53 protein-coding genes, 1 pseudogene and 1 riboswitch (2 of these 55 cut by a window edge) are annotated in these 56507 nt (G+C 64.0%); of the genes and pseudogenes, 38 read left to right on the top strand and 16 right to left on the bottom strand.

Annotation, left to right across the window (positions count from 1 at the left end):
* On the top strand, window positions 1-242 hold the 3' end of the coding sequence (gene tilS / locus BLU88_RS15750; protein ID WP_092016013.1) for a tRNA lysidine(34) synthetase TilS. 781 nt of this gene lie to the left of the window's left edge; only the last 242 of its 1023 coding nucleotides appear in the window; the start codon falls outside the window, past its left edge; its stop codon occupies window positions 240-242.
* 3 nt (window positions 243-245) lie between these two features.
* Here tilS and BLU88_RS15745 read toward each other — a convergent pair whose 3' ends face one another.
* The gene (locus tag BLU88_RS15745; protein WP_092016010.1) at window positions 246-425 is read right to left on the bottom strand and encodes a hypothetical protein; all 180 of its coding nucleotides are present in this window, start codon (window positions 423-425) and stop codon (window positions 246-248) included.
* Between the two features lie 794 nt (window positions 426-1219).
* Here BLU88_RS15745 and BLU88_RS15735 point away from each other — a divergent pair.
* From BLU88_RS15735 to BLU88_RS15675, 13 genes are all read left to right on the top strand, one after another.
* Window positions 1220-2491, top strand: coding sequence for an MFS transporter (locus tag BLU88_RS15735; RefSeq protein WP_092016004.1), 1272 nt, complete (start codon window positions 1220-1222; stop codon window positions 2489-2491).
* Between the two features lie 47 nt (window positions 2492-2538).
* Window positions 2539-3090 carry a hypoxanthine phosphoribosyltransferase gene (gene hpt, locus BLU88_RS15730; protein WP_092016002.1) on the top strand — a complete coding sequence of 184 codons (552 nt, stop codon included), beginning with the start codon at window positions 2539-2541 and terminating at the stop codon, window positions 3088-3090.
* 180 nt (window positions 3091-3270) lie between these two features.
* The gene (gene ftsH, locus BLU88_RS15725) at window positions 3271-5457 is read left to right on the top strand and encodes an ATP-dependent zinc metalloprotease FtsH (protein WP_092015999.1); all 2187 of its coding nucleotides are present in this window, start codon (window positions 3271-3273) and stop codon (window positions 5455-5457) included.
* Entirely contained in the window at window positions 5457-6080 is a 624-nt protein-coding gene (gene folE / locus BLU88_RS15720; RefSeq protein WP_092015996.1) for a GTP cyclohydrolase I FolE, read from the top strand. Before ftsH ends, folE begins: the two co-directional genes overlap by 1 nt.
* Before the next feature lie 24 nt (window positions 6081-6104).
* Entirely contained in the window at window positions 6105-6980 is an 876-nt protein-coding gene (folP, locus tag BLU88_RS15715) for a dihydropteroate synthase (RefSeq protein WP_197678149.1), read from the top strand.
* Window positions 6977-7873 (top strand): 2-amino-4-hydroxy-6-hydroxymethyldihydropteridine diphosphokinase, encoded by an 897-nt coding sequence (folK, locus tag BLU88_RS15710; protein ID WP_092015993.1) that lies wholly within the window; start codon window positions 6977-6979, stop codon window positions 7871-7873. The genes folP and folK overlap by 4 nt, the downstream gene beginning before the upstream one ends.
* A gap of 28 nt (window positions 7874-7901) precedes the next feature.
* Window positions 7902-8363 (top strand): DUF3180 domain-containing protein, encoded by a 462-nt coding sequence (locus tag BLU88_RS15705; RefSeq protein WP_092015990.1) that lies wholly within the window; start codon window positions 7902-7904, stop codon window positions 8361-8363.
* Window positions 8360-8860 (top strand): PH domain-containing protein, encoded by a 501-nt coding sequence (locus BLU88_RS15700; RefSeq protein WP_092015988.1) that lies wholly within the window; start codon window positions 8360-8362, stop codon window positions 8858-8860. The genes BLU88_RS15705 and BLU88_RS15700 overlap by 4 nt, the downstream gene beginning before the upstream one ends.
* Before the next feature lie 2 nt (window positions 8861-8862).
* Complete coding sequence (locus BLU88_RS15695; RefSeq protein WP_092015985.1) at window positions 8863-10704, top strand: PH domain-containing protein; 1842 nt, start codon at window positions 8863-8865, stop codon at window positions 10702-10704.
* Window positions 10701-11591 (top strand): Rossmann-like and DUF2520 domain-containing protein, encoded by an 891-nt coding sequence (locus BLU88_RS15690; protein WP_092015982.1) that lies wholly within the window; start codon window positions 10701-10703, stop codon window positions 11589-11591. The genes BLU88_RS15695 and BLU88_RS15690 overlap by 4 nt, the downstream gene beginning before the upstream one ends.
* A gap of 44 nt (window positions 11592-11635) precedes the next feature.
* The gene (gene lysS, locus BLU88_RS15685; protein ID WP_092015979.1) at window positions 11636-13195 is read left to right on the top strand and encodes a lysine--tRNA ligase; all 1560 of its coding nucleotides are present in this window, start codon (window positions 11636-11638) and stop codon (window positions 13193-13195) included.
* 6 nt (window positions 13196-13201) lie between these two features.
* Window positions 13202-13447 (top strand): hypothetical protein, encoded by a 246-nt coding sequence (locus BLU88_RS15680; protein ID WP_092015976.1) that lies wholly within the window; start codon window positions 13202-13204, stop codon window positions 13445-13447.
* Window positions 13413-13742 (top strand): histone-like nucleoid-structuring protein Lsr2, encoded by a 330-nt coding sequence (locus tag BLU88_RS15675; protein ID WP_092015973.1) that lies wholly within the window; start codon window positions 13413-13415, stop codon window positions 13740-13742. Before BLU88_RS15680 ends, BLU88_RS15675 begins: the two co-directional genes overlap by 35 nt.
* 550 nt (window positions 13743-14292) lie before the next feature.
* Here BLU88_RS15675 and BLU88_RS18215 read toward each other — a convergent pair.
* A complete protein-coding gene (locus tag BLU88_RS18215; RefSeq protein WP_157689165.1) occupies window positions 14293-14430 on the bottom strand; it encodes a hypothetical protein in 138 nt (45 codons plus the stop codon).
* A gap of 161 nt (window positions 14431-14591) precedes the next feature.
* Here BLU88_RS18215 and BLU88_RS15670 point away from each other — a divergent pair, with 161 nt between their 5' ends.
* Entirely contained in the window at window positions 14592-17135 is a 2544-nt protein-coding gene (locus BLU88_RS15670) for an ATP-dependent Clp protease ATP-binding subunit (protein WP_092015970.1), read from the top strand.
* 106 nt (window positions 17136-17241) lie between these two features.
* Complete coding sequence (locus BLU88_RS15665; RefSeq protein ID WP_092015967.1) at window positions 17242-17826, top strand: amino-acid N-acetyltransferase; 585 nt, start codon at window positions 17242-17244, stop codon at window positions 17824-17826.
* Window positions 17827-17846: 20 nt separating this feature from the next.
* Here the strand turns inward: BLU88_RS15665 and BLU88_RS15660 are convergent, their stop codons facing one another.
* Window positions 17847-18878, bottom strand: a complete 1032-nt coding sequence (locus tag BLU88_RS15660; RefSeq protein ID WP_092015964.1) for an HhH-GPD family protein — start codon at window positions 18876-18878, stop codon at window positions 17847-17849.
* A gap of 36 nt (window positions 18879-18914) precedes the next feature.
* Here BLU88_RS15660 and BLU88_RS15655 point away from each other — a divergent pair, with 36 nt between their 5' ends.
* Window positions 18915-19697, top strand: coding sequence for a hypothetical protein (locus BLU88_RS15655; protein ID WP_231939461.1), 783 nt, complete (start codon window positions 18915-18917; stop codon window positions 19695-19697).
* A 4-nt stretch (window positions 19698-19701) separates the two neighbouring features.
* Here BLU88_RS15655 and BLU88_RS15650 read toward each other — a convergent pair whose 3' ends face one another.
* From BLU88_RS15650 to map, 3 genes are all read right to left on the bottom strand, one after another.
* On the bottom strand, window positions 19702-20094 hold the full coding sequence (locus BLU88_RS15650) for a VOC family protein (RefSeq protein WP_092015958.1): 393 nt from the start codon (window positions 20092-20094) through the stop codon (window positions 19702-19704).
* Window positions 20095-20137: 43 nt separating this feature from the next.
* The gene (gene radA / locus BLU88_RS15645; RefSeq protein WP_092015955.1) at window positions 20138-21505 is read right to left on the bottom strand and encodes a DNA repair protein RadA; all 1368 of its coding nucleotides are present in this window, start codon (window positions 21503-21505) and stop codon (window positions 20138-20140) included.
* A 118-nt stretch (window positions 21506-21623) separates the two neighbouring features.
* On the bottom strand, window positions 21624-22391 hold the full coding sequence (gene map, locus BLU88_RS15640; protein WP_092015952.1) for a type I methionyl aminopeptidase: 768 nt from the start codon (window positions 22389-22391) through the stop codon (window positions 21624-21626).
* Window positions 22392-22739: 348 nt separating this feature from the next.
* Between map and BLU88_RS15635 the strand changes: the two genes are divergently transcribed.
* The 4 genes from BLU88_RS15635 (at window position 22740) to BLU88_RS15620 (ending at window position 28687) form a co-directional block, all read left to right on the top strand.
* Window positions 22740-24473 (top strand): sigma-54-dependent Fis family transcriptional regulator, encoded by a 1734-nt coding sequence (locus tag BLU88_RS15635; protein WP_167356902.1) that lies wholly within the window; start codon window positions 22740-22742, stop codon window positions 24471-24473.
* 142 nt (window positions 24474-24615) lie between these two features.
* Entirely contained in the window at window positions 24616-26058 is a 1443-nt protein-coding gene (locus BLU88_RS15630) for an aldehyde dehydrogenase family protein (RefSeq protein WP_092015946.1), read from the top strand.
* The gene (locus BLU88_RS15625) at window positions 26058-27593 is read left to right on the top strand and encodes a class I adenylate-forming enzyme family protein (protein ID WP_092015942.1); all 1536 of its coding nucleotides are present in this window, start codon (window positions 26058-26060) and stop codon (window positions 27591-27593) included. Before BLU88_RS15630 ends, BLU88_RS15625 begins: the two co-directional genes overlap by 1 nt.
* Window positions 27590-28687, top strand: a complete 1098-nt coding sequence (locus tag BLU88_RS15620; protein WP_092015939.1) for an NAD(P)-dependent alcohol dehydrogenase — start codon at window positions 27590-27592, stop codon at window positions 28685-28687. Before BLU88_RS15625 ends, BLU88_RS15620 begins: the two co-directional genes overlap by 4 nt.
* A 209-nt stretch (window positions 28688-28896) precedes the next feature.
* Here the strand turns inward: BLU88_RS15620 and BLU88_RS18970 are convergent, their stop codons facing one another.
* The 3 genes and pseudogenes from BLU88_RS18970 to BLU88_RS15610 form a co-directional block, all read right to left on the bottom strand.
* Entirely contained in the window at window positions 28897-29028 is a 132-nt protein-coding gene (locus tag BLU88_RS18970) for a hypothetical protein (protein ID WP_157689163.1), read from the bottom strand.
* A gap of 139 nt (window positions 29029-29167) precedes the next feature.
* A complete protein-coding gene (amaB, locus tag BLU88_RS15615) occupies window positions 29168-30703 on the bottom strand; it encodes an L-piperidine-6-carboxylate dehydrogenase (protein ID WP_092015936.1) in 1536 nt (511 codons plus the stop codon).
* A gap of 100 nt (window positions 30704-30803) precedes the next feature.
* Window positions 30804-31915, bottom strand: a pseudogene (locus tag BLU88_RS15610) (NAD(P)/FAD-dependent oxidoreductase).
* Window positions 31916-32201: 286 nt separating this feature from the next.
* On the opposite strand from BLU88_RS15610, the gene BLU88_RS15605 reads away from it, so the two are divergent.
* From BLU88_RS15605 to BLU88_RS15590, 4 genes are all read left to right on the top strand, one after another.
* Window positions 32202-33077 carry a LysR family transcriptional regulator gene (locus tag BLU88_RS15605; RefSeq protein WP_092015933.1) on the top strand — a complete coding sequence of 292 codons (876 nt, stop codon included), beginning with the start codon at window positions 32202-32204 and terminating at the stop codon, window positions 33075-33077.
* Between the two features lie 22 nt (window positions 33078-33099).
* Window positions 33100-33702: a class I SAM-dependent methyltransferase gene (locus BLU88_RS15600; protein WP_092015930.1), complete on the top strand. Its 603-nt coding sequence runs from the start codon at window positions 33100-33102 to the stop codon at window positions 33700-33702.
* Window positions 33703-33777: 75 nt separating this feature from the next.
* Window positions 33778-34098 (top strand): putative quinol monooxygenase, encoded by a 321-nt coding sequence (locus BLU88_RS15595; protein WP_092015927.1) that lies wholly within the window; start codon window positions 33778-33780, stop codon window positions 34096-34098.
* A gap of 50 nt (window positions 34099-34148) precedes the next feature.
* The gene (locus BLU88_RS15590; protein ID WP_092015924.1) at window positions 34149-34691 is read left to right on the top strand and encodes a hypothetical protein; all 543 of its coding nucleotides are present in this window, start codon (window positions 34149-34151) and stop codon (window positions 34689-34691) included.
* Window positions 34692-34706: 15 nt separating this feature from the next.
* Here the strand turns inward: BLU88_RS15590 and BLU88_RS15585 are convergent, their stop codons facing one another.
* From BLU88_RS15585 to BLU88_RS15575, 3 genes are read right to left on the bottom strand one after another with little or no spacing between them, the layout of a single operon-like run.
* Window positions 34707-35552: an energy-coupling factor transporter transmembrane component T family protein gene (locus tag BLU88_RS15585; protein ID WP_167356833.1), complete on the bottom strand. Its 846-nt coding sequence runs from the start codon at window positions 35550-35552 to the stop codon at window positions 34707-34709.
* Window positions 35545-37077 carry an ABC transporter ATP-binding protein gene (locus BLU88_RS15580; RefSeq protein WP_092015918.1) on the bottom strand — a complete coding sequence of 511 codons (1533 nt, stop codon included), beginning with the start codon at window positions 37075-37077 and terminating at the stop codon, window positions 35545-35547. The genes BLU88_RS15585 and BLU88_RS15580 overlap by 8 nt, the downstream gene beginning before the upstream one ends.
* Window positions 37077-37706 (bottom strand): ECF transporter S component, encoded by a 630-nt coding sequence (locus tag BLU88_RS15575; RefSeq protein WP_092015915.1) that lies wholly within the window; start codon window positions 37704-37706, stop codon window positions 37077-37079. Before BLU88_RS15575 ends, BLU88_RS15580 begins: the two co-directional genes overlap by 1 nt.
* A 22-nt stretch (window positions 37707-37728) precedes the next feature.
* A riboswitch (TPP riboswitch) is annotated at window positions 37729-37837 on the bottom strand.
* Window positions 37838-37959: 122 nt separating this feature from the next.
* Between BLU88_RS15575 and BLU88_RS15570 the strand changes: the two genes are divergently transcribed.
* Window positions 37960-39849 carry an FN3 domain-containing metallophosphoesterase family protein gene (locus BLU88_RS15570; RefSeq protein WP_092015911.1) on the top strand — a complete coding sequence of 630 codons (1890 nt, stop codon included), beginning with the start codon at window positions 37960-37962 and terminating at the stop codon, window positions 39847-39849.
* Here the strand turns inward: BLU88_RS15570 and BLU88_RS15565 are convergent, their stop codons facing one another.
* Both BLU88_RS15565 and BLU88_RS15560 read right to left on the bottom strand, forming a co-directional pair.
* On the bottom strand, window positions 39850-40767 hold the full coding sequence (locus tag BLU88_RS15565; RefSeq protein ID WP_092015909.1) for a universal stress protein: 918 nt from the start codon (window positions 40765-40767) through the stop codon (window positions 39850-39852). It abuts the gene before it with no gap.
* Window positions 40768-40943: 176 nt separating this feature from the next.
* Window positions 40944-41483 carry a DUF4916 domain-containing protein gene (locus BLU88_RS15560; protein WP_039206493.1) on the bottom strand — a complete coding sequence of 180 codons (540 nt, stop codon included), beginning with the start codon at window positions 41481-41483 and terminating at the stop codon, window positions 40944-40946.
* A 196-nt stretch (window positions 41484-41679) separates the two neighbouring features.
* Here BLU88_RS15560 and BLU88_RS15555 point away from each other — a divergent pair, with 196 nt between their 5' ends.
* The 6 genes from BLU88_RS15555 to BLU88_RS15525 all read left to right on the top strand — a co-directional run bounded on the left by BLU88_RS15555 (window position 41680) and on the right by BLU88_RS15525 (window position 48475).
* Window positions 41680-43176, top strand: coding sequence for an MmgE/PrpD family protein (locus BLU88_RS15555; RefSeq protein WP_092015906.1), 1497 nt, complete (start codon window positions 41680-41682; stop codon window positions 43174-43176).
* Window positions 43176-44081: a methylisocitrate lyase gene (gene prpB, locus BLU88_RS15550; protein ID WP_092015903.1), complete on the top strand. Its 906-nt coding sequence runs from the start codon at window positions 43176-43178 to the stop codon at window positions 44079-44081. Before BLU88_RS15555 ends, prpB begins: the two co-directional genes overlap by 1 nt.
* The gene (locus BLU88_RS15545) at window positions 44078-45199 is read left to right on the top strand and encodes a bifunctional 2-methylcitrate synthase/citrate synthase (RefSeq protein ID WP_092015898.1); all 1122 of its coding nucleotides are present in this window, start codon (window positions 44078-44080) and stop codon (window positions 45197-45199) included. Before prpB ends, BLU88_RS15545 begins: the two co-directional genes overlap by 4 nt.
* 22 nt (window positions 45200-45221) lie before the next feature.
* Window positions 45222-46010, top strand: coding sequence for an enoyl-CoA hydratase/isomerase family protein (locus tag BLU88_RS15540; protein WP_092015895.1), 789 nt, complete (start codon window positions 45222-45224; stop codon window positions 46008-46010).
* Between the two features lie 876 nt (window positions 46011-46886).
* Window positions 46887-47468, top strand: coding sequence for a hypothetical protein (locus tag BLU88_RS18205; RefSeq protein WP_231939460.1), 582 nt, complete (start codon window positions 46887-46889; stop codon window positions 47466-47468).
* Between the two features lie 44 nt (window positions 47469-47512).
* Window positions 47513-48475, top strand: a complete 963-nt coding sequence (locus BLU88_RS15525) for a hypothetical protein (RefSeq protein ID WP_157689159.1) — start codon at window positions 47513-47515, stop codon at window positions 48473-48475.
* A 4-nt stretch (window positions 48476-48479) separates the two neighbouring features.
* On the opposite strand, the gene BLU88_RS18840 is transcribed toward BLU88_RS15525, so the two are convergent.
* A complete protein-coding gene (locus BLU88_RS18840) occupies window positions 48480-48635 on the bottom strand; it encodes a hypothetical protein (protein ID WP_157689157.1) in 156 nt (51 codons plus the stop codon).
* 345 nt (window positions 48636-48980) lie between these two features.
* Here BLU88_RS18840 and BLU88_RS15520 point away from each other — a divergent pair, with 345 nt between their 5' ends.
* The 6 genes from BLU88_RS15520 to proC all read left to right on the top strand — a co-directional run bounded on the left by BLU88_RS15520 (window position 48981) and on the right by proC (window position 56339).
* Window positions 48981-49958: a Ppx/GppA phosphatase family protein gene (locus BLU88_RS15520; RefSeq protein WP_092015884.1), complete on the top strand. Its 978-nt coding sequence runs from the start codon at window positions 48981-48983 to the stop codon at window positions 49956-49958.
* Between the two features lie 188 nt (window positions 49959-50146).
* On the top strand, window positions 50147-51865 hold the full coding sequence (locus tag BLU88_RS15515; RefSeq protein WP_092015881.1) for a glycerol-3-phosphate dehydrogenase/oxidase: 1719 nt from the start codon (window positions 50147-50149) through the stop codon (window positions 51863-51865).
* 132 nt (window positions 51866-51997) lie between these two features.
* A complete protein-coding gene (locus BLU88_RS15510) occupies window positions 51998-52720 on the top strand; it encodes an MIP/aquaporin family protein (protein WP_092015878.1) in 723 nt (240 codons plus the stop codon).
* A gap of 37 nt (window positions 52721-52757) precedes the next feature.
* Window positions 52758-54290 carry a glycerol kinase GlpK gene (gene glpK, locus BLU88_RS15505; RefSeq protein WP_092015875.1) on the top strand — a complete coding sequence of 511 codons (1533 nt, stop codon included), beginning with the start codon at window positions 52758-52760 and terminating at the stop codon, window positions 54288-54290.
* A gap of 95 nt (window positions 54291-54385) precedes the next feature.
* The gene (locus BLU88_RS15500) at window positions 54386-55387 is read left to right on the top strand and encodes a sugar phosphate isomerase/epimerase family protein (protein WP_092015871.1); all 1002 of its coding nucleotides are present in this window, start codon (window positions 54386-54388) and stop codon (window positions 55385-55387) included.
* Window positions 55388-55502: 115 nt separating this feature from the next.
* Window positions 55503-56339, top strand: a complete 837-nt coding sequence (gene proC, locus BLU88_RS15495) for a pyrroline-5-carboxylate reductase (protein WP_092015868.1) — start codon at window positions 55503-55505, stop codon at window positions 56337-56339.
* A 15-nt stretch (window positions 56340-56354) separates the two neighbouring features.
* Here the strand turns inward: proC and BLU88_RS15490 are convergent, their stop codons facing one another.
* Window positions 56355-56507: the 3' portion of a helix-turn-helix transcriptional regulator gene (locus tag BLU88_RS15490; protein WP_092015865.1), read on the bottom strand. It continues 729 nt past the right edge of the window; only the last 153 of its 882 coding nucleotides appear in the window; the start codon falls outside the window, past its right edge; its stop codon occupies window positions 56355-56357.

The raw sequence follows: 56507 nt of genomic DNA, 5'->3' as shown, positions 1-56507 counted from the left end.
GGACCGCCTCGGTGCCGGTTGAGGACTTCACAGCACTCGACGATGCCGTGCTCAGCCGAGTCGTGCGCGACTGGGTGATCTCACTCGGCGTGCCCGGACAGAACCTCGGTGCGGTGCGGGTCGCCGAACTCTGCGCCCTCATCCGCGACGGCAGGCGGGGCCGCCTGTCCCTGCCTGGGGACACGGAAGTCGTCGTCTCGAATGGCCAGGCTGTGTTCCAGCTCGCGGCGAAGGCTCGCTGAGCCTCAGCTCAGCCGAGCACCGCCTGCCAGCTCGCCACCGGAGACGATGAGTCGGCCCGCCTTGAACACGTCCCGATCCTGCGGGCAGTCCATGATCGCCGAAGTGACGGTATCGGCTGTGATGAGCACAGATTCGGCGGGAGCACCCACACCCAGACCGAACTTCGCATCGTCGGCAGGCATCGCGCCATCGGGACTGGCCCGGCCATGACCTGAGCACCTCCGCGGGAGGCGATGTAGAGTCAGCCTTCGATATCCGCGTCGGCACGAAAGCCGTTCGTGAACGCCAGCTGCCAGGTCCGATGCAGCAGATCACCGTCACCGTACGGGCTCCAATAATCCCTCTGCCCGTCCTCGCCAAATCCCAGAGCCAAGCGGCGCTCACGGATGAGCGCCTACGGCGGCGCACCCTTGGCCGGAGCGACCGTCGTCAGTGCCACCCCCGCCTCGGCGAGGGCATCGAGGATCCGGACGACCTCGGGTTCCAGGTTCGTATTGAGGGCGAAAACATGGGAGACCGTGACCTGTCCGGCTATGCCCGCAGCTCTGGTGCGGGCCGCGATCTCCTCGAGCGAGAACAGTCCCGCGGTGCCCGCCTCTTGGAAGGTGGATGTCGATGCCTCGGCCGCAACGAGCAGCTCGCGGACACCGTGTTCCCTGATGATTCCCGCCTGCGGGATCCGTCCCGCACCGTCGATGACCTCGACCCCGGTCGGCGATGTCCCGGACCTCGGTGTCGAGGTCCCGTGGCGGCATCCTCGGCGGGGGAGATGCGAGAGAACCGCCCCTCGGTGCTCTTGACGTCGACGGCGGGAGCATCGGGGGTGCGCGGGAACAGGCGCACATTCTTCACACCGATCATGGGCTCAGCCTGCGACCGTAGGATGGTATACCATTGGCAATTGTGCCCGATCGCGCGCCCGGAAGAGCTGCGGCCCGCATGCATGACGACCACAGCTGTCTGAAAGGATGAGGCTATGACAACTTCGCCCGAGCAGGGGTTCCGACGCTCCCGCGGCCTCGACGTTCTGGCCCTGGCCTGCCTCGTCCTCATCGCCGCCTCACTGCGCCCGGCCGCCTCCTCCCTGGGGCCCGTGCTCTCCGAGGTCAAAGACGGATTCTCCCTGGCCGAATGGCAGACCGGTCTGCTCACGGCCCTGCCGGGACTCGTGTTCGCCATCTGCGGCATCATCGCCGTACCCCTGCTCAAGCGGCTCGGTCTGTTCTTCGCTCTGGCCATGAGTGCCGCCTTCATCGTCGCAGGCGTCGGTCTGCGCGCGGTCGTCACCGAATGGGTGGCCTTCGCCCTGCTCACGGTCCTCGCCCTGGCCGGAATGTCGATCGGCAACGTCATTCTGCCCGTCTACGTCAAGTCCCGGTTCCCGCACCGGCCCACCCTGGGTGCGACGACGTTCACCGTTTCGCTGGGACTCGGTTCGATGCTGCCCTCGCTGTTCACCGCGCCCTTGGCAGAACAGTTCGGCGGGTGGCGCGTCGGCCTCGGCTTCTGGATGATCCTGCCCTTCTCCGCGCTCATCACCTGGTCGGTGCTGCGGAGCCTGAAGTCCGTGCCCGTCCTGTCCGGACAGGCGACGGAACCCGGCGGCGAACGGTCCGAATCGCCGCCTCGGCGAGGGGTCTTCACCTCACCCAAGGCGCGGTACATGGCGATCTTCTTCGGTCTCCAATCGGCCAACGCGTATGTTCAGTTCGGGTGGCTGCCCCAGATCTACCGCGACGCCGGACTCGACCCCTTCCTCGCCGGAATCATGCTCACGATCGTGACCTTCGGCGGACTGCCCGGTGGATTCCTCGCCCCGCAGATCATCGTGCGGGGCATCGCCCCGCGCGCCTTCCTCGTCTCCTTCGGGGCCAGCGCCGTCGCAGGCTACACGGGACTGCTGCTCAGCCCGGCCACCGTCCCCTGGCTGTGGGCGGTCTTCCTCGGCTACGGCGGATTCGCCTTCCCCGCCGCGCTGGCGCTGATCACCTCTCGGACTCGCGAGGTCTCCGTCACGGCCTCGACCTCAGCTTTCGTCCAGTCGTCGGGCTATGTGCTCGCCGCACTGTGCCCGCTGGCCGTGGGCGGACTGCTCGGCATCAGCGGCGGTTGGCAGGTGCCGCTGTGGTTCATGGTCATCATCTCCGCGCTCATGGCGATCACCGGCTGGCTGTCGGCCGGTCCGGGGACTGTCGACGACGAACTGGCACCGACTTCCGGGCACAGTGGCACCGGTGAGGCAAAGTGACCCATAATGGAATCTCAAGGACCCGCTTCTGAGGAGAATCGACACTCGTGGACATCAACGATCTCGGCAATGACATCGAAAAAGTACTCGTCTCGGAAGAGCAGATAGCCGCACGACTCGTTGAACTGGCCGCCGCCATCGATGAAGACTACAAGGGCAAGGACATCCTGCTCGTCGGCGTCCTCAAGGGCGCCGTCATGGTCATGGCCGACCTCGCCCGTGCCCTGCACTCACCGGTGACGATGGACTGGATGGCTGTGTCCTCCTACGGATCGGGCACGAAGTCCTCCGGCGTCGTGCGGATCCTCAAGGACCTCGACACGGACCTCACCGACCGTCACGTCCTCATCGTCGAAGACATCATCGACTCCGGTCTCACCCTGTCCTGGCTGGTCCAGAACCTGCGCACTCGCGGGGCGGCCACCGTCGAGATCTGCACCATGCTGCGCAAGCCCGAAGCCGTCAAGGTCGACATCGACGTCAAGTACGTCGGCTTCGATGTGCCCAACGAATTCGTCATCGGCTACGGCCTGGACTATGCGGAGAAGTACCGCAACGTGCCGTTCGTCGCGACTCTGGCTCAGCACGTCTACAGCTGAGCCTGCCTGCACCACTCTTTTACGCCCACGGCGAACCCGGTCCGGGTCCGGGGCCTGTGACGGAATAGATTCTGCACGCATTCGGGCTATAGGGGTGCGAAGTACTAGGCTGTGGGGGATGTTCCCAGGCAGCCTCGGTACTCTGAAACGGTTGCCCACATCTTTTTCCTGAGAGGACTTATGGCCGAGTCGAACAAACGTCGCCCCCTGCTGAACAAGGCGACGAAGGGCCCATTGGTCTGGATCGTTCTGGCACTGCTCGTCGTATCGATCGGTGCTCTGCTGTTCAGCCAGTCCGGGTTCAGCCAGATCGACACCGAACAGGGGCTTGAGCTGCTGGGGGACGACAAGGTCGAACAGGCCAAGATCGTCGACAAGGACCAGCGCGTCGACCTCACTCTCAAGGACGACTTCAAGGTCGACGGCAAGGACTTCGGCAAGAAGGTCCAGTTCTTCTACGTCGAACAGCGCGGCGAGCAGGTCATCAAGGCCGTCGACTCCGCCGGCCCGGACAAGGGCTTCACGGACGAGGTTCCCAAGCAGAGCTGGCTGATGTCGCTTCTGGGCACGCTCATTCCGTTCGTCATCATCTTCGTCGTCTTCTGGTTCCTCATCTCGCAGATGTCGGGCGGGAAGATGATGAACTTCGGCAAATCGAAGGCGAAGCTCGTCAACAAGGAGAATCCGGACGTCACCTTCAAGGATGTCGCCGGTGTCGATGAGGCCCTCGAGGAGCTCGAAGAGATCAAGGAGTTCCTCGCCGAACCGGAGAAGTTCAAGGCTGTCGGAGCGAAGATCCCCAAGGGCGTGCTCCTCTACGGCCAGCCGGGTACGGGTAAGACCCTGCTGGCCAAGGCCGTTGCCGGTGAAGCCGGAGTGCCGTTCTACTCGATCTCCGGGTCCGACTTCGTCGAGATGTACGTCGGTGTCGGTGCCTCCCGTGTGCGTGACCTGTTCGAACAGGCGAAGTCGAACGCCCCCTGCATCATCTTCATCGACGAGATCGACGCCGTCGGCCGCCAGCGCGGCGCCGGAATGGGCGGCGGCCACGATGAGCGCGAACAGACGCTCAACCAGCTGCTCGTCGAGATGGACGGATTCGACGTCAAGACCAACGTCATCCTCATCGCCGCGACCAACCGTCCCGACGTCCTCGACCCGGCGCTGCTGCGTCCCGGCCGCTTCGACCGGCAGATCCCCGTCGAAGCCCCGGACATGAACGGCCGCAAGCACATCCTCGAAGTCCACGCCGCCGACAAGCCGCTGGCCGACGAGGTCGACCTCGGGCAGGTCGCGAAGCGGACCCCTGGATTCTCCGGTGCCGACCTGGCCAATGTCCTCAATGAGGCGGCTCTGCTCACCGCGCGTGAGAACGCGAAGGTCATCGACAACCGGATCCTCGACGAAGCCATCGACCGCGTCATCGCCGGCCCGCAGAAGCGGACCCGACTGATGAACGACAAGGAACGCCTCGTCACCGCCTACCACGAGGGCGGACACGCTCTCGTCGCCGCGGCCATGAACCAGACCGACCCGGTCACCAAGGTCACGATCCTCCCACGCGGGAGGGCACTGGGCTACACGATGGTCCTGCCCAGCGAAGACAAGTATTCGACGACGCGCAATGAGCTGCTCGACCAGCTCGCCTACGCCATGGGCGGGCGCGTGGCAGAGGAGATCGTCTTCCACGACCCGACCACCGGAGCCAGCAACGACATCGAGAAGGCGACGAACATCGCCCGGAAGATGGTCACCCAGTACGGAATGAGCGAGAAGCTGGGCATGGTGAAGATCGGCGACGACCAGTCCGAGCCCTTCGCCGGGCGCGGCTACGGCGGCGGCGACGAATACGGGGATTCGACCCTGTCCTCGATCGACCGCGAAGTCCGCGGACTCATCGACTCCGCACACGCCGACGCGTACTGGGCGCTGACGCACAACCGCGATGTGCTCGACAACCTCGCGTACCAGCTGCTCGAACGCGAAACGCTGGACCAGGCCGCTCTCGAGGAGATCTTCGCGCCCGTCGTCAAGCGAAACACCCGCGAAGTGTGGCTGGCCCACGATGATCGTCCCGTGTCCGAACGCGGCCCCATCGATCCGCCCGCACCGCAGAGCGAGCGCAATGACGGTGAAGGTTCGACCGGCACCGAGGTGGACACCACCGACATCCCCGGAGCCGGACCCACGGGAGTCACCGGTCCCCACGTTCCGCACAACCCACCGGGACCCGAGAACCCGAACGGCCCGACCGGTCCGACGAGCGGATCCACTGAGGGACCGACTGGAGGCCCCGGAGCAGGTGGCCCCGGAACCGGGGGACCGACGACGAATGACACGAACGACGACAGAGGGAACAACGACTGATGGCCGATATCGAAGAGGTCTCCGCCGGTCTCGGCCCCGCTCCCTCAGGGCACGAGAACAAGGTCGACCAGGCCCGCATCGCCGCCGCGGTGCGTGAGATCCTCATCGCCGTGGGTGAAGACCCCGACCGGGAAGGTCTGCTCGAGACTCCGGACCGAGTGGCCAGGGCCTATGAGGAGATCTTCGCCGGTCTCCACCGCGACCCGGCGGAAGTCCTCGGCGTCACCTTCGACATCAGCCACGAGGAACTCGTCCTCGTCCGCGACATCGACCTGTACTCCACCTGCGAGCACCACCTCGTGCCGTTCCACGGCGTCGCCCACATCGGCTACATCCCGAGCAAGAACGGCAAGATCACAGGGTTGTCGAAACTGGCCCGCCTCGTCGAGATCTATGCTCGTCGCCCGCAGGTGCAGGAACGCCTGACCGCGCAGATCGCCGATGCGCTCGTCGACCATCTCGACCCGCAGGGCGTCATCGTCGTCGTAGAAGCCGAACACCTGTGCATGACCATGCGCGGCGTCCGCAAACCCGGAGCCTCGACGATCACCTCGGCCGTGCGCGGGCAGCTGCGCGAAAGCGCCTCCCGGGCAGAAGCGATGAGTCTCATCCTCGGCCGCTGAGACCAGAACACGGATCCCGCAGTGATGAACGATTCAGCAGTGAAGACGCAGATCATGGGTGTCCTCAACGTCACCCCGGACTCCTTCTCCGACGGCGGACTGTGGTTCGACCACGACCGGGCCGTCGCCCACGGACTCGAACTCATGGCCAATGGCGCCGACATCATCGATGTCGGCGGCGAGTCGACGCGTCCGGGATCGGCCCGCGTCGACGAGGCCGAAGAACTGCGCCGAGTCATTCCGGTTGTCCGGGAGCTCGCCGCGGCCGGAGCCGTCATCAGTGTCGACACGATGCGTGCCCGCGTCGCCGCGGAATCCCTGGCTGTCGGGGCCCACATCATCAACGACGTCTCCGCCGGGCAGTCGGATCCCACCATGCTCAGCGTCGCCGCCGAATCCGGAGCCCCCATCGTGCTCATGCACTGGCGCGGCTACCTCGATCAGGCCTCGGCGACCTTCCACTACGACGATGTCGTCGCCGAGGTGATCGCCGAGCTGCGCACCCGCATCGACGAAGCGATCGCCGTGGGCGTCGAACCTGCGAACATCATCGTCGACCCCGGTCTCGGATTCTCGAAGAACGCCGAACACAACTGGCAGCTGCTGGGTGCCCTCGACGAATTCTCCGCTCTCGACCACCGGCTCCTCGTCGCGGCCAGCCGGAAGCGCTTCATCGCATCCCTGCTCAGCCCCGACGACCCGAAGCAAGCCGAACAGGCGGCGAAGGACCAGGCCACGGCCACGATCTCCGCGATCTCCGCACAGGCCGGTGCCTGGGCGGTCCGCGTCCACGATCCGGCCACCTCCGCGGTCGCCTGCAAGGTCATCGCCGCGGTCAGGGACCACTCCGCCGAAGCGAACCCCGCAGCTGATTCGGACACCGAGGGAGCCGGGCGATGACCGGCACCGAGGCGGCCCCCGACCGCATCGAACTGCGCGGACTCACGGTGCGCGGCAACCACGGCGTCTTCGACTTCGAGAAGCGTGAGGGTCAGGACTTCGTCATCGACGTCACCCTGCACACCTCGGTCGAACGCGCAGCAGCCACCGACGACCTCGCCGAGACGATCCACTACGGTGAACTCGCCGAAGCCGTCGCCGGAATCGTCGAGAACAACACCTTCGACCTCATCGAAACCTTGGCCGAACGCATCGCCGACCACTGCCTGAGCCTGTGCGAACACGTCGAAGTCGTCGTCCACAAACCCTCGGCACCGATCCAACGGACCTTCGACGATGTGCGCATCCGCGTCGAACGCTGCCGCAGTGTCGCCGCGGCCAGCGGGGAGACCGAAGCGTATCTCAACCTCGGGGCGAACCTCGGCGATGCCGCGGACACCCTCGATCAAGCGGTCGCCGCACTCGACCGGCACCCGGACATCACCGTCACCGGCCGGTCCTCACTCTTCCGCACCGCTCCCTGGGGCGGAGTCGAACAGGACGACTTCCTCAACCTCGGAGTGCTTGTGACCACCACGCTGCCGGCATTCGAACTGCTCTCGGTGGCACAGGGAATCGAAGTCGCCTGCGGACGCACGCGCGAACTCCGATGGGGACCGCGGACCCTCGACATCGACCTCATCCGCTTCGGAGCCGAGGATGCAGAGCTGCGCAGCCAGACCCAGCGACTGACCCTGCCGCACCCACGTGCCCACGAACGCGCCTTCGTCCTCGCGCCTTGGGCCGAACTCGTCGGAGACACACTCATCGACACCCCACAGGGACGCCGCCCCATCAGCGCGGTTCTGGCCGAACTCGACAACCAGGACATCGACCGGATCACCTCTGGATAACCGCCCGCGATCTGAGAGACTGGGAAGCATGCAGAGAACCTCCTCTTCCACCCTCGCCGTCTGGGCCGTCATCGGCACGGTTCTCGCGATCGTGGTCGACGTTGTGCTCGAAAGCCAAGGATTCTCGCTGCCCGGCCTGCCATGGTTCGCCGTCATCGGCATGCTCATCCTCTCCGCCATCCTTCTGCTGCTCGGTTGGCCCATCAAGAAATGGAACGACGGGGACAGGACGAAGGAGATCGACCCGCTCCAAGCAGCGAGGGTCGCGATCATGGCCAAGGCCAGTGCCCTGACCGGATCCGGGCTCTCCGGCTGGTACCTCGGCAACGCCGGGTACTACTTCCTGTCGTCGCCGGGGATCCGCAACGATATCGCCGCAGGTATGCTTGTCGCAATGGTCTCTGCCGCCGTGCTCATGATCGTCGGCATGATCGTCGAGGGATTCTGCGAGATCCCACCCCAAGACCCGCCGGGAGCTGAAACAGCATGAACCGCGACCTCTCCTTCTCCATCGGAGCCGATGTGCCCTTCAACCGCGTCAGCCCGAAATACGGGCTGAAGGAGGTCCTGGCCTCACTGACGCTGCTCGTTCCACTGCTCATCGCAGCCCTGGTCTTTGCGATCATCTTCACCTCCGAGGCGCCCTGGCTGCACGTGATCTGGATCGCCGTCCTCGCCTACGGCATCATCTCGACAATCATCATCCTCCGCCAGGCTCGCGCCATCGGCTATGCCGAACGTGAGGACGACCTGCTCGTCCGCCGCGGCATCATGTTCCACCGCGCGACCGTCGTACCCTACGGCCGACTCCAGTTCGTCGACGTCGATGCCGGCCCCATCGACCGGATGTTCGGCCTGGCCACCGTCAAACTCCACACCGCCTCCGCCGCGACCGACGCGACGATCCCCGGTCTGCCACGTGCCGAAGCCGACCGCCTGCGCGACAGTCTCGCCGGACTCGGCCAGGCCAATCTCGCCGGACTGTGACCATGAGCGACGAACCCTCGCCCGACAACTCCACCACCGAGGCGGCCGCACCGGAGGTCTGGCACCGCGTCCATCCGCTGACGCCGATTCTCGAGAGCCTCGGCGTCCTCGTCGGTATCTTCATCGCTGCGGCCTACGGTCTGCAGAACTTCTTCCAGAGCGCCGTAGAAGACCTCGCCTCCGGCCGCTCCGTCAACCTCACCTTCGCCGAATGGCTGGGCGCTCATCCGCTGGTGATCCTCGCCGTCGTCGGCGGAATCGTCCTCGTCCTCCTGCTCACCGCACTCTTCAGCTGGCTGGCATGGCGAGTCATGGGCTACCGCGTCGACGCCGAGGCGATCTACTATCGGCGCGGACTGCTGTCGAAGAAGCTGCGCAAGGCCCGACTCGACCGCGTGCAGTCCATCGACCTGCAGCAGAAGCTGCTGCCGCGCTTGCTCGGAATGGCCGAACTCGTATTCGACGTCGCCGGTGGCACCGACTCGAACATCTCTCTGAAGTACCTGTCGAAGAAGCGGGCCGAAGAGCTGCGCGACGAACTGCTGGCCGCCGTCCGCTCCCGCAAGCAGGGACACACCCGCACCGAGGCGGCTCCCGGGGTCCCCGGAACCGGATCGTCGCCGTCCGGTTCGACCGGGTCCGGAGCGGCGGCCGACAGTGCGGCAGCAAATCTCGCGGCGGAGCCATACGGGCAGGCCAGCCCGGCCGACAGCGGCACCTCGGGGACCGGCGGGCAGACCGGAACCGATCTGTCGGTTCCCGAACGAGGCGGGGACAGCCTCGGTGTGCGGCTCACCAAGCGGCTCGGCACCCTCGCCGATGAAGCCTCCGGTGAAGCCGAATCCAGCCTCGGCGATCTGCTTGCCCCGTACAATCTCAGACCGCGGGTGGGCGACGAGGGAGAGATCATCCGGGTGCCCGTCCATCGGGTCGTCGTCTCCTCCCTGCTCAAGACCGAGACCCTGGTGTCCGTAGCCGTCGTCATCGTCGTCATCATCACGGCGATCGTGCTCTTGGCCTTCGGAATCAAAGAGGTATTCATCCCGATCCTCGTCGGTGTCCTGCCCGGCGTCTTCGCGGCGTTCTCCGCGCTCCGGAAGAACCTCGACAACGCGAACTTCGTGGTCCGCCTCGGCGAGAACGGGCTCGCCGTCAACCACGGACTCTTCTCCACCTCTCGCAAGGTCATTCCGCTCGACCGGATCCAGGCGGTGGCCCTGCATCAGCCGCTGCTGTGGCGGTGGGCCGGCTGGTGGGAGGCCCAATTCAACATCGCCAGCGATGGCGGGAAGACAGAATCGAACCTGCTGCTGCCTGTCGGCGACATCGACCAGGCCCTGCTCATGGTCGGACTCTCCCTGCCGGACCCGCAGCTGCCCGAGGACATCGGCGCCGACACCCTGGTGCGCTCGGCGATGTACGACAGGAAATCCGCCGACCCGGATGCGGCCGCGGCCGAAGAGCTGTTCCACCCGCAGCCGCGATCGTCGCGACTGGTCGATCCGCTCGTCTGGAAGCGACGCGCCTATGCGCTGACCGAGTCGATGCTCGTGCTGCGCCTGGGAGCCCTCAACCGCCGCGTCGACTTCGTGCCGCACGTCCGTGTCCAGTCCCTGCGCTATTATCAGGGACCGCTGATGCGTACGCTCAACCTGGGCACGGTGGCCGTGCATTCGACCGCCGGACCCATCACCCCGCTCGTGAAGCACCAGAGCGCGGACGGAGCCAAACGCTTCTTCACCGAACATGCCGAACGTACTCGCATCGCCCGCCAGACCTTCGACGCGGCGGCGAAGAGCGCCCACACCAACCGGACACAGACACCTGAGGAGGACGAAGGATGAGCCAGGCCGACGCACCGAGGCTGGGCATCGGAATCATCGGCTGCGGCCGTGTCGGAGCCAGTATCGGAGCCGCCTGGAGGCAGGCCGGACACGCGATCATCGGAGTCAGCGCCACCTCGACGGCGAGCCTCGAACGCGCCGAGGAGATGCTGCCCGGAGTGCCCGTCCTCGACCCGGACGAGATCACAGAACGCGCCGAACTCGTGCTCATCGCCGTTCCCGATGACGAGATCGCCCCATTGGTGGCCGGACTGGCGAACCTCGGACGCATCCACGCCGGGCAGATCCTCATGCACTGCTCTGGCCGGTACGGAACGGACGTCCTCGAAGCCGGGACCAGCCTCGGCGCTCTGCCCATCGCTCTGCACCCGTCCCTGACGTTCACCGGAACCGAGGTCGATCTCAGCAGGCTGCGGCAGGCGACGATCGCGGTCACGGCACCGGCGCCGATCCGCCCGGTGGGCGAGGCCCTCGTCGTCGAACTCGGTGCCGAACCGATCGACATCGCCGAGGCGGACCGTCCCCTCTACCACGCGGCCATCACCCACGCATCCAATCATTCGATCACGATCCTCGCCGAAGCCATGGAGCTGCTCGCTGAGGCGGGGGTGGCCGATCCGTCGGCCGTCCTCCACGCCCTCGTCGACGCCAGCGTCGCCAACACCATGCAGAACGGACCCAAGGCGCTGACCGGACCGATCAGCCGCGGTGACGTCGGAACCGTCGAAGCCCACCTGGCGGCACTGAGCGAATTCAGCCTCAGCCGATCGAATCCGTCCGTGCGCAACAGCTACATCGCACTCGCCCGATCGACGGCTGCGAAGGCCCTGGCGATGGGACGCATCACAGAAGCCCAAGCACAGCAGATCCTGACCGCTCTGGACTGACCGCCGAATTCCCCCGTACGGCCCGTCCACGGTAGCCTTGAAGCATGGCGAACACCGACTCGAAGACACCTGAGAACGCAGACCTTTCACCCGAACACCTCGATCCGGAACAGATCCGGATCCGAAAGGACAAGCGCCAGCGTCTCCTCGATGACGGGACCGACGCCTACCCGGTCTCGGTGCCCCGCACCCACAGCCTCGCCGAGGTCCATGCCGCCCACGACGGACTCGACGTGGGGGAGGAGACCGACGACATCGTCGGTGTCATCGGCCGAGTCGTCTTCGTCCGCACCACCGGCAAACTCTGCTTCGTCACACTGCAGGCCGGTGACGGCACTCGTCTGCAGGGCATGCTCTCGCTGCGCGAAGTCGGCCAGGAACGACTGGATGACTTCAAGACCGATGTCGACCTGGGCGACTTCCTGTTCCTGCACGGACGGGTGATCAAGTCCAAGCGCGGTGAGCTCTCCGTGCTCGCTGACTCCTGGACCATGGCGTCGAAGGCCATCCGCCCGCTGCCCGGCCTGCACACCGAACTCGCCGAGGACACCCGCGTCCGCCAGCGCTACCTCGACCTCATCACCCGCGAACAGGCTCGGGAGACGATGCTCACCCGCTCGAAGGTGATGTCGTCGCTGCGGAGGACCTTCGCGGACCAGGATTTCGTCGAGATCGAGACGCCGATGCTGCAGACTATGCACGGCGGTGCCTCGGCGCGCCCGTTCAAGACGCATATGAACGCCTACGACATCGACATGTACCTGCGCATCGCCCCGGAGCTGTTCCTCAAGCGGGCGATCGTCGGTGGAATCGAGAACGTCTTCGAGATCAACCGCAACTTTCGCAATGAGGGAGCGGACTCCACCCACTCACCGGAATTCGCGATGCTCGAGGCCTACCAGTCCTTCGGCGACTATCATTCGATCGCCGATCTGACGAAGACCCTCATCCAGAACGCGGCCCAGGAAGCCACCGGATCACTTGTCGTCACCCTCGACGACGGCACCGACTACGACTTCGGCGGAGACTGGCCGGTCGTGAGCATGTACGACTCCCTGTCCGAGGAGTCCGGCGTCGAGGTGACCCCGGGGACCGGTTTGGACGTCCTCGACAAAATCGCCGCCGACAACAACGTCGACCTGGGTGGTGTCTTCCGTTCGCACGGAAAGTATGTCGAAGAGCTGTGGGAGCACTTCTACCAGGACAAGCTGTGGGCTCCGACCTTCGTCACCGACTTCCCGGTCGACACCTCGCCGCTGGTGCGTGAGCACCGAACGAAGAAGGGCGTCGTGGAGAAGTGGGACCTGTACGTGCGCGGCTTCGAGCTGGCCACCGGATATTCGGAGCTCGTCGACCCGATCATCCAGCGTCAGCGCTTCGAGGCTCAGGCTGCCGACGCCGCTCGCGGCGACGATGAGGCGATGGGCCTCGATGAGGACTTCCTCATGGCGATGGAGCATGGAATGCCGCCGACCGGCGGAATGGGAATGGGCCTCGACCGTCTGCTCATGGCATTGACGGGTCTGGGAATCCGCGAAACCATTCTGTTCCCATTCACCAAGCCTTTGTCTTCATCGCAGGAGGACTCGGCTCAGGAGGGCTGATTTACGATGTTGGATATCCTCAAAGCGCTGCTTCCGTCGATCTGCGTGGGATTGCTGTTCTGGTATGTGTTCCGGAATATCGTCCGCGCAGATCGCAATGAACGCGAACGGGTTGATAAATACTATTCAGAGATTGAAGTTAGCGAAGTCGACGATAATCCCGAAACGGATGTTAAGATGACATCGACAAAATCCTCTGATTACGAAAAGAGTGAACATGGCAAGGGAGATGCGCCTCGTTCTCACGGATGATTTCGACGGAAGCGAAGCGGCGGAAACCGTTCGTTTCAGCCTCGACCAGGCAACGTACGAACTCGAGCTCTCAACCGAGAATGCCGATAAGCTCCGTGAAACGTTCGCCCCATTCATCGCCAAAGCACGTCGTGTAGCCAACACCGGCGGCCGCGGTCGCCGCGCAGGTTCGTCGGGACCCAAGAGGGACACGGCGAAGATCCGCGAGTGGGCTCAGAACAACGGCTACCAGCTCGGTGACCGTGGACGGATCCCGCTGGAGATTGTCGAAGCATACGAAGCAGCGGAGAAGTAAGAGGCTCACTCGATAGCCGATATCTTCCGAATAGACCTGAGGGGTCAGCGATTTGAGTCGCTGGCCCCTCGGGTCTTTTATATGTGGTCCCGGTATTATCAAATGCCGTCTTCGAACGATCGTGCAGAACAGCAGTGATGAAACATCACAGACAATTGTCAGGCGCTGAGTAGTTGAAGATCATATCGATCAATGATCCGGGCAAATGATTCGATGAAGTGAGTCACGAATCAAGGGAGACTGAAGTGTGCGCGAAGAAAGTCTTCTGCGCATCGGGCCGATAATGATGGTGGTTCAGTCGTCCGGGCTCAGCTGCGATCTTGCCGCGGCCCCATATTCCGGCGCCCGCGTCTGCAAAGCGAAGAGCCCCAATTCGACGGGTGACGTCGAATCGAGCTCGCCGCAGTGCTCGGCGAACCTGGGCCAGACCCGACCGCCTCGCTATGAGTCACCGTCGTGAACGCCGGCCGATAGCTGTCGTCGTCGAGCCACTCGGTCCACCGGCGGAGCAGGTTCGGTGCCACCTCGAACTCCGAGGTATCCGAAGCACCTACGAACCTCCGTCGACCGCCTCGGCGATGGCGACCTGGAAATCGAGGCCGAGCTCGTTGACGACGATGGAGTCGGCGATGATGTGGAGACCATGAGCGCGTGCCAGCTCTGGGATGGTCGATTGATCGGTGGGCATGACTGCAGCCTCTCTGATGGCTCCGTCGTGTGACCCACGAGTCTAGTGGGCGACGAAATTTCGCCCACAGCCAAACGGTTTCGGCTCATGGCGAAACCTGCAATAGAACCGCGCTCGTGGTGGTTAGGCTCAGAAGAATCAGAAGACCGAGGAGGATGAATATGTTCGAGCGGTTCACCGACCGAGCACGCCGCGTCGTGGTGCTCGCGCAGGAAGAAGCAAAACTTCTCAAACACAACTACATCGGCACCGAGCACATTCTGCTCGGCCTCATCCATGAGGGTGAAGGTCTGGCAGCGAAGGCTCTCGAGGGCATGGACATCTCCCTCGAGCAGGTGCGTGACCAGGTCCAGGAGATCATCGGTCAGGGTCAGCAGGCTCCCAGCGGCCACATTCCCTTCACCCCGCGGGCGAAGAAGGTCCTCGAGCTCAGCCTCCGCGAAGCACTGCAGCTGGGTCACAGCTACATCGGCACTGAGCACATTCTGCTCGGCCTCATCCGTGAGGGCGAAGGCGTTGCCGCGCAGGTGCTGGTCAAACTCGGCGCGGACCTCGGACGCGTCCGACAGGAAGTCATCAAGCTGCTGTCGGGCTACCAGGGCAAGGAACCCGTGTCCGCCGGCGGCCGTGAAGAGGGAACCCCCTCGGGATCGCTCGTGCTCGACCAGTTCGGCACGAACCTCACCGCTGCGGCCCGCGAGGCCAAGCTCGACCCGGTCATCGGCCGTCACGAGCAGATGCAGCGCGTGATGCAGATCCTCTCGCGTCGCACGAAGAACAACCCGGTCCTCATCGGCGAACCCGGCGTCGGCAAGACCGCTGTCGTCGAGGGGCTCGCGCAGGCCATCGTCAACGGCGAAGTGCCCGAGATCCTCACCGACAAGCAGCTCTACACCCTCGATCTTGGTTCGCTGGTCGCAGGTTCCCGCTATCGCGGTGACTTCGAAGAGCGCCTGAAGAAGGTCCTCAAGGAGATCCGCACCCGCGGCGACATCATCCTCTTCATCGACGAGATCCACACCCTGGTGGGTGCGGGTGCTGCCGAAGGTGCGATCGATGCCGCTTCGATCCTCAAGCCCATGCTGGCTCGCGGAGAGCTGCAGACCATCGGCGCGACGACTCTGGACGAGTACCGCAAGCACATCGAGAAGGATGCCGCCCTCGAACGCCGGTTCCAGCCGATCCAGGTTCCCGAACCGTCGCTGGCGCATTCGATCGAGATCCTCAAGGGCCTGCGCGACAAGTACGAAGCGCACCACAAGGTCACTGTCACCGACGGTGCCCTGGCCGCCGCCGTGAACATGTCCGATCGCTACATCAACGACCGGTACCTGCCGGACAAGGCGATCGACCTCATCGACGAAGCCGGTGCCAAGCTGCGCATCTCGCGTCTGTCGGTTCCGCAAGAGGTCCGTGACCTGGAGGAGAAGATCCTCGAGGCCCGCCACCGCAAGGAAGCCGCCATCGATGCTCAGGACTTCGAACTTGCAGCCTCGGAGCGCGACTCCGAGATGAAGCTGCAGAAGGAGAAGGAAGAGCAGACCGAGGCTTGGCGCAAGTCCGGCACCGACACCTCGAAGGTCGTCGACGCCGATCTCATCGCCGAAGTGCTCGCCGCTGCCACCGGCATTCCGATCTTCAAGCTCACCGAGGAGGAGTCCTCGCGTCTGCTGCGGATGGAAGACGAGCTGCACAAGCGCGTCATCGGTCAGGACGATGCGGTCAAGGCGATCTCGCGGGCGATCCGTCGTACCCGCGCCGGGCTGAAGGATCCGAAGCGTCCCTCCGGTTCGTTCATCTTCGCCGGCCCTACGGGCGTCGGCAAGACCGAGCTGGCCAAGGCTCTCTCGGAGTTCCTCTTCGGCGATGAGGATTCGCTCATCAGCCTCGACATGTCCGAATACTCGGAGAAGCACACGGTTTCGCGACTGTTCGGTTCCCCTCCGGGATATGTCGGCTACGAAGAGGGCGGTCAGCTCACGGAGAAGGTCCGCCGCAAGCCGTTCTCGGTCGTCCTCTTCGACGAGGTGGAGAAGGCCCACTCGGACATCTTCAACTCGCTGCTGCAGATCCTCGAAGACGGTCGCCTGACTGATTCGCAGGGTCGTGAGGTGGACTTCAAGAACACCATCATCATTATGACGACCAACCTCGGTACGCGTGATGTCTCGAGCGGACTCCAGCTCGGATTCCAGGTCGAGGGTGACACGAAGACCAACTACGACCGGATGAAGCAGCGGGTCAACGAAGAGCTCAAGCAGCACTTCCGTCCCGAGTTCCTGAACCGCGTCGATGACACGATCGTGTTCCCGCAGCTGAGCATGACCGAGATCATCAAGATCGTCGATCTCTTCCTCGAGCGTCTCGACGTCCGCCTGGCCGATCAGGGCATGAAGGTCGAGGTCACGTCGGCGGCGAAGGATCTGCTCGCAGAGCGCGGCTACGATCCGGTCCTGGGTGCCCGACCGCTGCGTCGGACCATCCAGCTCGAGATCGAGGACACTCTGTCGGAGAAGATCCTGTTCAAGGAGATCGGACGCGGCCAGACCATCAAGGTCGACGTCAAGGGCGAAGGAAAGGACGCCGAGTTCACCTTCGAAGGCATCGAAACCGAGAGCCTCAAGCCCGCCGAGGACGACCCCGACAGCGAACTCGCAGGTTTGGGTTCGTCCGGCTCGAGCGGATCCTCGGAGACCTCGGCCTGAACGTTCATCACCTTCTCGGATGACAGCGAAGAGTCCGGGGAGTCGGCAGCAGCCGGCTCCCCGGACTCTTTCGTATCCGGCTCCGGCGATGGTGTTGAATAGCTGTATGAGCTCTGATGCAGGCGACTTCGATCACGGACTGATCTCCGAGGATCACCACTCCAAACACGAACTCCCCGGAGGTCTGTACCTGCGACGGGCGAGGACAGGCGATGTCAAAGGCATCGAAGCACTGGTCGCACCGCTGGCCGAGCAGCGCATCCTGCTCGCCAAGGACACGGTGACGTACTTCGAGTCGCTGCAGGAGTTCTGGCTGGTCGTCGACCCTCAGCCCGATGGGTCCGAGATCCTCGCCGGCTGCGGTGCCCTGCACATCATCTGGGCGGACCTCGCCGAGGCTCGCACTGTCGCCACTTCACCGGACTATCGGGGCAGGGGAGTGGGTAAGGCGATCATCAGACAGCTGGTCGCCGATGCCCGGGAGATCGGCGTCGACCGGGTGTTCTGCCTGACTTTCGAGACCGGGTTCTTCGGATCGCTGGGCTTCGAGCCGATCAAGGGCATCCCCGTCTCACCTGAGGTCTACGTCGAGCTGCTCCACTCCACCGATGAGGGTGTCGCAGAGTTCCTCGACCTGGCCCGGGTCAAACCGAATACCCTGGGCAACTCGCGGATGATCAAGTATCTCTGAGACAGATCCTTATCAGGGCGTCAGCGGTTCGGCAGTGCCAATCGGCCGTCGATCTTCTGAGCCAGCCCATCGGTGACGAGGTCCGTCATGAGTCGCGAGATCCTGTCCCGGTCGGCGCTGAGTTCACGCACGCGTGCCACCGCAGCGGCCGTCGATTCGGACAGAGAGTCGATGAGCGTGGGATCGAGCTCGGTCACCGAGGTGGTGAAGACGTCGAGGCTGACGCCGTGCCGGTCGTCCCCAGCGGCATGTGCGGCCTTGAGGACGTCCATGATCGCTCCGCGCAGCTGTCGATCAGTGCCTGCCCACTTCTGAGTCTTCGGTTTCGTCGCCGAGGCGGGTCTTCCCAACTGGTTCCACGTGCAGATGTCATGGAGCGGGCAGGCGGGACAGTCGGGATTGCGTGCCGTGCAGACAAGCGCCCCAAATTCCATGACTCCGGCGTTCCACTCCACATGCTTGACGTCGGGAACGAGGTTGGCAGCCCATGCGGTCTCTTCCCGGCCCGGTGAGGTGGTGGGGCGTTCTCTGCCTGCGAAGAGACGGACGAGGACCCGGCGCACATTCGTGTCGAGGACGGTCGCCTTTCGGCCGAAGGCGAAGGAGGAGACCGCGGCGGCGGTATAGGACCCGATGCCCGGCAGGCGCTCAAGTTCTTCGGTCGTCTCGGGAACTTGGTTGTCCAGGTCCGCGGCGATGACTTCGGCGGCGTCCTGCAGCCGAAGAGCCCGGCGCGGATAGCCCAAGCGGTCCCAGGCGTGGAGGACTTCGGCAGTCGGTGCGGCAGCGAGATCGGCCGGTGTCGGCCACTGATCCATCCAGGCACGCCACCGCGGTTCCACCCGGGAGACGGGGGTCTGCTGAGACATGATCTCACTGACGAGGATCGCCCAGGCGCTCGTGTCCGGATGCCTCCAGGGTAGGTCGCGGGCGGCCTCTTCGAACCAGGCGATGATGGTGTCCTGAACGCGTCGGAGCACCGGTTCGGCCACCTGGGGGAAGGTGGTCGAAGACTCGGAGGGATTCGATTCGGGACCGGCTCGGTGTGTCATTTGGATGCTCATTCGCTTCGGCCTAGGCTCAAAGCGATGACTCCTTCCAATCGTGATTCGCAGCCGAACAGAGCTGCCGGGCAGCCTCGCCAGTCTAGCGGGAAGCTGCCTGCTCACGTGTACCGCAGACGTCGCATCACACTCGGTGTGCTCAGCCTCGTCGTCGTGGGACTCCTGGTCCTCGGAATCGTCGGCATCGTCAAGGCCATCGGCGGTGGCAGCGAAGGATCGGACAAGGTCACAGCCGAGGAGACGACCCCGGCGGAAACGACGACAGCGGCACCGGTGCCGAACAAGAAGGCGGCGAGCGGAAAGTGCCCCGAGGAGAAGGTGTCGCTGAAGGCGAAGGTCGATCCGAAATCCGTGAAGGATGGGAAAGAGCCCGAATTCGGCATGGTCATCGAGAACCGACATGACGCCACGTGCCTCATCGAGGTCGGCACCGACAAACAGGAATTCATCGTTGAGAAGGGCGGTGACGTCGTGTGGTCGTCGGAATACTGCGCGGCTTCAAAAGACGAAAACGCTGAGGCCTCCACGGAGTTCGCACCCCAGTCGGAGAAGACCGCGAAGCTCAAGTGGAACCGGGTCAAGGTCGACTCGAACTGCAATCGTGAAGACGACGACTTCGCTCCCGGCGACTATGAGCTCATCGTAAAGCTCGACGACAAGAAGAGCGAACCGACGAAGTTCACGCTCGAGAAGAGCGCCGCCGAAAAGGCCGAGGAGAAGAAAGCCGACGAGGAGAAGGACTCGGGGGAGGAATCCGGCGAGAAGGATTCTTCGGACGAGCAGAAGTCAGAGGAGCCGCAGGACTGATTCGTCAGGCGCCGCGGTAGGACCCGACTCCCCACGAGTTTCCATCGTGGTCGCGGAAGTCGAATTCGCGGCCGCCGTAGTCCTGAGTCGCCACCGGTCGCACGATCGCATGGCCCATGTCGACGATCTCCTGGTAGAGCCGGTCGACTTCGCGTTCGGTGTCGACGACGACGTAGATCGAGCTGCCGCCCACCGAGTCGAGAGCCGATCCGTCGTTGCGGACCGAGCCGAACATGATTCCGCCAGTGTCGCCGAGCGCGAATTCGGCATGGTCGACGAGTGCAGGGTCCTGCTCGTTGCGCACGAGCAGTCTTTCGGTGAATCCGAGCGTGACCAGCAGTTCGATCGTCGCTGCTGCATCGGTGGTCCGGAATGCTGGAAAAACTGTCGTGGTCATGACTCCAGGATGCTCCAAAACCGTGCGAAAGTCCCGAACTTTCTCACTTCTGTTCCCGAAGAGCCTGTTTCGTCAGCATCGATTCGACTGCCCCGGCGATGTGTTCGCACTCCTCGACTTTCATCTTCTCCGGAGCCGCCACATTGGTCATCGCGCCTTTGGCCACGACGGCATGAGTGATGCCAAGCCTCTTTGCTTCGTTGAGGCGTTGGCCGAGGTTAGGGACGTTGCGGATCTCGCCGGACAGACTGACCTCGCCGATCGCGACGAGTTGGCGAGCCAATGGTTTGCCGAGCAGCGCCGAGGCCAGGGACATGCAGATCGCCAGGTCGCTGGCCGGCTCCGAGAGCTTCGCTCCACCGACCGTGGCTGTGAAGACGTCGCTCTTGGCGAGGTTCGCCTGTGAGACGTTCTGGCTGAGCACGGCCAGCATCATCGCCACCCGGGAGGAGTCGACTCCGGAGACGGACCGGCGGGACTGACCGCCGGCGGATTCGGTGATGAGCGATTGGACTTCGACGAGCAGCGGACGCTTGCCCTCCTGCGTCACCGTCAGGCACGTTCCGGGCGGGTTCGCACCGCTGCGGGAGAGGAAAAGGCCCGATGGATCCTCGAGGCTCTTGATGCCGTTCTCCTCCATATCGAAGCAGCCCACATCATCGGTGGGCCCGAAGCGGTTCTTCACCGCTCGCAGCATGCGCAGACGTGAATGCCTCTCACCTTCGAAAGTGCACACGACATCGACGAGGTGTTCGAGGAGGCGAGGACCGGCGATAGTGCCGTCCTTCGTGATGTGGCCGACGAGCACGGTCGGCAGAGACCGTGCCTTGGCCTCTCGGATGAGGGCGGAGGCGACTTCGCGGACCTGGGTGACTCCGCCGGGGATGCCTTCGACCTCGGAGGAGGCCAGCGTCTGGATCGAGTCGACGACGAGCAGCTCCGGCTGTTCGGCTTCGATCATTCCCAGCACCGATCCCAGATCGGTCTCGGCGGCAAGGAGCAGCGAGTCTGCCAAGGCGTTGATCCGTTCGGCGCGCAGCCGAACCTGTCCGGCGGATTCCTCACCGGTGACATAGAGGACCTTGACACCGAACATCGCGATCTTCGCGGCGACGTCGAGCAACAGCGTCGACTTGCCGACTCCGGGCTCTCCGGAGAGCAGGACGACGGCGCCGGGGACGATTCCACCGCCGAGCACCCGATCGAACTCGGGGACGAACGTCGACCTCGCCTGCGCAAGCGTCGAGTCGATCTCGCTGATCGGCTTCGCCGCGCTGGACTTCTTGACCTTCGTCTTCACCTTCGACGAGTTCGCACCCTTTTCCTCAAGAGTGCCCCAGGCCTGGCATTCGGGACAGCGCCCCAACCATTTGACCGTCGAATAGCCGCATTCCGAGCAGGTGAAAGACATACCGCAATTCTGGCACGGGCCACTGACATGGGAGTCCGGAGGAGCGACGGCAGACGCAAAGGGACGCCCGACGATGAGTTCGTCGGGCGCCCCTCGCGCACAGAGTGCGGGAGCTCGATCAGTCGAGCATGGTGAGGATTCGGGGACCATCCTCGGTGATGGCGATAGTGTTCTCCGAATGGGCACCATTCGAACCATCGGCCAGGCGCAGGGTCCAGCCGTCCTTGTCGACTGAGAGCTTCTTCGACGTGAAGGACCACCACGGCTCGATTGCCAGGGTCAGGCCGGGCTTGAGGACGAGCCCACGACCGCCCTTGCCGCGGTTGGGCACGTGCGGGTCCTCGTGCATCGTGTGGCCGAGGCCGTGTCCGCCGAAGTCGAGGTTGACGGGGATGCGGTGGGAATCGGCGACGTCGCCGATGGCCTTCGAGATATCGCCGAGGCGGTTGCCGGCTTGGGCGGCACCGATTCCGGCTTCGAGGCCGGCCCAGGTGGTGTCGATGAGGCGCTGGTCCTCTTCGCTGCCGTTGCCGACGATGGTGGAGCGGGCGGCGTCGGCAACCCAGCCGTCGATGGACACTGCGAAGTCGAGGGTGAGCAGGTCGCCGTCCTTCAGCACATAGCTGTGGGGTCTGCCGTGGAGGACGCCGTCGTTGACGGACAGGCAGATGACGTTGCGGAATGGGCCGGAGCCGAAGGATGGTGCGTAGTCCCAGTAGCAGGACTTCGCGCCGGCATCGTCGATGAGCTTCCGGGCGGTCTTCTCCAGGTGCATGATGTCCATGCCCGGTTCTGCGATCGAGGTCAGCTCAGCCAAGGTCTTCGCAATGAAACGGCCGGTCACCGCCATCTTGTCGATCTCGACGGGCGTCTTCAGCTCAATCACAGGGGTCTCCTTCGGTTTGTCCGGACTCAAAACCAACTTTAGTCGTTTGTTCTTGAGTCCGCCGCAGTCGAGGATAGGGTAGTGATCAAATTGACAGAGTTCCCAATTGGGTGACCTGCCCACGGAGCGGACATACAAGCGGGCTCGCTGCGAGAGCCCCGCGTCTGCTCCGGGAAGCTGCCTGCCGGGTCGGTCCAGTTTGATTCGGAACGCAGTGACGTCGGGCTGATATATGGCCAACCTCGACTGCTGTGTCGGATATCGGACGGCAGCCGACACGAACTCATGGACGTCCGGGACCGACGTTGCCTGGATCGTCTCGGATCGCACTCGAAGGAGAGAAGCGTGATGTCGACACCAGCCGAAGGCGCAGGTCTGCGTCCCGAGATCGAGCAGGCGTGGACGAGAGTCGCGCTCAGCGGCTTGGACCACGGAATGGAAGTCAAGGATCCGGTCATCACGGATATCGACGTTAAGAGCCGCCTGCGGCATGCCGCAGGCCCTGTCCTCGACGCACTGGCCAGCGACCTTTTGGACACTCGCTTTTCAGTTTTGCTGGCAGATCGTTCCGCGCGCATCGTCGACCGACGTGTCGGTGGCCGAGCCCCGGCCCAGACGCTCGAGCGGGTGAAAGCAGTCCCCGGCGCACAGTATGTTGAGAGCGTCAGCGGCACGAATTCGCTGGCCACGACCTTCGAGACCGGGCGACCTGTGTCAGTTTCGGGGACCGAACACTTCCTTGAAGCACTCCGGGTGTTCTCGTGTTTCGGGGCTCCCGTGATCCACCCCATCACCGGACGGATCGAAGGCGTTCTCGACATCACAGGTCCCGTCGAGCATGAAAACGATCTGCTCAAACCGTTCCTCCTGCGTGCGGTCACGGGCATCGCCGACCGGCTCCGCTGCGGGTCAAGGCTTTCAGATCAGCTCGTGTTCTCTGAGTTCCAGACGCGAACAGCCCGTTCGCACGCAGCTGTCGCTGCATTCGGTAATGATCTGGAATTGAGCAACTCACTGGCTAGGGACCTGTTGTGCGAAGAAGACATGGCACTCGTGCGAATGTTCGCCGCGGCTCCACAGTCCGGAAAGAGCGGTACCACGATGCTCACTCTGGCGTCGGGTGCCGAGGTTCGAGCTCGCATCGACGTTGTCACCGGCAGCGACCGAGGAGTGATCGTCGAACTCGAACTCGATGCGGATGCCGTTTCGCACTACCGATCCACCAGTCGGACCAGACGATTCGATGGCGCAATCCTGCCCCCGATGCCCGAGCAGACTGCGGAAGCGGTCACTCGAGTGCTGGTGTGCGGTGAACCGGGAACCGGGAAGACGACCAGAGCCAGGTCCATAGCTGCAGAACTGGCCGGTCTGGACAGTACCGACTCGCTGACGCATACCGCTTTCGACTACCTCGACTGCGCCGAGAAGTTCGCGGCCGAGCCGACGGACCCATCTGCCATAATCGAGCTGGCGAGGTGTTCCACCGGTGTCCTCGTCTTCGACAATGTCGACGTTCTCAACTCGGCAGTCGCGACACTCGTGCGACAGACGGTCAATGAGTTCTCCGGCCATGTCGTGCTCGTGTGCGACACGACGGCACAGGACAACCCGGAACTGCGGTCGCTGCGAGCAACTGTCACGAGATCTGAGACTCTCCCGGCACTGCGCGATCAACGGCTGCAGTTCGGGGCCATCATCAAAGATGCCGTCGTGAAGATCTCGAACCTCAATCGTAGACAGCCTCTGGACCACAGGGAGCCTCTGCAGAGTCTTCGGGTCGTTCCCAGCGCACTTGAGGTGCTCAGCCGGCAGGACTGGCCGGGCAATCTGGTCGAGCTGAACGCCGTACTCAATGCAGCCGCACGCGGTCGAAGCATCGGCGACATCACACTAGCCGATATTCCCCTCACCCATCGGTACCCCGAAGTCAGCGGACTCACCAGGCTGGAGCAAATTGAACGGAAGGCGATTCTCGAAGCACTCGCGGCAACCGACGGCAATCGGAAACAGGCGGCCGAAGACCTGGGACTCGGACGGACGACCCTCTATAAGCGCTTGCGTCGTTATCGCATCGAGAGCTGAGCTGCTCGTCCTCCTGTGTACGCCGGCGCTGTGAAGAAGTGTTCGCAATCCGAACACCTCATGGTGGGAGGTGCGCCATAGCGTTGAAGTGCAATGAGAAGACGCGGGGCCGACTGCCCCGCCATCGAGCAAGGAGGCCGAAATGCCAAGCGCACTCAATACCGAATACGCCAATATCATCAACGGCGAAAGACGACTCTCCGAGTCAACTGCCCCTGTGTTCGATCCCGCCACAGGGAAAGAGTTCACCCGGGTTCCTGTGGCCACTGGTGCCGACCTCGATGAGGCCGTCGCTGCTGCGCAGGCGGCGTTTCCGGCCTGGTCGTCGACTCCGCTTGCAGAGCGACAGTCGATCGTCTCGGCCATCGCGGATCGTCTCGAAGAACACGCGGACGAGATGATGGCTCTGCTCACCAAGGAACAGGGCAAACCGCGAGCGATGGCCGAGTGGGAGGTCCACGGCAGCATCGCGTGGTTCCGTGAGATCGCCAAGCAGGAGCTTCCGGAAGAGGTACTCGAAGATACGCCCGACAGGAAGGTCATTACTCGGCACACCCCGCTGGGCGTTGTCGGTGCGATCGTTCCCTGGAATTTTCCGATCTTGCTGGCGGTCTGGAAGATCGCCCCCGCGCTGGTCACCGGAAACTCGATCATCGTCAAGCCCTCTCCCTTCACACCTCTGTGTGATATGGCGCTCGTCGACATCGTGCAGGATCTGGTGCCGGCCGGAGTCTTCAGCGTCCTCAACGGCGATGATGACCTGGGCAAGCTGATGACTGCCCACCCGAAGATCGACAAGATCGCCTTCACAGGGAACACCGAGACCGGCAAGCATGTGATGGCATCAGCGGCGAAAACTCTCAAACGAGTGACACTGGAGCTGGGCGGCAACGATCCCGCGATCGTCCTGCCTGACGTCGACCCGAGCACGGTCGCACCGCAGATCTTCTGGGCTGCTTTCCAGAACAACGCTCAGTTCTGCAATGCTGCCAAGCGGATCTACATCCATGAGGACGTCTATGCTGACGTTCGCGACAGCCTTGTCGAATATGCGCGCACAGTGGTCGTCGGCCCGGGAACTGACCCCGAGTCTCAGCTGGGTCCAATCCAGAACCGGCCGCAGTTGGAGAAGGTAACTGAATACTTCGATGACTGCAGAGCCAAGGGATTCACCTTTGCGCTGGGCGGAGAGATCGACGTGACTGCTGAAGGTTGGTTCGTCCCGGTCACCCTCGTCGACAATCCACCGGAAGATTCGCGAATCATGGCCGAAGAGCCCTTCGGTCCGATTCTTCCTCTCGTCTCCTGGCGGGACGAAGCCGATGTTGTCCGACGGGCCAATCACTCCGACTGGGGGCTTGGCGCAACAGTCTGGGGCAATGACCTCGAAGCCGTCGAACGGATCGGCCGACAGCTAGACGCAGGGACCGTATGGCTCAACGAAGTCCACGAATACTCGCCTCACCAGGTCTTCGGCGGACACAAGCAATCCGGCATCGGTGCAGAGAACGGTCTGGCGGGACTCGCGGAGTACACCAACCACCAGACCATCACCCTCAACCGGACCGCCGAAAAGGTGGGCTGATGACCGTGCACTCGCGCCCACGAGTGAGTCTGGCGGAGTTGCTGCCCTACGCTGCACAGACCACTCCGGAGGCAATTGCCCTTATCACAGACGAAGGGTCGTTCACCTATAGCGAACTCGATGAAAAGTCGAATGCAGTCGCTTCGGCGCTGCTCGACCTTGGCCTCGAGCGCGGACAAGTGGTCTCTCTCTTCGGTCAGAACAGTATGCGCTGGCTGACGACGTATCACGGGATCCTCAAGGCCGGAGGCGTGGTCAACCCGATCAATGTGATGCTCAGTGGGCCGGAGCTGAGCTTCGTTCTCAGCGACTGCGCGGCCGTGGGCCTGTTCATCGGAGCCGCCGAAGCCGAGCGTATCCGATCGCACCTGTCCCAGACGGGTCTCGAATTCATGGTGACCTTGGACGCAGACTGGGATCGGCTGGTCGACGAGGCTTCGAATTTTGAGATCCCTGAGGTCGACAGGGGACCGACCGAACTCGGCAGTATCGGCTACACCTCGGGTACCACAGGTCATCCGAAGGGGGCGATGCAGAGCCTGCAGAGTGTACTCCTCAACTGCGCATATACCGCCACGATGCATGGCAAGGTCGCTTCGGACATCGTCTTCAGCGCTCTGCCTCTGGCCCATGTGTACGGCAATGTCGCGGTCAACGGCACTTTGTTGGCTGGCGGCACGGTGGTGCTCAAGGAGCGCTTCGATGCAGTCGATGTGCTGAAGACGATCGAGGCGGAGAAAATCACTGTCGTCGAAGGTGTGCCCGCTATGTATGCGATGATGCTTGCCCGCCACGAGGTGGAATCCACGGACTTCCGCAGTCTCAGAGTCTCCACCGTGGGAGGACAGACGTTCTCTCCGATCGTGATCGAGAAATGGGAGTCTCTGACTCACGCACCGCTTCTCGAATTATGGGGTATGACCGAAGTCTCGGGCCTGGGCACAACGCATTCGGCGTGTGCACCGTCAGCTCCGGGATCCATCGGCGTGTCTCTGCCGACCATGGATCTGGCAATCGTGCCCATGGACGGCTCAGCCTCGACAGTGCCGAACGGAGAGCCCGGGGAACTCGTCGTTCGTGGACCGCTGGTCATGCTCGGCTACTTCGGTAATCCCGAAGCCACGACCGAGACCATCGACTCCGAAGGCTGGCTTCACACCGGAGACGTCGCAACACTGGACGACACTGGGCATGTTCGCATCGTCGACCGGCTCAAGGATGTGATTTTCACGGGCGGCTACAACGTCTACCCCGCGGAAATCGAGCGGGTCATTGCCGAACACGAAGACGTGGCACTGGTCGCCGTGGGCCGGCAACCCGATGAGGTCAAAGGAGAGATCGCAGTTGCGCACATCATCCTGCGGGAAGGGGCGACGACAACGGTGGAGGACATCCTGAAATTCTGCGCCGACCGATTGGCCGCCTATAAGAGGCCTCGACGGGTGTACTTCCGGCAGTCCCTGCCGACTACATCCTCGGGCAAGATCATGCGACGCGAACTCGGCAATCCGATAGTAGGAGATGAACAGCAATGAAGGTACAAGCAGCAGTGGCAGTCGGACCAGACACGGACCTGGAGATCCGTGAGCTGGAGATCGACGAACCACATTCGAACGAAGTGCGCGTGCGCATGGTCGCCTCCGGCGTCTGCCATACGGATGCCATCGTCAGAGATCAGTGGTATCCGGTTCCGCTTCCGGCTGTTCTCGGACATGAAGGTGCAGGCGTGGTCGAGACGGTCGGGTCGGACGTCATCGGTCTCGAGCCCGGAGACAAGGTGGTGCTGGGCCCGGCGTTCTGCGGAGCGTGCACGATGTGCCTGTCAGGACACCCGATGTACTGTGCCGACTTCTTCGCCCGGAACTTCGCGGGGACCCGCCCGGACGGGTCGACGTCGCTGTCGGATGGAAGTGAGACCATCAGTTCCCACTTCTTCGGACAGTCCTCGTTCGCCTCCCACGCGAACGTCGCCGCGCACGGAGTGGTGAAGGTGCCGGCGGATGCTCCGCTGTCCCTGCTGGGGCCTCTGGGATGTGGAATCATGACCGGTTCCGGGGCAATGCTCAACGTCCTCCGACCCACTCCGGGATCCTCGGTTGCTATCTTCGGAAGCGGCGCCGTCGGGATGGCCGCTTTGCTGGCGGCCCGGGCGGCCGGAGCATCGACGGTGATCATGGTCGATGTGCTCGACAGCCGTCTGGAGTTCGCCACGAGCCTCGGTGCCACGCACACGGTGAATTCCACGACGACTGAGCCGGTGGCTGCTGTTCGGGAGATCACCGGTGGGGGAGCCGAATTTGCGCTGGACACCACGGGGATTCCGGCAGTGTTCCGGCAGATGACGGACTCCTTGAAGACATTGGGCCACGGCGCCTTGGTGGGAGCTGCGAAGCTGGGCACCGAGGCGACGATCGATGTTGGCACTCGACTGACCAGCGGAATGACGATCAGCATGGTCTGTGAAGGCGACGCCGTTCCGCAGGAGTTCATCCCTCGTCTGATCGCGCTTCACGAAGAGGGGAGCTTCCCCTTCGACGAACTCATCAAGACCTACGACTTCTCCGATATCAACCGAGCATTCGCCGATTCGGCGACGGGTGCGACACTCAAACCGATCATCGAATTCTGAGCATGAGACGCCGTCGGCCGGAGAGCTAGTGATCTCCGGCCGACCGGTTCGCCGATCAGTTCTTCCTCAGTTTCGGCGTTTGCACGCACCTGTCTGATCGTTCGAAGTCCCGCAGCATCGGTCGCCCGGTGTGCCCATAAACGCAGAAAGCGGGTGTCGACCGATGGTAGACGCTCGAAATCCGAACTATCTGGGCAGCGCAACGGAACTCACATCAGCTGTCGATGCGTTGACTGCGACTTGATGACGAACCAGCAGATCGGCCCGACGACCGGCAGCAGCAGGACGACGCCAGACCACATCACATCGTAGGCAACGGGCAACAGTGGATTCTCACTCATGCCACCAGACTACTTTGTTTCGTCGCGCTCGTCCGGTTTGCTCAGTCAACGCGAAACTCGAAATAGTCGTCACTGGCGACGACTATTTCGAGTTTCGCGTTGACTGAGGACCTCCGCCCGCTTGCCGAACCCCTGCTCCTCAGAGGAACTCGACTCCCTGCGCCAGCGGCAGCTCGTCGGAGTAGTTGATCGTATTCGTGGCCGGGCGCATATAGGCCTTCCACGAATCCGAACCCGACTCCCGTCCGCCGCCGGTCTCCTTCTCGCCACCGAAGGCGCCGCCGATCTCCGCTCCGGAGGTTCCGATGTTGACGTTGGCGATTCCGCAGTCGGAGCGGGACAGGAACTTCTCGGACTCGGCGAGTTCAGCTGTGAAGATCGCCGAGGAAAGACCCTGCGGCACACCATTGTGGATCTCGAGTGCCTCGTCGAGATCGGAGTACGTGACGACGTAGAGGATCGGAGCGAACGTTTCTTCCCTTACCACCGCGGTCTGGCTGGGCATCCGCACCACGGCTGGCTCGACATAGTGAGCGTCCGGACGTTCATCGGCGAGCACCCGATTGCCTCCGCACAGGATTTCGCCTCCTTCCGCCTCGGCCTGTTTGAGGGCGGCCTGCATAGCATCGAACGACCCCGAGTTGATAAGTGGTCCCACGAGCACCCCGTCCTCGGTGGGCGAGCCGATGCTCAGCGTCTTGTACGCAGCGACGACGTTGTCGACGAACTCATCGGCGATGGACTCATGCACGATGAGCCGCCGCAGGGTTGTGCACCTCTGACCGGCGGTGCCGGCGGCCGCGAAGACCACACCGCGCAATGCCAGATCGATATCGGCGCTCGGGGCGACGATGGCGGCGTTGTTGCCGCCGAGCTCGAGCAGGATCTTGCCGAAGCGCTCGGCCACGACGGGTCCGACCTCGCGGCCCATCCTCACCGATCCCGTCGCCGAGACCAAGGCCACCCGATCATCGCGGACCATGGCATCGCCGATGTCTCGACCGCCGATGAGGACGGGTGCGAGGCTCCCCGGTGCCCCCACCTCGGTGGCGGCCCGGGCAAGCAGGGACTGTGCCCCGAGGGCTGCGAGCACTGCGTTCTCCGATGGCTTCCACACGACAGCGTCACCGGCCACCAAGGCCAACGCCGTGTTCCAGGAGTACACGGCCACGGGGAAATTGAATGCGGAGATGACCCCGACGACGCCGAGGGGGTGCCACGTCTCCATGAGCCGGTGACCCGGTCGCTCGCTGGGCATGGTCTTGCCCCACAGCTGCCGGGACTGACCGAGCGCGAACTCGCAGATATCGATCATCTCCTGCACTTCACCGGCCGCCTCGGAGGGGGTCTTGCCGGCTTCGACGGTGATGATCTTCGCGAGGTCCTCCTTGTGTTCGCCGAGCAGCTGTCCCCACCGCTGCACCAGCTGGCCGCGGACGGGAGCGGGCACATCCCGCCAGGTCTCGAACGCAGTCTGGGCTGCGGCGATCTTGTCCGCCGCTGTCTGCGCGGTGTCCGCGGCGATCGTGCCGAGGACCTGTCCCGTGATGGGGGAGCGGGCCGGAAGGCTCGCCGAGGCGGCCGATCCCTCAAGCACGGATGCGTCTACTCCGCAGGCGCTCAGTCCTGAGGTGAGGAGGTCGGTGATGGTCTGGTCGGTGGGAAGTGCGGTCATTGCTGTCCTTTCGTCATCTGCTGAGTCGACCGGCTGCTCGGCTGGTCGGAGGTGAGTGGTCGTTTCCGCGGAGTTCGGGTGGGGTGGAGGGGGCGAGGACTCAGACCACGTTGAGCTCCTTCCGCAGTCCGGTGGTGGTGAAACGTCGTTTGTCCATGGGGGTCACGTCGACGAAGGGGGTGCGCCCAGTCATGAGGTCGGCGACGACCTCCCCGACGGCCGGGCCCATGAGGAAGCCGTGGCCGGAGAACCCGCAGGCGTAGAAGAATCCCGGCACCTCCTCGGCCTCACCGATGAGGGCGTTGTGGTCGGGCGTCATCTCATACAGTCCCGCCCACCCGTGTTTCGCTTCGACATCGCCGAGGTCCGGGGTGCGAGCCCCGATGTGCTCGGCCAGGGTGGCCAGCCAGTTCGGGTCGCGTTTGTCGTTGAAGGACCAGTCATCGACCTCATCGGGGCAGCCGAACAGCAGCCCGGCCCCTTCCGGGTGGACGTAGTAGCTGGTGGAGAAGTCGATCGTGAAGGGCATCCGCGAGGTGTCGAAATCGACGGGTTCGGAGACCATGATCTCCCGCCGCAGGGGCTTCACGGGCAGGTCGACCCCAGCCATGTCGCCGATGGGTCCGGACCAGGCTCCTGCCGCGACGACGACCTGTTCGCAGCTGATCGTGCCCTGATTCGTGATCACCGAGGTGACCTTGCGGCCCGATCCGCTGTCGGTGTCGAATCCGCTGACCTCGCAGTGCTTGATCACCTTGACTCCGCGCTCGCGGGCGGCGGTGACGAATCCTGCGACGACGGCCTCGGGTGTGCAGTGACCGTCGCCGGGGTTGAATGCCCCGGCCACCAGCCCGTCGGTGTTGACGAACGGGGCCAGCTCGGCCACCTCGGCGACGGTGAGCATCCGCGAATCCAGACCCATCCGCTGTTGCAGGGTCACATTCTCGGCGAAGGTCTGGGTGCACTCCTCGGAGTCGAGGAGGAACAGGTAGCCGTTGCTGACGAGATCGATGTCGACACCGAAATCGGCTTCGAATTTCCGCAGCACCTCTAGCCCGCGGGCGGCCAAGGCGATGTTGACCTCGTCGGAGAATTGGCAGCGCACTCCTCCGGCGGCCTTCGACGTCGATCCGGCTCCGGGGTGTCGCGTTCGACGATGACGATGCCCTCGACTCCGCGTTCAGCAAGGTGGTAGGCGATGGCCGCTCCCATGACGCCGGCGCCGATGATGACGACCGAGGCTTCGGCGGGCAGGGCCCTGGTCGTGTCGGGGACCCCGTCGGTATTGGGGGCGGTGGTTGATGCGGTGGGGGATTCCACGGTTCACCTCGCTGTCTGCTGCCGGGGCGACCGTCGTTGGTCGCCCCGGGAACGGAGAGTGCCGACGGCGATGTCGGCGTTTGTGTCTTGACCTCATTGTGGTTGCCATCACACTTAAGGACAAGGGAGAGTTTGTGAACACTGTGTTCAAGAAACCTAAAGACTGAGGAGGGGTGCCATGACATGGACGCTCGGGCAGCTGCGCACTTTCGTGGCCGTGGCCGAACTCGGGTCGATGACGCGGGCGGCCGATCACCTCGGCTACAGCGTCGGTGCCGTGTCTCAGCACATGGCCGCGCTGAGCAGGGTCGTCGGTTCGGATCTGTTCCGCAGACGCGGTCGCGGGCTCGTCCTCGCCGAAGCCGGGCGAACTCTGCTGCCTAGGGCGCGGAACATCCTCGCCGCGCAGCAGCAGGCGGAGATGGCGATGCTCGGTCGGGACTTCCGCAGCGAAGCAATCGTCACCCTCGGTGTCTTCGGATCGGCTTCGACGACGGCGCTGCCGAAGGTGGTGCGGGGACTGGCCGAGCGCCATCCGCATATCGAAGTCCGGGCGCGCGAGATCAACGTCGAGACCATGTCGGCAGCCGTCATCGACGGAGTGATCGACCTGGGCATCGGTATCAACTATCCGGCTGCGCCGCTGCCGCCGATGCGCGGCCTGCGTTGGGAGGCTGTGGCGGCGGAGGACTTCGGCATCGTCGTCCCCGCGGGGACGTCCCGACCCGATGAGGCCGATCTGGCCGAGGCCGACTGGATACTCCCGCCGGCCGAGGAGCTCTTCGGCCGTGCAATGCGGTTGGCCACCTCGGCGCTGGGAATCAACGCGAAGGAGACCCATATCGTCACGGACACCGCGGTCGCGTTGACGCTCGCCGGAACGGGGCTCGGCCTGACCCTGGCGACTCCGATCATGATGTCGTTGGGCGGGCCCGATATCGAACTCCACCCCGTCACTGAGGCGGGCGGACGCGAGATCATCGTGCTGACCTCACCGGACCCCAGCGATCCGGTCCGAGCCGTCGCCGAGGTGGTCGCCGAGGTCTTCGCTTGAGGTTTCGGCCTAGGATGAGGGCATGAGCTTCGACCATCAGTGGAACAAGGTACGCAGAGCCAACCCTGACCATTCGGCGAACTATGCGCAGCGGTGGCGCGATCTCGTGGCCGCCGGGCATGACATCGGCGGTGAGGCCCGGTTCGTCAACGCCATGGCTCCGCGGGGTTCGCGGATCCTCGACGCAGGCTGCGGAACCGGACGGGCCGGCGGGCTGCTCATCGGCGAAGGGCACACCGTCTTCGGTGTCGACCTCGACGAATTCCTCATCTCCGTCGCCGAGGAGGACTTCCCCAGCGGTGAATGGCACACCGGCGACCTCGCCGACTTCGATTTCGCCGGCGCCGGGATCACCGAGATCGACGTGGCCTTCTGCGCCGGAAACGTCCTGTCCTTCCTCGACCCTGCCTCCCGTCGGCAGACCTTGGGCAACATCAAATCGACGCTCAAGCACGGCGGCCGGTTCGTGTCCGGCTTCGGAGCCGGGCGCGGCTACGACTTCGACGACTTCATCGAAGACGTCAAGGCCACCGGGATGTTCGTCGACCAGAAGTTCTCCACCTGGGAACTGCGCCCGTTCGCGCCCGACAGCGACTTCCTCGTCCTCATCGCCGAAAGGCTGTGAGCCGGTCGATTCGGGCGCCCGAGCGAACTAGGCTGAAGTCGAACCATTCACAAAACAGCTGAAGGAGAGACCACCATGATCTTCATCGTCGTGAAGTATGACGTGAAACCCGAAAGCGTCGAGAAGTTCCCCGAAGCCGTTCGGGCCTTCACCGAGGCGACCCGCGCCGAACCCGGCAATCTCTTCTTCGAATGGTCGAAGAGCCTGGAGAACCCGAACGAGTTCGTGCTCGTCGAGGCATTCACCGACGAAGGAGCAGAACCGCACGTCACCAGCGACCACTTCGCCGCCGGCCTCGAAGCCATGCGCCCGCATCTGGTCTCGACTCCGAAGATCGTCTCCCGCAAGATCGACGGTGAAGGCTGGGACGAGATGGGCGAACTCAAGATCGACTGATCGCCTTACTAGCCTTCAACACGGACCGATTGGGCGAATAGACTTCTGCCATGGCGACCAAAGCGCAGAACATCGCATCGATCGAGAAGGCCCTCGGCGAACCATGGGCCGATACCCGTGCTCGCCTTGAGGCGGCCGGGGGAGCGTCGGCGAGTCACAAAGAACTCGCCGACGCTCTCTATCCCCAGTTCGACGGCAGTGTCGACAACCACGGCTGGTGGGTCCAAGGCGCAGTCGTCGCCTATGAGCAGGAGATCGGACGTCGCGTGCCCGGTCAGCGCGCCGATGGGACCTTCGACGTAGCCGTGTCCCGCACGATCCCGGGGGATCGTTCCGAACTCATCGAAAAGTTCGCCTCGCTAGTCGGCGATACCCTCAACGAGGTGGCCCTCGACGGTGATCCCCGCCCCTCGGAGACGGCGAAGCGCTCCTTCTGGCGGGCAAACCTCGAAGGCGGCATCAAGGTCGAAGCCGCCGCCGAAACCAAAAGCGAAGACAAGAGCCTCTTCGTCCTCACCACGTCCAAGCTGCCCAGCCCCGAAGCTCTCGAGGAGTGGCGGGCCTTCGGCAAGGACCTCCTCAAACAACTCTGACGGCCCCGCTTCGGTTCAGCCGCCGATCGGGTTCCAGACTCCGAGCACGTGAGCCGCTCCGATCGCGATCGCGCAGACCGCCAGGCTGATCAGCACCGCCACGACATCGCGGACCGTGAAACTCGACCGCCTGCGCCACGTGCGCCCGGGACGGCCGAAGGCCCGCCCCTCCATTGCCATCGCCAAGGTCGTCGCCCGGCGAATCGAGACCACGAGCAGAACGAACACACCGCTGACGAGGCTGCCCGTGCGCCGCAGAAGCGAACCGCCGGCGACGCCTCTGGCCCGCCTGGCCATCGCCAATACCTGCCACTCACTGACCAGAAGTCCGAGCAGACGAGACGCCGCCAGGACGGAGACCACGACAACCTCGGGCAGCCGCAGATGCTGGATCAGCGCATCGGCGAGATCACGCGGGTCGATCGTCGACGCGAGCACGATGAGCGGGATCGCCAAGGCCAGGGCACGGACGAAGATCGCCGCGGCTGCCGCCAGCGAACCCGTGGTGAACAGGACGGGACCGAAGTCGACGACCACATCCCCGGTCTTCTCCGCCAGCAGAGCCGTACCCCAAGCGGCGAGCAGAGCACCCGCCGGAAGGAACCACAGCCGCTTTGCTGCGGCCGCCAGATCGAGCCCCGTCGCCGGCAGCGCCAGCAAAGCTGCCAGCAGCACCACCCCGGCAGAGACCAGATCAATGCTCAGCAGCGCTCCGACCATGAGTATGAGAGCGACGGCGATCTTCGTCAGCGGATTGCACCGGGCCAAAGCGGTGGAACGCACCACGGGGATGAGCTGCCCCGGATCCTGAACGGCGACCTCGGGTGAGGGCAGAGAACGCTCATCGAGGCTCTCACTCACTGCAATCACCCGTCCTGACACGCGAATCCGACTCGCTGCCGCTGAAGCAGACTGCGCTGCTGCTGTCGCCGGGTTCGAGGAGATCGGCACCGATGGCCTCGAGGAACGCGAGATCATGGCTGACAGCGACCACTGCGGAGCCGTGCCCCAAGGTATCGAGGAACATCTCCACCAGCCCAGCCCATGTCAGCGCATCCTGACCGAAGGTCGGCTCATCGACGATGAGCACCCGGGGCCGTGGGGCAAGCATCGCCGCCACCGACAGGCGTCGCTTCTCCCCACCGGAGAGACTCTGCGGATGGGCGAACGCCAAACCGGTGAGCCCGAGGCCCTCAAGTAGCTCGTCCACCCGTGCCTGCGACTCGGCGGCAGACCACCCGGCCAGCCGGGGACCGAGCTCGAGTTCAGCCGCCACGCTCGAAGTGAGGAACTGGTGCGCCGGTTCCTGGAAGACCATGCCGATGCGCGCCGCCAACTGCTTCGACGGCCAAGCGAACGGACGGTCCCGTTTGGCACCCTCCCGCAGGGCCGCCTCGGCGAGGACCTGCCCGGAGAATTCGGGCAGCAGGCCCGCCAGGGTCAGGGCCGTGGTCGATTTGCCGGCCCCATTGGCGCCGACGATTCCGAGCGCCTGACCGGTATGCAGACTCAGCTCCAGATCGGTCGCTGCAGGGGTGGTCATGCGCGGTCGAGCAACGCTGAGCCGGTCGGTGCGCAGCAGAACCTCGCCGAGGCGGCCGGATGTCCTGTTGGTTCCGTCGCTTCCGTCTCGGCGCGGGGTAGGGGAGCGCTGCGGCATCCAGATGCCGCAGTCGATGAGCACATCGGTCAGGTCCGGATCGGTGAAGATCTGCCGGGGCGGTCCTTGGACGAGGATTCCGTCACGGCCGAGGACGACGACTCGGTCGACGTGATCGATCCACAGCTCGACCCGGTGTTCGACGACGAGCATGGTCGCCGCCGTCTCGGACTGCACGGTGAGCACGGCATCGCGGACCCCGGCCGCCGAGGCGGGATCGATATTGGCGGTCGGCTCGTCGAGGACGATGACCTCCGGAGCCATCGCATGGATGCCGGCCAGAGCCAGCCGCTGCTTCTGCCCACCTGACAGTGCCGCACTGGGATGCTCCGGCGGCAGATCAAGTCCCAGCGCCCGCAGGGACTCGGGAATCCGGGCCTCGATGACCTCGGCCGGGAGTCCGAGGTTCTCCATCCCGAACGCCACATCATCACCGATTCGGGAGAAGATCACCTGAGAATCGGGATCTTGGAGGACCAGCCCAGTGCTGCCTCGGCGAGGATCCGGTTCCCCATCGCCGACGAGGAGTTCACCGGTGGCCTCACCGGATTCCTCGGGCAGGACTCCGGCGACGGCGTGGAGGAACGTCGATTTGCCGGCCCCGGAGGCACCGAGCAGCAGCACCTTCTCACCGGCGGCGATCTTCAGGTCGAGCGGTCCGACGGCCGGTAAGTCACGGTCGGTGTGCGTCCACGAGTAGCCGGCGGCCGTGATCGGCAGCGCCATCAGCGCAGACGGCCGGAGGCGAAGGAGCTCAGCGCTCCCGTGGCCGCGATCGCCCGGTAGGCGAACCATGCGCCGATTCCGGAGATGACGAGGCCGGAGACGATCGCGCAGACGGCGTAGATCGCTTGGAAGCCGAACTGCCATTCGGCGTTGTACATGATGTTCTCGCTCACGGCCATGAACGCCGCTGCCAGCATCCCCGAGGCCGCGGTGACCCACAGGGTGAAGCGCTTGTAGCCGAAGGCGGCGAAGACGAGTTCGGCACCGAGGCCCTGCAACAGTCCGGAGAGCAGAACGGTCGCTCCGAAGTGGGAGCCGAGGACGGCCTCGACGATGGCGGCGATGAGTTCGCACAGCAGCGCAGCACCGGGTTTGCGGATGATCGCACCGGCCAGCGGTCCGGCCAGCACCCAGAGTCCGGCGATGAGGCCGATCGAGGGCGGGAAGGCTTGGAAGGCGAGTTCGAGCACCTTCCAGCTCAGCGCCAACACCCAGAACACGAGACCGACGGCGATTCCGAGGACGGCGGTGGTGACATAGTCGACGACTCGCCACTGCTTGGATTTCGGCGCCGCGGTGAAGGAGCGTGCGGGGGTGGTGGCGGTGTTCGGTGCGGTGGTATTCGGCATTGTGCCTCCTCATTTCAAGGAGGGGTGAAGAGTCTCGACTTCCTTCGGCAGTGCTAACCGCATCAGGTTCGAGGGTCTGCAGCTTCTTCTGCACTCTCAGCGCCCCTGACGGCGCTCCCCTGTCGTAGCCACCACTGTACAACAGGGGAGCGAAGCGGCGACCCAAGTCAGTCATCGAGGATTCACTTCCCGTTCCCTCGTTCGTTGACGGGCTTCGAACGGCCGGACACTACCGATCAGTAGGAATGAGCGGGTGAACACTCATCGACTTAAACGACCCCTTGGCGCCCTGTCCGCCGCCACCCTGCTCGCCGCACTGGTGGCGGCCCCGGTGCCCGTTCGTGCCGAGCCGGCTCTCGGCGCAGGAGAGCCTGGTTCGACCGCGAGCCAGAGCCCGAATCAGAACCCGAGCCCGCGTCGGAGTCAGGAACCGGGCCAGAGCTCGTCGGAATTGCCCGCCGAGGCGGAAGCGGGAAGCGAGGCGATCACCGACGCCGTCCTGCAGGTCGGTGCCGACTCCACGGCACGCAATCTCTCGTGGATGAGTGAGAGCTCCGGCGGGGGAGAAGTGCGATGGGCACCGGTGAGCGTGCTCGAGGACGGCAATCTCCCCGCCGACGCGGCAACAGCAGAGACCACTGACTCCGGACTCGCCACCGACCTCAAACGTCACTTCAACCATGCGAGCATGACCGGCCTCAAGCCGGGCACCGAATACGCCTACCAGGTCGGCAGCGAGAAGGACGGGTTCACCGAGGTGCAGCAGTTCACCACGGGAGCTGCCGGAGGAGACGAAGAATTCCTCGTCTTCGGCGACCCGCAGGTCGGCGCCGGTGGCGGAGACCCCGACGATGCCGCCGGTTGGGACAGGACCCTGAGTTCGGCAGCGGCCATCGCCGACAATCCGAGCTTCTTCTACTCGCTGGGCGACCAGGTCAACTCCGCAGGCAACCAGGAGCAGTACGCCCAGTACCTGGCACCGGATGAGACCCGGACGATCCCGCAGGCGACGACGATTGGCAACCACGATGTGTCGTCGAAAGCATACGAGCAGCACTTCAACCGACCCAATGTCAGCCAGGATCACGGCGGCGGTGGCGTCATCACCTCTGGCGGCGACTACTGGTTCATCGAGGACGGAGTCCTGTTCCTCAACATCAACTCGAACAGTTCGGATATGGACGCCCATGCTGAGTTCATCGACGAGGTCGTCGCCGAACAGGGAGACCAGGCGCGCTGGACGGTGCTCGGATTCCACCACTCGATCTATTCGACAGCGACCCATTGGAATGACTTCGATGTGAAGCGCCTGCGGAAGGCGATCCCGCCGGTCGCCGCCCGCAACGACATCGATCTCGTCGTCTCCGGTCATGATCACATATATAACCGCACCTTCCTCATGGATGGCGAAGGCAAACCCGTCGAGGGCTCCGAAGCGGGAGCCGAGGAAGAGAAGGAAGACGGACAGACGCTCTACCTCACACTGACCTCGTCGTCAGGGTCGAAGTTCTATGACTACGTTCCCGGCCTCGATTGGGAAGGCAAGAGCGTCCACAACGACGTTCCCGCGTTCACCCGGGTCCAGGTCAGCGACGAGGCGCTGCGGGCGACGACCTATGAGGTGCCGACAGGCAGCGCAACGGCCGACGGTGAGGGCTCGGAAGCGCAGGCGACCGCCGAGCAGATCGACGACGTCGAACTCAGGCGCGTCGAGGCGGAGGAACCCGATCCGGACGACGACGCCGGAACGGGCGCTGACGCCACTTCCGGTACGGATGGTGCTGGGACTGATGCCGACCCGGCTGCAGAGGACACCGGTGCCGAGGAGGACGCCGATGCAGATGGATCGGGCGAAGACACAGACACAGGCGCAATAGGAGCCGAAGCCGACAGTGCTGAGAGCGGTGCGGCAACGGCCGACACCGATGGCGGCACAGGTGCGACGGACTCCGGCGCCGATGCGAACGCCGCGGGAACGGCCGATGATTCGGATTCCTCTGGGACCGTTTCGGCAGGTGGAGGCGGCGGCCTTCCCCGCACCGGCGGCGAGCTTGCACGGCCCTTGGCCGTCGGAGCGGGGGCGCTGGCGCTCGGTGTGGTTCTGCTGATTGCGAGCCGCCGCCGAAGCGCCGAGCTGAGCTGATCAGCTCGGCACCACCATGACCGGTCCCTCGGCATGGTTGAGGACTCCGCGCGAGACGGATCCCAGCAGGGCGCTGCGGATCCGTCCGCGCCCGCGGGTGCCCATCACCGTCAGCTGTGCGCGGGCGCTGATCTCGACGAGGGTCTCGGTGGGATCGCCGACCGGCACCGAGGTGGTCACCGCCAGATCCGGGAACTGCTCGGACAGCGTCGCTGCTTCCTTTCCGAGTCCTTCGGCCAGCTGCTTCCGCCGACGCGAGGTGACCTCGGAGCTGAGTTCGAGGTCGGGGTACCAGTAGAGCCATTCCTCACCGGCCGGCAGTACCGCGACGAGTTCGAGATCTGCCTCGCGGGTGGCGGCTTCGGCCGCTGCAGTGAACATGGCGACCCGTCCGGCGTCGGATCCGTCGACGGCGACGACCACCGCGCCTTCGCCCGGGGATTCCGAGGTCGATCGTTCGGGAACGACAATCGTCGGGCAGTGCGAGTGAGCCGGCAGAGCCGTGGATACGGATCCGAGTACGCGGCCCATGAAACCGCCGCGTCCACGAGCGCCGACGATGACGACCTCGGCGTCGGCACTGAGGGTGACGAGCGCACCGGCGGAGTTGCCGGCTGTCGTGCGGAAGGACGTCTCACCGGGGTAGTCGCGCAGAAGCTCGACCGCCTCGGCAAGGGTCTTCTCTGCTTCCGTCTTCGCCTTGTCATCCTCGGGCTCGCTGGGGATGGAGGCCATATTCGGGTAGATCATCGTCGGCAGCTCATAGGCGGTGACGACGGTGAGAACAGTCCTGCGGCGTTCGGCCTCGACGGCGCCGTAGCGGACGGCTTGGGCGGCGAGTTCGGAGCCGTCGAAGCCGACGAGGACGCCGAGTTCGAGGTTCAGGCCGGATTCGGACGAACGGGATTGAGCAGACATCTCGCACCTCTCGATCGGGGCCTGTCCAACCCAGACGCCGACGACGGCCCCGACTGGCGGTATCGTCCGCGTCGGTTTCAGTCTATCAAGTGGTTTCTACGGGATGTAGAAAAAGCATGCAGCGAGAGGTTGGGTCTCATCCGTCAGGACCGGACTCGCCTGCATGGGCCCGTGGCTCAGACGCGGAAGCCCAGGTGAGCCAGCGCGATGCGCAGAATGTGGTCCTGGCCGTAGCAGAGCTCGCCGACGATATCGGGCCGCAGGGTCTCCTCGGGGGTCAGCCAATCGAGACTGAGCGCATCGGCTCGCGGAGTGCATTCGCCCCGGACCTCCATGATGAAGCACATGGCGATCGCATGCTGGCGCGGATCGTGGAGGAGGGCCGAGCCCTCGGTGGGGAAGTATTCGGCGATGTGGAACGGGGCGATCGCGGGCGGAATGACCGGCAGCGCCATCGGGCCGAGGTCGTTCTCTGCGTGACGCACCAGCGCGGTGCGGATGGTCTCGTGGAAGCGGATCCGCCCGCCCACGACCTCTCGCCCCAGAGTCCCGTCCTCGAGGCTGCGCAGCAGTAGTCCGATGCGCTCGACATTGCCCGTCTCGCCCACCCGCACGGGGATGGCGTTGACGTAGGGGATCGGCATGCGCCTGCGCAGCTGCGCGTATTCCGCGTCGTCGAACCAGTTCTCGTCGAAGTCCAAGGCTGTCCGGGTCATGACCCAATATTCCCACAACCTCTCTCGCGGCAGAAGAGCTTGGAGGCCCTGGTGGTGAACTGGGACACGTATCGGGTAAAGTATCTTGATGTCGAGATAAATTTCCGACCATTCATCATCACGAGAAGTGACGTGGCCTACAGTTGTGTCAGCACTTTCTGACCGGAACCGGTCAAGGACGTATGAAGGGGTATCCATGATCAATCATGAAGTCCGCACCTATAAGAGCTCAGAGAACCTGGCTCGCGAAGATCAGCTCGCATGGAAGATCGCCGAGGTCGCATCCGACCCGACGCCGGTCGATTCAGATGTCACCGAAATGGTCATCAACCGCGTCATCGACAACGCGTCTGTCGCTGCCGCATCCGTGCGCCGCTCCGCTCCGACCCACGCTCGCGAGCAGGCTCAGACCCACCCGTTCAATCCCGGTGCCAACATCTTCGGCCTGCCGGTGAGCGACCGCTTCTCACCCGAATGGGCCGCCTGGGCCAACGGTGTGGCCGTGCGCGAACTCGACTTCCACGACACCTTCCTCGCTGCCGAATATTCGCACCCTGGTGACAACATCCCGGCCGTGCTCGCAGTCGCCCAGCACAAAGGTATCGGCGGCAAGGACCTCATCAACGGCATCGCCACCGGCTACGAGATCCAGGTCGACCTCGTCAAGGGAATGTGCCTGCACGAGCACAAGATCGACCACGTCGCCCACCTCGGCCCCTCGGCTGCAGCCGGCATCGGCGCACTGCTCCACCTGCCCACCGAGGTCACCTTCCAGGCCGTTCAGCAGGCACTGCACGTGACCACCGCTACCCGCCAGTCGCGCAAGGGCGAGATCTCGTCCTGGAAGGCTCACGCTCCGGCCTTCGCCGGCAAGATGGCCGTCGAATCCGTCGACCGTGCGATGCGCGGCGAGGGTGCACCGAACCCGATCTACGAAGGTGAGGACGGCTTCATCGCCTGGATCCTCTCCGGCCCCGAGGCCCGCTACATCATCCCGCTGCCGGCCAAGGGCGAAGCGAAGCGCGCGATCCTCGACACCTACACCAAGGAGCACTCGGCCGAATACCAGGCCCAGGCTCTTATCGACCTGGCCCGCAAGCTCGGCGGACAGATCGAGGACCTGTCGAAGATCAAGCGCATCGTCATCCACACCTCGCACCACACCCACTACGTCATCGGCACCGGTGCGAACGATCCGCAGAAGATGGATCCGAAGGCCAGCCGTGAGACCCTAGACCACTCGATCATGTACATCTTCGCCGTGGCCATGCAGGACCAGGGTTGGCACCACGAGCACTCGTACGCTCCCGAGCGCGCCGGCCGTCCCGACACCGTCGAGCTGTGGCACAAGATCGAGACCACCGAGGATCCCGAGTGGACCCGCCGATACCACTCGATCGACCCGAACGAGAAGGCCTTCGGCGGACGCGTGGAGATCGAATTCGAGGACGGCTCGACGCTGACCGACGAAATCGCCGTCGCCGACGCCCACCCGTTCGGCGCGCGACCCTTCGCCCGTGCGAACTACATCGAGAAGTTCAAGACCCTGGCCGAGGGCATCGTCTCCGACTCGGAGCAGGCTCGCTTCATCGACCTGGCCGAGAACCTCGAGAGCCTCGACGCCAAGGGCGTCGGTGAACTCAGCTTCGTCGTCGACGGACTCGAGCACAGCGGATCGAAGGGCATCTTCTGATGTTGGGCGCACAGGCAACCCCCGCCGAGCGCCGCGCCAAGTTCCGCGAGCTGCTCGCCGGCGACCAGATCGTCCAGTTCCCCGGCGCCATCAACCCGATCAACGCTCAGATCATCGAGCAGACCGGCTTCGAAGGCGTCTACATCTCCGGCGGAGCGTTCTCCGCGGCCATGGGTCTGCCCGACATCGGGCTGACCACCCTCACCGAGGTGGCCGACCACGGACGCAATATCGCCCGAGTGACGAACCTGCCGACCTTCATCGACGCCGACACCGGATGGGGCGAAGCCATGAATGTGGCCCGCACCGTCCAGGAGTTCGAGGATGCCGGAATATCCGGAATGCACCTGGAAGACCAGGTCAACCCGAAGCGCTGCGGCCACCTCGACGGCAAGGAGGTCGTGACCGCGGCCGAGATGTCCAAGCGCATCAAGGCCGCCGTCAAGGGACGCAGGGACGAGAACTTCGTCATCTGCGCCCGCACTGACTCCCGCGCCGGCGAAGGCCTCGACGCCGCCATCGACCGGGCGAAGGCCTACGCCGATGCGGGTGCGGACATGATCTTCCCCGAAGCGATGCGGGATCTCGGAGAGTTCGAGAAATTCGCGTCCAGCGTCGATGTGCCGATCCTGGCGAACATGACGGAATTCGGAAAGAGCGAACTGTTCACCACCGAACAGTTGGCGAATGTCGGAGTCAAGCTTGTGATCTACCCGGTCACGACTCTGCGCATCGCCATGGGTGCGATCAAATCGGGCCTGCAGACCATTCGGGACAAGGGCACTCAGGTGGACCTCCTCGAGGGCATGCAGACTCGTGCGGACCTGTATGACACGATCGACTACGCGGCGTACAACGATTTTGACTCCGCAGTCTTCAACTTCTCACAGGAGGGTCACCAGTGACCGAAGAAATCAAGAAGGGCCTCGCCGGTGTCGTGGTCGACACCACCGCAGTGTCCAAAGTGGTCCAGGAGACCAACTCGCTGACCTACCGCGGCTACCCCGTGCAGGAGCTCGCCGCCAAGCGCAGCTTTGAGGATGTCGCCTACCTCATCTGGAACGGCGAACTGCCCACCGAAGCGCAGCTGAAGAAATTCCAAGAGCGCGAGCGCTCACAACGTGCCGTCGATGACAAGCTCGTCCAGCTCATCCTCGACCTGCCCAAGGACTGCCACCCGATGCACGTCGTGCAGACCGCCGTGGCTTACCTCGGCGCAGTGGACCCCGAGGCCGACGCCGAGGGCCCCGAAGCGAACCTGGCCAAAGCCGAGCTCCTCTATGCCCAGCTGCCGACGATCGTGGCCATCGACCACCGTCGCCGTCACGGCCTCGATCCCATCGCCCCGACGAAGGACCTCGGCTACGCCGCAAACTTCTTCAAGATGGTCTTCGATGAGGTTCCCGCCGAGGAGGTCGTCCGCTGCTTCGACGTGTCGATGATCCTCTACGCCGAGCACTCGTTCAACGCCTCGACGTTCACCAGCCGCGTCATCACTTCGACGACCTCCGACCTGTACTCGGCAGTCGCCGGTGCCGTCGGCGCACTCAAGGGCCCGTTGCACGGCGGAGCCAACGAGGCCGTCATGGCGATGCTCGAAGAGGTCGGCACCGCCGACAAGGCTTCGGCCTGGATCGACGATGCACTCGCCAAGAAGGCGAAGATCATGGGCTTCGGCCACCGCGTGTACAAGAACGGCGATTCGCGTGTTCCCACCATGCGCAAAGCCTTCGAGGACATGGTCGCCGTCAAGGGTGCGAACGATCTGCTCGACCTGTACAACGCCTTCGAAGAGGACTTCGTCGGACGCAAGGGCATCTACCCGAACCTCGACTACCCGTCGGGCCCGGCGTACCACCTCATGGGCTTCGACACCGATCAGTTCACTCCGATCTTCGTGATGGCCCGCATCACCGGTTGGACCGCTCACATCTTCGAGCAGCAGGCGAACAACGCCCTCATCCGTCCCCTGAGCGCCTACGACGGTGAGGACCAGCGCGAGGTTCCCGACGACCGGGGCTGACCTCTCGAAAGGCAGAAGACACATGGGACCAGACGGTTCATACCGTCCGGTCGATCTCGAGGGTTTCGACTTCACCGTCTCCGGTGGGGTCGGAACCCTCGTCATTGATCGGACCGAAAAACGCAATGCGATCTCCCGGCCGATGTGGCGGGCGCTGCCGCAGATCATCGCGAACGTCGACGCCGATGATTCGATCGGCGCGCTCGTGATCACCGGAGCCGGTGGGCATTTCTCCGCCGGTTCGGACATCGCTGACCTCAATGTGCCGCTCGACGATTTCTGGGAACTCAATTCCACCGCCGAGTCGGCCCTGGCGAACTCGCAGACCCCGACGATCGCAGCGATCACAGGAAACTGCGTGGGCGGGGGAACGGAGATCGCCGCGGCCTGCGATATCCGCATCGCCGCCCCCGGTGCGATCTTCGGCGTCACCGCAGCCAAGCTCGGGCTCGTCTACCCGGCCGGCCCCACGAAGCGCCTGGCGCAGATCCTCGGTGATGCGTGGGCGAGGTACCTGCTGATCACGGCCTCGATCGTGAAGTTCGAGAAGATGGCCGAACTCGGCTTCTTCCACGAAGTCTCCGACACCCCGTTGGAAGCCGCACAGGCTCTGGGGGAGCGGATCGTGGGACTGTCCCGACTCAGCCAGGTCGGTGCCAAGGCGATTCTCGACGGTGAACTGGCTGAGGACACGCAGCCGCCTCGGTGGCTCGATGAGGCCTACCGGGCGGAGATCACCCGCGGTCAGGAAGCGTTCTTCGCCAAGGAGCCGCCGGAATTCGGGTTCAAGGTCTCGGATTGGCGGGGCTGAGCCTGCTTTTTTCCGGTCGGCATGAGTGGTGAATCGAAACTTCTGGGAGTTTTGCCTACCGGGACTTGCTGCGGATGAGTACCAACAGGGCGGATCCTCGGGGCGTTCTCATCCACTTGTTCTCGACCTTTTCGGCCCAGTCTGGTCGACCTTCAGCGAGCGCGAATGCCGTTTCGGAACGACCATTCTCGGCGGACAGTTGATAGTCGATTCCAGCGATCGAGTATCCGCGAACAATGCAGCCACCTACGGAAACCAGCAGTGGGATGGGACCGTCCCTGGTGAGCCTTTGGACCACAGCTTGACGTTCCGCACCGAGTTCCCACCACCGAGAAGACGCACTTCTCTGCGCAGCGTCCGGTGCGAAGAGATCGACGCCGTACCAGTCCCGTGTGGGATCGTTTCTGGGCGTGGTGAGGCTCCTTGCATGCTGGCGTGCCACGACGACTGCCTCGAAAGGAAGTGCGTCCCACATATCGTCGAGGCTCAGCTTGGGACGTTTCGAAAGGTCGACTACGGAGTCGTGCTCGTAGATCACTGCGTTGCCGTATGAGAATCCGGCTCCTGCGAGTCCGCAGGCAAGAACGTGTCGCGCCTGTATGGCTTCGCAGCAGTTCGCCTCCATGAGAATTCGGGTTGCTTCTCTGCCCGATACCAGTTTCGGTCTGCTCGGTCGCTGGGAGTTCATCTCAGCATTCTAAGGGCCGTGAAGTGAATAGTTCATGTGTGCTAATCTCTAAAAATGCGTAATCGGATCGGGCATCGGAGCAGAAACTATCCGGATCTTGCTGCGTACAATGCGGCGAATCCTGCGGCGACTGTGGAAGCCAAGATGTTCCCTACCTCCTCGTGGACCGGGTCGTATCCTCGGGGCCGGTGCTGACAGGACTAGATCTTTCTGTTGTGTGGGTGCCGCGAGTCGATGGCAGCGGAGAGGGCAATCTGATCTCGCAGGAACTTGATCGGCTGGAAGGGCCGGTGACCCTTGTTGCCGAAAGGCTTACGGCAAACGAGTTCGGGTATATCGCTCGGAGGTGGCGCGGGCATGCCAGAACGGGAAAGGGGCTGTCGGGCCTTGCCTTCTTGGCGAGATGGGGCGATGTGGCACTCGGGCCGGCCTATTTCGGTCTTTCGATCGGTGACGTGTTCAAGGCCCACTTGGGATCGTACTGGGTGGAGTTCTATGTCGTTGTCGGTTTGACGAAGTTCGGCGTCCGAGTGGTTGACTGTCCGGTCGATGTCACGCGGTATCCGGACGCTGATGGAACATGGGGCGGCGGAATGTACACGACTCCCGATCCGAGTCGCCTGGGAGGCCTGACCGAACTCGGCGGCCGGTTGAAGCTGGTGTACCCGCACTATTCTGATCCCGCGCTTCCGCAGCTGCGGGTCAAACACATCGGGTGGGCGGAACCGTGGGACGGGACACCGTGGCACCAGCATGGTTTCCGGGATTGAGGGCATGGTCGATGGAATCGATACAAGGAAAAAGGGAGAGCACGATGAAGGCACAGGCATGGACGAATGAGCACAGCGCGGTGAGGGCCCTGACCGCCCTGGGGATTACCCACCCGGAAGAGTTCGGGGAGATTCTGGGCGACTGCATTGGCACAGAACTCGGGCCAGTGGATCCTGCATCGATGCGTCGGGAGGACAAACACACGGATCTGCACTTCTCGACCAAATCAGGTCTTGACGTTTACGTCGAGGCCAAGATCGACGATTTCGTCTCGGTCGAACAGCTGGACACGTACTCGTTCGAGTTCTCCGAGGCCATTGCCGTGGTGCTCGTACCTTCGCTGCAGGCCCCCGATGTGCAGGCGGTGCTGAAAGAACGTCCGTCCGTGCGTGCAATTGCCTGGGGAGAGCTGCTGGCCAGGTTGACCGAGGTCAATCCGCTGGCAGAACAACTCGCAGCAGACATCGATCGACTTGCACAGCTTCCCGGTTCGAAGGCGCGGATTCGCAAACTCTTGTCCGAAGCCTCATCGAAGTCGAAACATCCCGCCGAAGTATTAGTGAAACAAGCCCATACTGGGAGGCGGTTTCCCTGTCTCGATATTACGGTGCAAGGTACCTGGGTGTTCGGTCAGGTGGAAGCGAATCGTGATGCGCAGCGATCGCCGCGATTCCATGTCACGATCGGATTCAAAGTGGATGACGATGATGTTTCCAACCCGGAATCCAATCAGCGGATGCATGATGCCCTGTCTGCTGCTTGGGATGAGGCGGAGCGTCTGGAAGCTCAGCGTGGCGTTCCGCTCTCCCGACACGGTAGTCGTTCACCCCAGCAAGAGACTTTCGGCATGGATGCGCCTTATCAAGCGAGGGGATTTCGAGGTTCCCACGTTGGATTTGTTACGCAGGCGACTGAACACCCTGCCGAAGCCCTGGAGTGGGCGGTCGAACTCGCGGTCGAATTCGCTCGGATCTCACAACGTGTGTGGGCGCCGTCTGATACTTAGGAGATCAACCTACCGGATCGCCGCGGCGTGCGACGTTGAGGCGGACGAGAGCATCGGGCGAGACATCGCCAGTGTCGAACATTACGTCTGTGAGCGTGAGAGAGACGATGCCGGACGGGAACCAGTCGAGCCCCATTGCGCCGTCCTTGCGACTCACCATGCGACGTGGTCATCTCATCTCGCTGTGGTTATGTCGGTCTGATCCATGTGTCTGAATTAGTCTCCGTGCGTCTGAGATAGTTGGTAAAGGCCGATTCGTCATCCTGAGTGGACCAGATTGCGCGATCATAGCGTCGCAGTAGATCTCGAGCTCGAGGCCCTGTGGTGTGATCCCGGCCAGGAGAGAATGTCCCTGATTCCGGCCACCTTGGCGCCCCCAGCCGACGTCAGCTAACAGGAAATTAACTGACCGTACGGCCCACCGCTGCACTGACAGCTGGCCGACTCAGCCGTCAGGATTCGCCTCGGGAAGCGACGAAGTCCGCTGACGGGATAAACTGAGCGAATGCGCCTAGCAGTCCTCGATATCGGCTCCAACAGCGTCCACCTCCTGGTCGTCGACGCCCACGTCGGAGCGCCGCCCCTGCCGGCCACCTCGCACAAGGAGGTGCTTCGACTCGCTGAGTATCTCAACGATGATGGATCGATCGACGCAGACGGCCAGGAACGACTGCGTTCTTTCATCGCCGATGCCGTCGAGATCGCCGAAGACCAAGGGGCGGAGCAGATCCTCGCATTCGCCACCTCGGCGGTCAGGGAAGCTCCGAACGGGGTCAGCCTCATCGAATCGATCAACGCTCAGCTCGGGGTCACCCTCAACGTCATGACGGGCCGCGACGAAGCCCGCGTGACCTTCCTCGCCGCCCGCCGTTGGTTCGGATGGTCGGCCGGGAAGATCCTGCTGCTCGACATCGGCGGCGGTTCACTGGAGATCGCGGCCGGTCAGGACGAATACCCGCAGGCGGCCGTGTCGGTTCCGCTCGGGGCCGGTCGCACCTATTCGGACTTCCTCCCTGACCCGGTGCCCACTGCAGAGGACATCCACCGGCTGCGCAAGCACGCCCGGGCACAGATCGGACGCATCGCCGGCGATATCAACCGGGTCGGCGTGCCCGATCAGGTCGTCGGATCGTCGAAGACCTTCCGCTCCTTGGCACGCATAGCCGGTGCGGCCCCGAGCGGGGACGGAATCTATGCGCCTCGGAAGCTCTTCCGCCGCGATCTCGACGGCATCATCGACACCCTCGCCTCTCGGACCCCAGCGGAACGCGCGACCCTGCCCGGCGTCTCCGAAGCCCGTGCCGGTCAGGTGCTGGCCGGGGCGATCGTCGCCGAGGCGGCCTTCACGATCTTCGACATCGGTGTCATGAACATCTCCCCATGGGCGCTGCGCGAAGGCATCATAATGCGCAAACTCGACCTCCTCGACTCCGCCGAGCAGTCCTCGGCGATGCGCGTGGAGTCGGTTGCCGCTCTTGACTGAATCTCCGTCGGAATTCGCTTCGGCGTTCTTAGATTACGGGCGAGCGGCCTTGTGGCCAGCCGAGCAGTATCGGAATTCAGGTTCGCCTGCTAGTTTTTGAATAGTCGCCGAGGCGGCACCCGCACTGATCTGCACGTGCCGGCTTCGGCCAAAGCCCGAATCGACTGACAGAAAGCACGAACCTGCCGATGCGAAATGGTGAGCTGTCCCCGAACTTCCGCGACCAGGCACTGGAGACTCTGAAGAAGACGAGCGCGGCCGACCCGCTTGATGTCTTCGTCGTCGGTGGGGGAGTGACCGGCGCGGGATCGGCCTTCGACGCCGCTACCCGCGGGCTCAAGGTCGGTGTCGTCGATGCGAAGGACTGGGCCTCGGGTACTTCATCCCGCTCGTCGAAGCTCATGCACGGAGGACTGCGCTACCTCGAGATGCTCGACTTCAAGCTCGTCGCCGAGGCGCTGAAGGAGCGCGATCTGCTGCTTCAGCACACCGCACCCCACCTCGTCGAACCCGTGGCCTTCGTGTTCCCCTTCGAACACCGCCTCATCGACCGGGCCTTCATCGGATCAGGCGTGCTCCTCTACGACACGATGGCCACTCGGCCGGGACGCAAACGCGCTGTGCCGATGCACCGCCACCTCGGCAAGAAGGCACTGAGCTCCCACTTCCCGGGCCTGGCCGACGACGCCGCCGTCGGAGCCCTCGAATACTACGATGCGAAGGTCGACGACGCTCGCTTCGTCATGACCCTCGTCCGCTCGGCCGTGAGCTACGGAGCCGCTGCCGCCAACCACGTCTCCGTCATCGGCTACCTCCACGATGGTGACCAGGTCACGGGCGTCCATGCCCGGGACGAGATCAGCGGCGAGGAATTCGATATCCACGCCCGCCGCACCATCCTCGCCGGAGGCGTGTGGACCGAAGAGCAGCAGGATCTGGCGAAGGCCGATGCCGGACTCAAGGTGCTCGCCTCCAAGGGCGTGCACATCACGGTGGCCGAGGACAAGATCAAGGCCGACCCGAACACCGGAATCATCTCGAAGACGGAGAAGTCCGTCCTCTTCGTCATCCCCTGGGAAGGCTATTGGGTCATCGGCACCACCGACACCCCGTGGAACGAAGACGTCGACGCCCCGGTGGCGACCTCGAAAGACATCGACTACCTGCTCGAACACGCCAACGCCATCCTCGCCGACAAACTCACCCGCGACGACGTCATCGGCGTCTACTCCGGCCTGCGGCCGCTGCTCCAGCCGGTCGTCAAGGAGGGGCAGGCTTCGACGAAAGTCTCCCGTGAACACACTGTGATGGAGGTCGAACCGGCCCTGGCCGCGATCGCAGGAGGCAAGTTCACCACCTACCGGGTGATGGCCGAAGACGCCGTCGACTTCGTCCTCGGCGACGATGCGAAGGACCGCCGGTCACTCACCGAATCCGTGCCGCTGCTCGGTGCCCAGGGCGTGGGTGCGCTGCGTCGGGGCCAGTCCGGTATCGCGGAGAAGTACGGCTGGGATGAAGACCGCGTCAAACGTCTCATCCGCCGCTACGGCACCCTCATCGAGGATCTGCTCGACCTCGTCGACGAGGATCCCGAACTCGGCCAGCCGCTGGAAGGCGCCGAACGCTACCTGCGCGTCGAAGCCCACTACGCGGCCGCCGCAGAGGGGGCCGTCCACCTCGGCGACATCCTGGAGAGGCGGATGCGGCTGAACTACGAGGTCTCGGACCGCGGGAAGGCCGCCGCCGACGCGGTCGCGGACATCGTTGCACCCGTCCTCGGATGGGACGCCGAACGTCAGTCGACCGAGGTCGAGGACTTCAACGCCCACGTCGACGCCCAGGTTGCGGCCGAGTCCACCGACGACGACGCCTCGGCAGCGGCCCTGGTCGGGAAGACTCTCCACTGAACCGTGCACAGCGCAGTGCGGGACCACAACCGAATACCGTCAACTGAATATCGACCGACCCCGGAGCACCTTCCGGGCCGACCACCGACCGGGGCACCCACCGGACAGACAAACAATAGGAGTTTGTGAGATATGGGCACCATCTTCCTCTACGAGATCGCCGGTACGGCGATGCTCATACTGCTCGGCGTCGGCGTCGTTGCCAACGTCGTCCTGACCAAGACCAAAGGCAACGGCGGTGGCTGGCTGCTGATCTCCTTCGGCTGGGGCCTCGGCGTCTTCGCCGGTGTCTTCGTCGCCTACAAGACCGGCGCACACCTCAATCCTGCCGTGACCTTCGGCATCCTCTTCAGCGGGGCGAGCGAATACGCCGACGGCATCCCCGTCAACTTCGCCAACACGGTGGCCTACCTCGCGGCCGAGATGATCGGCGCGATGATCGGTGCCGTCCTCGCATGGGCTGTGTATAAGAAGCACTACGACGAGGAGAAGGAAGCCGGGAGCATCCTCGGCACATTCTCCACCGGGCCGGAGCTCCGCTCCTACGGATGGAACTTCGTCACCGAGGTGATCGCGACCTTCGTCCTCGTGTTCGTCATCCTGCTGTTCGGCGGAACGCCGGATAGGCTCGGACCGCTGGCAGTCGCACTGATCGTTGTCGCCATCGGTGCTTCCTTGGGCGGACCGACCGGCTACGCCATCAACCCGGCGCGTGACCTCGGCCCGCGCATCGTCCATGCGCTGCTGCCGATCCCGAACAAGGGCGGCTCGGATTGGGCCTATTCGTGGGTACCGATCGCCGGGCCTCTCGTCGGTGCGGTGCTTGCCGGCGTCATCTCCCGAGCCTTCATCTGAACAGACCACCAAGAACTACTTCGACACAGGAGTCAGAATGAGTCAGGAAAAGTTCATCCTCGCCATCGACCAGGGCACCACCTCGTCGCGGGCGATCGTCTTCAACCATGACGGGCAGATCGTGTCGTCCGGCCAGCTCGAGCACGAACAGATCTTCCCCCGCGCCGGCTGGGTCGAGCACGATCCGGTCGAGATCATCAAGAACACCAACGAGGCGATCGGCCAGGCTCTCACCCGGGCGAACATCAATCGCCACCAGCTCGAGGGTGTGGGCATCACCAACCAGCGTGAGACCACCGTCATCTGGAACAAGAACACCGGTGAGCCCGTCTACAACGCCATCGTATGGCAGGACGCGCGTACCCAGAAGGTCTGCGACGAACTCGCCGGGGACGAGGGACCGGACAAGTACAAGGACCGGGTGGGTCTGCCTCTGGCCACCTACTTCTCCGGCCCGAAGGCCAAGTGGATCTTCGACAACGTCGACGGGGTCAAGGAGGCTGCCGCAGCCGGAGACCTGCTCTTCGGCACCATGGACACCTGGGTGATCTGGAACCTCACCGGCGGGGTCAACGGCGGAGTCCACGTCACCGACGTCACAAATGCCTCGCGGACGATGCTGATGAACATCGACACCCTCGACTGGAACCCCGATATCGCAGCCGATATGGGCATCCCCGTCGAGATGTTGCCCGAGATCAAGTCCTGCTCGGAGATCTACGGCTACGGGGCGAAGAACGGACTCATCATCGACACCCCGATCTGCGGCATCCTCGGTGATCAGCAGGCCGCGACCTTCGGTCAGGCGTGCTTCGAGAAGGGGCAGGCGAAGAACACGTACGGCACCGGCAACTTCATGCTCATCAACACCGGCAATGAGCCGGTGGCCAGCAAGAACGGGCTGCTCACCACCGTCGCGTACAAGATCGGCGAGGACAAGGCCGTCTACGCGCTCGAGGGATCGGTGGCCGTCACCGGTTCGCTCGTGCAGTGGCTGCGCGACAACTTCGGCATCATCAAGGACGCACCCGAGGTCGAAACCCTGGCCAAGCAGGTCGACGACAATGGCGGCTGCTATATCGTGCCCGCGTTCTCCGGACTCTTCGCCCCGCATTGGGAGTCCGACGCCCGCGGCGTGATGGTGGGTCTGACGAGGTATGTGAACAAGAACCACATCGCCCGTGCCGCACTCGAATCCGTGGCCTTCCAGTCGCGCGAGGTCCTCGACTCGATGAACCTCGACTCCGGTGTCGAGCTCACCGAGCTCAAGGTCGACGGCGGCATGGTCGCGAACGAGACGCTCATGCAGTTCCAGGCCGACCTCCTCGGCGTGCCCGTCATCCGACCCGAGGTCATCGAGACCACCGCACTTGGCGCGGCCTATGCCGCGGGAATCGCCGTGAAGTTCTGGAACGGTGAGGAAGACGTGCGAAACAACTGGCGTGAGGACAAGCGCTGGAACCCGTCGATGGACGAGGAGACGGTCGATCGTCTCTATCGCCTCTGGAACAAGTCTGTCGAACGCGCCAAGGGCTGGGTCGACGAGGACACCGAAGCCCTCTACGGCTGATTTACTACCCGACGGCGGCCCAGCAACCTCGCGCGAGGTTGCTGGGCCGCCGTCGGGTAGTTCTGGGGCGGGGAGTCGGCGTTAAACTGGACGTGATGAGCAAAAAGTCGAAGTCCCAGCGGAAGGTGCTGACCACCAAGAATTCTGCGCGCTCGAATTCGAAGCGCCACAGGGAGTACTTCGACAAACACGACGTGTATGAGAAAGACGCCCATCACGTCTCCGACAACCGCATCAGGCTCGGCCTCTCCAGCTCCTCCGTCTCGCCCATGACCGTCGAGGAGACCTTCACCCAAGCGGCCAAACACGGCTACGACGGTGTCGAAATCATGATCACCCACAACACCGAGACCCGCGACGTCGACCTCATCAGCGGACTCGCCCGCGACACCGGACTCGACGTCATCTCCCTGCACGCCCCGACCCTGCTGTTCCTGCCCCGAGTGCTGCACAAAGACCATTGGGAGAAGCTGCGGATCACCGCGAACCTCGCCAAGGAGGTGGGTGCCGACACAGTCGTCCTCCACCCGCCGTTCCGATGGCAGGGCGAATACGCCCTCGGCTTCGTCGACGGCGTCCGTGAAGTCGCTCAGGAGACCGGTGTGAGTCTGGCCGTTGAGAACATGTATCCCTGGCGGGCCGGCCTGCGCGAGATCCAGGTCTACTATCCCGACTGGAACCCCCTGGACGAGGACTACGACGACCTCACCTTCGACTTCTCACACGCCTCCACCGCCGGCATGAACGCCCTGGAAACCGTGGACGAGATCTTCGACAAACTCCGCCACGTCCACCTCACTGACGGCGCCGGTTCACTCAAGGACGAACACCTGGTGCCTGGCGAAGGCAACATGCCCGTCGCCGAGACCTTGCAGCACCTGGCCAAACACAACTGGCAGGGCGACGTCGTCGTCGAGGTAAACACCCGATTCGTGCGCAAGCAGTCAGCTCGCGAGAAGATGCTCGCCGACTCCATTGCATTCGCCCGCGAGCACCTCGGCCTGGACGAAGGCGCACCGCGACGCAACGCCCACAGCCACACCCGCACGTCCGAGCACAAGCCCGCGCAGTCCGGGAGGACAGGTGACGAGAGCTGACCCGGCGGCGGAAAGCGACGTCACGAGTCCATTCGCCCGACCTCGCACCGGCACGCGCAATTCCACGGACACCAACTGACCACCAACACCCCGAACATCGAAAGGCTGGCGCGCTTTGACCACAATCGCCTCCATCGGAACCGGCAACATGGGCACGGCCCTGATCCAGGGAATCCTCACCGCGGACGCGGGCATCACCGTCCGCGCGACGACGAATTCGACCGTCTCGGCGCAGCGACTCCGCAGCGATCTGCCCACCGCCACGGTCGCCTCGGTGGAGGACGATGCCGACGCGAACAGGAACGCCGTTTCCGGAGCCGATTTCGTCTTCCTCGGCGTGAAGCCGTGGATGATGGCCGAGACCCTGCGTGACCTCGCCGACGACCTCGACCCGAACTCCGTGCTCGTGTCCATGGCCGCCGGCGTCGCCGCCGCGGACCTCGCCAGGCTCGCCCCCGAGAACCCGATCGTGCGGATCATGCCGAACACGCCGAGTGCCATCGGCCACGGTGTCATCGCGCTGGCTCCCACCGCCGAGGTGACCGCCGCCAGCGTGGACACACTGAAGTCCCTGCTGTCGGGCGCCGGCCTCGTCGTCGATCTCGACGAATCCCAGATCCCTGCCATGACCGGAATCTCCGGGTCCGGAGTCGCGTACTTCTTCCTCCTCGCCGAAGCCATGATCGCCGCCGGCGTCCAACAGGGGCTGAGCGAGGACGCCGCCCGCCAGATGGTCGTGGCCACAGCCGACGGTGCCGGCCGACTCCTGACCGAGAAGCCCGACCCCGCCGCTCAGCGTCAGGCCGTGAGCAGCAAGGGCGGGACGACCTTGGCCGGTCTCCAGCAGTTCCTCGACGCCGGGATCTTCGATATCGCCGAGGCGGCTGCACAGGCTGCGGCGGACCGTTCCGTGGAGATGGAACGGGAGAATTCCGAGGTCATCAACAGCTGATCCGATCCTCCCCTCTCAGGGGAGGACGTGGGAGGAACGGGCGATCGACACGGCCTCATGCCGGGTCCGTGCCGAGAGCTTGACCATGGCCGTGTTGAGATAGGACTTCACCGTCGACTCGCGCAGCGACAGCGCCTCGGCTATGCGGGCATTCGGCCAGCCCAGGGC

This window comes from Brevibacterium siliguriense (genome assembly GCF_900105315.1).
Lineage (GTDB): Bacteria > Actinomycetota > Actinomycetes > Actinomycetales > Brevibacteriaceae > Brevibacterium > Brevibacterium siliguriense.
This window is presented reverse-complemented; position numbering and strand designations above follow the sequence as displayed.

Bases quoted from the DNA above. Each gene is read 5' to 3' on its own strand.
- BLU88_RS15745 (WP_092016010.1), bottom strand. From the start codon at position 425: ATGCCTGCCGACGATGCGAAGTTCGGTCTGGGTGTGGGTGCTCCCGCC.
- BLU88_RS15735 (WP_092016004.1), top strand. From the start codon at position 1,220: ATGACAACTTCGCCCGAGCAGGGGTTCCGACGCTCCCGCGGCCTCGAC.
- ftsH (WP_092015999.1), top strand. From the start codon at position 3,271: ATGGCCGAGTCGAACAAACGTCGCCCCCTGCTGAACAAGGCGACGAAG.
- folE (WP_092015996.1), top strand. From the start codon at position 5,457: ATGGCCGATATCGAAGAGGTCTCCGCCGGTCTCGGCCCCGCTCCCTCA.
- folP (WP_197678149.1), top strand. From the start codon at position 6,105: ATGAACGATTCAGCAGTGAAGACGCAGATCATGGGTGTCCTCAACGTC.
- folK (WP_092015993.1), top strand. From the start codon at position 6,977: ATGACCGGCACCGAGGCGGCCCCCGACCGCATCGAACTGCGCGGACTC.
- BLU88_RS15705 (WP_092015990.1), top strand. From the start codon at position 7,902: ATGCAGAGAACCTCCTCTTCCACCCTCGCCGTCTGGGCCGTCATCGGC.
- BLU88_RS15700 (WP_092015988.1), top strand. From the start codon at position 8,360: ATGAACCGCGACCTCTCCTTCTCCATCGGAGCCGATGTGCCCTTCAAC.
- BLU88_RS15695 (WP_092015985.1), top strand. From the start codon at position 8,863: ATGAGCGACGAACCCTCGCCCGACAACTCCACCACCGAGGCGGCCGCA.
- BLU88_RS15690 (WP_092015982.1), top strand. From the start codon at position 10,701: ATGAGCCAGGCCGACGCACCGAGGCTGGGCATCGGAATCATCGGCTGC.
- lysS (WP_092015979.1), top strand. From the start codon at position 11,636: ATGGCGAACACCGACTCGAAGACACCTGAGAACGCAGACCTTTCACCC.
- BLU88_RS15680 (WP_092015976.1), top strand. From the start codon at position 13,202: ATGTTGGATATCCTCAAAGCGCTGCTTCCGTCGATCTGCGTGGGATTG.
- BLU88_RS15675 (WP_092015973.1), top strand. From the start codon at position 13,413: ATGGCAAGGGAGATGCGCCTCGTTCTCACGGATGATTTCGACGGAAGC.
- BLU88_RS18215 (WP_157689165.1), bottom strand. From the start codon at position 14,430: ATGCCCACCGATCAATCGACCATCCCAGAGCTGGCACGCGCTCATGGT.
- BLU88_RS15670 (WP_092015970.1), top strand. From the start codon at position 14,592: ATGTTCGAGCGGTTCACCGACCGAGCACGCCGCGTCGTGGTGCTCGCG.
- BLU88_RS15665 (WP_092015967.1), top strand. From the start codon at position 17,242: ATGAGCTCTGATGCAGGCGACTTCGATCACGGACTGATCTCCGAGGAT.
- BLU88_RS15660 (WP_092015964.1), bottom strand. From the start codon at position 18,878: ATGACACACCGAGCCGGTCCCGAATCGAATCCCTCCGAGTCTTCGACC.
- BLU88_RS15655 (WP_231939461.1), top strand. From the start codon at position 18,915: ATGACTCCTTCCAATCGTGATTCGCAGCCGAACAGAGCTGCCGGGCAG.
- BLU88_RS15650 (WP_092015958.1), bottom strand. From the start codon at position 20,094: ATGACCACGACAGTTTTTCCAGCATTCCGGACCACCGATGCAGCAGCG.
- radA (WP_092015955.1), bottom strand. From the start codon at position 21,505: ATGTCTTTCACCTGCTCGGAATGCGGCTATTCGACGGTCAAATGGTTG.
- BLU88_RS15635 (WP_167356902.1), top strand. From the start codon at position 22,740: ATGTCGACACCAGCCGAAGGCGCAGGTCTGCGTCCCGAGATCGAGCAG.
- BLU88_RS15630 (WP_092015946.1), top strand. From the start codon at position 24,616: ATGCCAAGCGCACTCAATACCGAATACGCCAATATCATCAACGGCGAA.
- BLU88_RS15625 (WP_092015942.1), top strand. From the start codon at position 26,058: ATGACCGTGCACTCGCGCCCACGAGTGAGTCTGGCGGAGTTGCTGCCC.
- BLU88_RS15620 (WP_092015939.1), top strand. From the start codon at position 27,590: ATGAAGGTACAAGCAGCAGTGGCAGTCGGACCAGACACGGACCTGGAG.
- BLU88_RS18970 (WP_157689163.1), bottom strand. From the start codon at position 29,028: ATGAGTGAGAATCCACTGTTGCCCGTTGCCTACGATGTGATGTGGTCT.
- amaB (WP_092015936.1), bottom strand. From the start codon at position 30,703: ATGACCGCACTTCCCACCGACCAGACCATCACCGACCTCCTCACCTCA.
- BLU88_RS15605 (WP_092015933.1), top strand. From the start codon at position 32,202: ATGACATGGACGCTCGGGCAGCTGCGCACTTTCGTGGCCGTGGCCGAA.
- BLU88_RS15600 (WP_092015930.1), top strand. From the start codon at position 33,100: ATGAGCTTCGACCATCAGTGGAACAAGGTACGCAGAGCCAACCCTGAC.
- BLU88_RS15595 (WP_092015927.1), top strand. From the start codon at position 33,778: ATGATCTTCATCGTCGTGAAGTATGACGTGAAACCCGAAAGCGTCGAG.
- BLU88_RS15590 (WP_092015924.1), top strand. From the start codon at position 34,149: ATGGCGACCAAAGCGCAGAACATCGCATCGATCGAGAAGGCCCTCGGC.
- BLU88_RS15580 (WP_092015918.1), bottom strand. From the start codon at position 37,077: ATGGCGCTGCCGATCACGGCCGCCGGCTACTCGTGGACGCACACCGAC.
- BLU88_RS15575 (WP_092015915.1), bottom strand. From the start codon at position 37,706: ATGCCGAATACCACCGCACCGAACACCGCCACCACCCCCGCACGCTCC.
- BLU88_RS15565 (WP_092015909.1), bottom strand. From the start codon at position 40,767: ATGTCTGCTCAATCCCGTTCGTCCGAATCCGGCCTGAACCTCGAACTC.
- BLU88_RS15560 (WP_039206493.1), bottom strand. From the start codon at position 41,483: ATGACCCGGACAGCCTTGGACTTCGACGAGAACTGGTTCGACGACGCG.
- BLU88_RS15555 (WP_092015906.1), top strand. From the start codon at position 41,680: ATGATCAATCATGAAGTCCGCACCTATAAGAGCTCAGAGAACCTGGCT.
- prpB (WP_092015903.1), top strand. From the start codon at position 43,176: ATGTTGGGCGCACAGGCAACCCCCGCCGAGCGCCGCGCCAAGTTCCGC.
- BLU88_RS15540 (WP_092015895.1), top strand. From the start codon at position 45,222: ATGGGACCAGACGGTTCATACCGTCCGGTCGATCTCGAGGGTTTCGAC.
- BLU88_RS15525 (WP_157689159.1), top strand. From the start codon at position 47,513: ATGAAGGCACAGGCATGGACGAATGAGCACAGCGCGGTGAGGGCCCTG.
- BLU88_RS18840 (WP_157689157.1), bottom strand. From the start codon at position 48,635: ATGGTGAGTCGCAAGGACGGCGCAATGGGGCTCGACTGGTTCCCGTCC.
- BLU88_RS15520 (WP_092015884.1), top strand. From the start codon at position 48,981: ATGCGCCTAGCAGTCCTCGATATCGGCTCCAACAGCGTCCACCTCCTG.
- BLU88_RS15515 (WP_092015881.1), top strand. From the start codon at position 50,147: ATGCGAAATGGTGAGCTGTCCCCGAACTTCCGCGACCAGGCACTGGAG.
- BLU88_RS15510 (WP_092015878.1), top strand. From the start codon at position 51,998: ATGGGCACCATCTTCCTCTACGAGATCGCCGGTACGGCGATGCTCATA.
- glpK (WP_092015875.1), top strand. From the start codon at position 52,758: ATGAGTCAGGAAAAGTTCATCCTCGCCATCGACCAGGGCACCACCTCG.
- BLU88_RS15500 (WP_092015871.1), top strand. From the start codon at position 54,386: ATGAGCAAAAAGTCGAAGTCCCAGCGGAAGGTGCTGACCACCAAGAAT.